The organism is Sutcliffiella horikoshii (assembly GCF_020524325.1).
Lineage (GTDB): Bacteria > Bacillota > Bacilli > Bacillales > Bacillaceae_I > Sutcliffiella_A > Sutcliffiella_A horikoshii_D.
Window position 1 is genome coordinate 346,028 of the sequence record NZ_JAIVKY010000007.1, and the last position, 57,671, is coordinate 403,698.

The 57,671-nt window shown below is 40.5% G+C and carries 48 protein-coding genes and 1 riboswitch (2 of these 49 running past the window's edge); of the genes, 31 read left to right on the top strand and 17 right to left on the bottom strand.

Translation table 11 applies throughout. The annotated features are described in order from the left end of the window. Positions 1–5,264, top strand: the 3' portion of a protein-coding gene (locus tag LC091_RS10585; protein ID WP_226681967.1) for a 5'-nucleotidase C-terminal domain-containing protein. It extends 1,120 nt beyond the left edge of the window; 5,264 of the gene's 6,384 nt are visible here — the last part of the coding sequence; its start codon lies beyond the left edge, outside the window; the stop codon is at positions 5,262–5,264. Positions 5,265–5,376: 112 nt separating this feature from the next. Here the strand turns inward: LC091_RS10585 and LC091_RS10590 are convergent, their stop codons facing one another. Then, a complete protein-coding gene (locus tag LC091_RS10590; protein ID WP_226681968.1) occupies positions 5,377–6,249 on the bottom strand; it encodes a helix-turn-helix domain-containing protein in 873 nt (290 codons plus the stop codon). 175 nt (positions 6,250–6,424) lie between these two features. Between LC091_RS10590 and LC091_RS10595 the strand changes: the two genes are divergently transcribed. The 3 genes from LC091_RS10595 (at position 6,425) to LC091_RS10605 (ending at position 8,735) form a co-directional block, all read left to right on the top strand. Further along, positions 6,425–6,583 carry a hypothetical protein gene (locus LC091_RS10595; RefSeq protein WP_226681969.1) on the top strand — a complete coding sequence of 53 codons (159 nt, stop codon included), beginning with the start codon at positions 6,425–6,427 and terminating at the stop codon, positions 6,581–6,583. Positions 6,584–6,907: 324 nt separating this feature from the next. Continuing rightward, positions 6,908–7,546: a hypothetical protein gene (locus LC091_RS10600; RefSeq protein ID WP_226681970.1), complete on the top strand. Its 639-nt coding sequence runs from the start codon at positions 6,908–6,910 to the stop codon at positions 7,544–7,546. 115 nt (positions 7,547–7,661) lie between these two features. Then, positions 7,662–8,735 (top strand): hypothetical protein, encoded by a 1,074-nt coding sequence (locus LC091_RS10605; RefSeq protein WP_226681971.1) that lies wholly within the window; start codon positions 7,662–7,664, stop codon positions 8,733–8,735. 246 nt (positions 8,736–8,981) lie between these two features. Here LC091_RS10605 and LC091_RS10610 read toward each other — a convergent pair whose 3' ends face one another. Beyond that, positions 8,982–9,752 (bottom strand): TerC family protein, encoded by a 771-nt coding sequence (locus tag LC091_RS10610; RefSeq protein ID WP_226681972.1) that lies wholly within the window; start codon positions 9,750–9,752, stop codon positions 8,982–8,984. A 587-nt stretch (positions 9,753–10,339) separates the two neighbouring features. Then, positions 10,340–11,071 carry a bacteriorhodopsin gene (locus tag LC091_RS10615; protein ID WP_226681973.1) on the bottom strand — a complete coding sequence of 244 codons (732 nt, stop codon included), beginning with the start codon at positions 11,069–11,071 and terminating at the stop codon, positions 10,340–10,342. Positions 11,072–11,433: 362 nt separating this feature from the next. Between LC091_RS10615 and LC091_RS10620 the strand changes: the two genes are divergently transcribed. Then, the gene (locus LC091_RS10620) at positions 11,434–12,294 is read left to right on the top strand and encodes an NERD domain-containing protein (RefSeq protein WP_226681974.1); all 861 of its coding nucleotides are present in this window, start codon (positions 11,434–11,436) and stop codon (positions 12,292–12,294) included. 506 nt (positions 12,295–12,800) lie between these two features. Here LC091_RS10620 and LC091_RS10625 read toward each other — a convergent pair. Next, positions 12,801–13,658, bottom strand: a complete 858-nt coding sequence (locus LC091_RS10625; protein WP_226681975.1) for a TetR/AcrR family transcriptional regulator — start codon at positions 13,656–13,658, stop codon at positions 12,801–12,803. A gap of 94 nt (positions 13,659–13,752) precedes the next feature. Here LC091_RS10625 and LC091_RS10630 point away from each other — a divergent pair, with 94 nt between their 5' ends. Continuing rightward, positions 13,753–16,833 (top strand): efflux RND transporter permease subunit, encoded by a 3,081-nt coding sequence (locus tag LC091_RS10630; protein WP_226681976.1) that lies wholly within the window; start codon positions 13,753–13,755, stop codon positions 16,831–16,833. An 83-nt stretch (positions 16,834–16,916) separates the two neighbouring features. On the opposite strand, the gene LC091_RS10635 is transcribed toward LC091_RS10630, so the two are convergent. Both LC091_RS10635 and LC091_RS10640 read right to left on the bottom strand, forming a co-directional pair. Further along, complete coding sequence (locus LC091_RS10635; protein ID WP_226681977.1) at positions 16,917–17,285, bottom strand: DUF3889 domain-containing protein; 369 nt, start codon at positions 17,283–17,285, stop codon at positions 16,917–16,919. Positions 17,286–17,735: 450 nt separating this feature from the next. Beyond that, positions 17,736–18,671, bottom strand: a complete 936-nt coding sequence (locus tag LC091_RS10640) for a S66 peptidase family protein (protein ID WP_226681978.1) — start codon at positions 18,669–18,671, stop codon at positions 17,736–17,738. Positions 18,672–18,848: 177 nt separating this feature from the next. On the opposite strand from LC091_RS10640, the gene LC091_RS10645 reads away from it, so the two are divergent. The 4 genes from LC091_RS10645 to LC091_RS10655 all read left to right on the top strand — a co-directional run bounded on the left by LC091_RS10645 (position 18,849) and on the right by LC091_RS10655 (position 20,993). Beyond that, entirely contained in the window at positions 18,849–19,610 is a 762-nt protein-coding gene (locus LC091_RS10645) for a TerC family protein (protein WP_226682396.1), read from the top strand. Between the two features lie 207 nt (positions 19,611–19,817). Beyond that, a complete protein-coding gene (locus tag LC091_RS20495) occupies positions 19,818–20,072 on the top strand; it encodes a hypothetical protein (protein WP_319003654.1) in 255 nt (84 codons plus the stop codon). A gap of 4 nt (positions 20,073–20,076) precedes the next feature. Then, positions 20,077–20,358, top strand: coding sequence for a hypothetical protein (locus tag LC091_RS20500; RefSeq protein WP_319003655.1), 282 nt, complete (start codon positions 20,077–20,079; stop codon positions 20,356–20,358). Positions 20,359–20,486: 128 nt separating this feature from the next. Continuing rightward, a complete protein-coding gene (locus tag LC091_RS10655; protein WP_226681979.1) occupies positions 20,487–20,993 on the top strand; it encodes an SRPBCC domain-containing protein in 507 nt (168 codons plus the stop codon). Between the two features lie 129 nt (positions 20,994–21,122). Here LC091_RS10655 and LC091_RS10660 read toward each other — a convergent pair whose 3' ends face one another. Continuing rightward, positions 21,123–21,650, bottom strand: coding sequence for a hypothetical protein (locus tag LC091_RS10660; RefSeq protein ID WP_226681980.1), 528 nt, complete (start codon positions 21,648–21,650; stop codon positions 21,123–21,125). Between the two features lie 171 nt (positions 21,651–21,821). Beyond that, complete coding sequence (locus tag LC091_RS10665; protein WP_226681981.1) at positions 21,822–22,301, bottom strand: hypothetical protein; 480 nt, start codon at positions 22,299–22,301, stop codon at positions 21,822–21,824. A gap of 263 nt (positions 22,302–22,564) precedes the next feature. Here LC091_RS10665 and LC091_RS10670 point away from each other — a divergent pair, with 263 nt between their 5' ends. From LC091_RS10670 to LC091_RS10685, 4 genes are all read left to right on the top strand, one after another. Continuing rightward, positions 22,565–23,128: a thioredoxin family protein gene (locus LC091_RS10670; RefSeq protein WP_226681982.1), complete on the top strand. Its 564-nt coding sequence runs from the start codon at positions 22,565–22,567 to the stop codon at positions 23,126–23,128. A gap of 168 nt (positions 23,129–23,296) precedes the next feature. Then, entirely contained in the window at positions 23,297–23,566 is a 270-nt protein-coding gene (locus LC091_RS10675) for an RNA polymerase sigma factor (RefSeq protein WP_226681983.1), read from the top strand. Next, positions 23,452–23,853 (top strand): RNA polymerase sigma factor, encoded by a 402-nt coding sequence (locus tag LC091_RS10680; protein ID WP_226681984.1) that lies wholly within the window; start codon positions 23,452–23,454, stop codon positions 23,851–23,853. Before LC091_RS10675 ends, LC091_RS10680 begins: the two co-directional genes overlap by 115 nt. Next, the gene (locus tag LC091_RS10685) at positions 23,840–25,330 is read left to right on the top strand and encodes an anti-sigma factor family protein (RefSeq protein WP_226681985.1); all 1,491 of its coding nucleotides are present in this window, start codon (positions 23,840–23,842) and stop codon (positions 25,328–25,330) included. The genes LC091_RS10680 and LC091_RS10685 overlap by 14 nt, the downstream gene beginning before the upstream one ends. Before the next feature lie 328 nt (positions 25,331–25,658). Here LC091_RS10685 and LC091_RS10690 read toward each other — a convergent pair whose 3' ends face one another. Continuing rightward, positions 25,659–26,369, bottom strand: a complete 711-nt coding sequence (locus tag LC091_RS10690) for a MerR family transcriptional regulator (RefSeq protein ID WP_226681986.1) — start codon at positions 26,367–26,369, stop codon at positions 25,659–25,661. Positions 26,370–26,560: 191 nt separating this feature from the next. Between LC091_RS10690 and LC091_RS10695 the strand changes: the two genes are divergently transcribed. From LC091_RS10695 to LC091_RS10720, 6 genes are all read left to right on the top strand, one after another. Beyond that, complete coding sequence (locus tag LC091_RS10695) at positions 26,561–26,716, top strand: hypothetical protein (protein ID WP_226681987.1); 156 nt, start codon at positions 26,561–26,563, stop codon at positions 26,714–26,716. Positions 26,717–26,886: 170 nt separating this feature from the next. Next, the gene (locus tag LC091_RS10700; RefSeq protein WP_226681988.1) at positions 26,887–27,027 is read left to right on the top strand and encodes a hypothetical protein; all 141 of its coding nucleotides are present in this window, start codon (positions 26,887–26,889) and stop codon (positions 27,025–27,027) included. A gap of 102 nt (positions 27,028–27,129) precedes the next feature. Further along, positions 27,130–28,071, top strand: a complete 942-nt coding sequence (gene rarD / locus LC091_RS10705) for an EamA family transporter RarD (RefSeq protein ID WP_226681989.1) — start codon at positions 27,130–27,132, stop codon at positions 28,069–28,071. Positions 28,072–28,347: 276 nt separating this feature from the next. Then, complete coding sequence (locus LC091_RS10710) at positions 28,348–29,262, top strand: nuclease-related domain-containing protein (RefSeq protein WP_226681990.1); 915 nt, start codon at positions 28,348–28,350, stop codon at positions 29,260–29,262. A gap of 361 nt (positions 29,263–29,623) precedes the next feature. Continuing rightward, on the top strand, positions 29,624–30,001 hold the full coding sequence (locus LC091_RS10715) for a nuclear transport factor 2 family protein (protein ID WP_226681991.1): 378 nt from the start codon (positions 29,624–29,626) through the stop codon (positions 29,999–30,001). Positions 30,002–30,071: 70 nt separating this feature from the next. Then, on the top strand, positions 30,072–30,527 hold the full coding sequence (locus tag LC091_RS10720) for a hypothetical protein (protein ID WP_226681992.1): 456 nt from the start codon (positions 30,072–30,074) through the stop codon (positions 30,525–30,527). 14 nt (positions 30,528–30,541) lie between these two features. On the opposite strand, the gene LC091_RS10725 is transcribed toward LC091_RS10720, so the two are convergent. Further along, positions 30,542–30,811 (bottom strand): hypothetical protein, encoded by a 270-nt coding sequence (locus LC091_RS10725; protein WP_226681993.1) that lies wholly within the window; start codon positions 30,809–30,811, stop codon positions 30,542–30,544. A gap of 680 nt (positions 30,812–31,491) precedes the next feature. Here LC091_RS10725 and gloA2 point away from each other — a divergent pair. Together gloA2 and LC091_RS10735 are read left to right on the top strand one after the other, a co-directional pair. Continuing rightward, a complete protein-coding gene (gloA2, locus tag LC091_RS10730; RefSeq protein ID WP_226681994.1) occupies positions 31,492–31,878 on the top strand; it encodes an SMU1112c/YaeR family gloxylase I-like metalloprotein in 387 nt (128 codons plus the stop codon). A gap of 578 nt (positions 31,879–32,456) precedes the next feature. Further along, the gene (locus tag LC091_RS10735; protein WP_226681995.1) at positions 32,457–32,882 is read left to right on the top strand and encodes a DUF4064 domain-containing protein; all 426 of its coding nucleotides are present in this window, start codon (positions 32,457–32,459) and stop codon (positions 32,880–32,882) included. 131 nt (positions 32,883–33,013) lie between these two features. Here the strand turns inward: LC091_RS10735 and LC091_RS10740 are convergent, their stop codons facing one another. Then, positions 33,014–33,190 (bottom strand): hypothetical protein, encoded by a 177-nt coding sequence (locus LC091_RS10740; protein WP_226681996.1) that lies wholly within the window; start codon positions 33,188–33,190, stop codon positions 33,014–33,016. A 41-nt stretch (positions 33,191–33,231) separates the two neighbouring features. Beyond that, a riboswitch (cyclic di-GMP riboswitch) is annotated at positions 33,232–33,326 on the bottom strand. Positions 33,327–33,434: 108 nt separating this feature from the next. After that, positions 33,435–34,562: an SEC-C metal-binding domain-containing protein gene (locus LC091_RS10745; RefSeq protein WP_226681997.1), complete on the bottom strand. Its 1,128-nt coding sequence runs from the start codon at positions 34,560–34,562 to the stop codon at positions 33,435–33,437. Between the two features lie 379 nt (positions 34,563–34,941). On the opposite strand from LC091_RS10745, the gene LC091_RS10750 reads away from it, so the two are divergent. Continuing rightward, positions 34,942–40,638 carry a pullulanase gene (locus LC091_RS10750; protein WP_226681998.1) on the top strand — a complete coding sequence of 1,899 codons (5,697 nt, stop codon included), beginning with the start codon at positions 34,942–34,944 and terminating at the stop codon, positions 40,636–40,638. Positions 40,639–40,929: 291 nt separating this feature from the next. After that, a complete protein-coding gene (locus LC091_RS10755; protein WP_226681999.1) occupies positions 40,930–41,853 on the top strand; it encodes a DMT family transporter in 924 nt (307 codons plus the stop codon). 81 nt (positions 41,854–41,934) lie between these two features. Here the strand turns inward: LC091_RS10755 and LC091_RS10760 are convergent, their stop codons facing one another. The 3 genes from LC091_RS10760 to galE form a co-directional block, all read right to left on the bottom strand. Then, the gene (locus tag LC091_RS10760; RefSeq protein WP_226682000.1) at positions 41,935–44,736 is read right to left on the bottom strand and encodes a leucine-rich repeat domain-containing protein; all 2,802 of its coding nucleotides are present in this window, start codon (positions 44,734–44,736) and stop codon (positions 41,935–41,937) included. A 293-nt stretch (positions 44,737–45,029) separates the two neighbouring features. Beyond that, on the bottom strand, positions 45,030–45,545 hold the full coding sequence (locus LC091_RS10765; RefSeq protein WP_226682001.1) for a competence protein ComK: 516 nt from the start codon (positions 45,543–45,545) through the stop codon (positions 45,030–45,032). A gap of 196 nt (positions 45,546–45,741) precedes the next feature. Continuing rightward, a complete protein-coding gene (galE, locus tag LC091_RS10770; protein ID WP_226682002.1) occupies positions 45,742–46,755 on the bottom strand; it encodes a UDP-glucose 4-epimerase GalE in 1,014 nt (337 codons plus the stop codon). A 225-nt stretch (positions 46,756–46,980) separates the two neighbouring features. Between galE and LC091_RS10775 the strand changes: the two genes are divergently transcribed. Both LC091_RS10775 and LC091_RS10780 read left to right on the top strand, forming a co-directional pair. Next, on the top strand, positions 46,981–48,039 hold the full coding sequence (locus tag LC091_RS10775; RefSeq protein ID WP_226682003.1) for an acyltransferase family protein: 1,059 nt from the start codon (positions 46,981–46,983) through the stop codon (positions 48,037–48,039). A 127-nt stretch (positions 48,040–48,166) separates the two neighbouring features. Continuing rightward, complete coding sequence (locus LC091_RS10780; protein ID WP_226682004.1) at positions 48,167–48,664, top strand: VanZ family protein; 498 nt, start codon at positions 48,167–48,169, stop codon at positions 48,662–48,664. Positions 48,665–48,799: 135 nt separating this feature from the next. Here the strand turns inward: LC091_RS10780 and LC091_RS10785 are convergent, their stop codons facing one another. Together LC091_RS10785 and LC091_RS10790 are read right to left on the bottom strand one after the other, a co-directional pair. Next, positions 48,800–50,179, bottom strand: coding sequence for a Glu/Leu/Phe/Val family dehydrogenase (locus LC091_RS10785; RefSeq protein WP_226682005.1), 1,380 nt, complete (start codon positions 50,177–50,179; stop codon positions 48,800–48,802). Between the two features lie 73 nt (positions 50,180–50,252). Then, complete coding sequence (locus LC091_RS10790; protein ID WP_226682006.1) at positions 50,253–51,887, bottom strand: diguanylate cyclase domain-containing protein; 1,635 nt, start codon at positions 51,885–51,887, stop codon at positions 50,253–50,255. Between the two features lie 269 nt (positions 51,888–52,156). Here LC091_RS10790 and LC091_RS10795 point away from each other — a divergent pair, with 269 nt between their 5' ends. The 5 genes from LC091_RS10795 to LC091_RS10815 form a co-directional block, all read left to right on the top strand. After that, a complete protein-coding gene (locus tag LC091_RS10795) occupies positions 52,157–53,125 on the top strand; it encodes a carbohydrate ABC transporter permease (RefSeq protein ID WP_226682007.1) in 969 nt (322 codons plus the stop codon). Next, positions 53,125–53,952 (top strand): carbohydrate ABC transporter permease, encoded by an 828-nt coding sequence (locus LC091_RS10800; protein ID WP_226682008.1) that lies wholly within the window; start codon positions 53,125–53,127, stop codon positions 53,950–53,952. Before LC091_RS10795 ends, LC091_RS10800 begins: the two co-directional genes overlap by 1 nt. Positions 53,953–54,033: 81 nt before the next feature. Further along, positions 54,034–55,311, top strand: coding sequence for an ABC transporter substrate-binding protein (locus LC091_RS10805; RefSeq protein WP_226682009.1), 1,278 nt, complete (start codon positions 54,034–54,036; stop codon positions 55,309–55,311). Between the two features lie 281 nt (positions 55,312–55,592). After that, positions 55,593–57,389 carry a cache domain-containing sensor histidine kinase gene (locus tag LC091_RS10810; protein ID WP_226682010.1) on the top strand — a complete coding sequence of 599 codons (1,797 nt, stop codon included), beginning with the start codon at positions 55,593–55,595 and terminating at the stop codon, positions 57,387–57,389. Beyond that, positions 57,367–57,671: the beginning of a response regulator transcription factor gene (locus tag LC091_RS10815; RefSeq protein WP_226682397.1), read on the top strand. It continues 466 nt past the right edge of the window; only the first 305 of its 771 coding nucleotides appear in the window; it begins with the start codon at positions 57,367–57,369; its stop codon lies off the right edge, out of view. Before LC091_RS10810 ends, LC091_RS10815 begins: the two co-directional genes overlap by 23 nt.

Sequence of the window (57,671 nt, forward strand, 5' to 3'; positions counted from 1 at the left end):
AAGGCGATAAAGTACATCTAACTGGTGTTGGATCTATTAACAATACTGGTTATCACTTAAAAACTACTGGTCTAGAAAGCTATGACCTAGTAAACAAACCTGCAGTCTATGTAACGCAACCAGAAGGAGTTGTAGAAGCAGGTACGAAAATTGAATTGAAATCTGGTACAGAAGGTGCTGAAATCTACTACACTACAGATGGTTCAGCTCCAACTACAGAAAGCACAAAATACGCAGAACCAATTCCTTTAGAAACTGGTGAAACAACTATTAAAGCAATCGCAGTTGCCGATGGTACAGAGAGCGAAGTATTCAGCTTTACGTACAAAATTCTTGATACAGAAGGCATCTTTATTCATGACATTCAAGGAAAAGGTCATGTTTCCGAATATAACGGATCTTCCGTAACGGATATCACTGGTGTAGTAACTCATATCACTACAAATAGCTTTGTCATGCAGGATGTAGAGAATGCTGATAATGACAGCACGACATCTGATGCTATTGAAGTATACCTGAGAGGTCATGGAGTTTCTGTAGGGGATACCGTTTCTGTAGACGGGAAAGTTTCCGAATACGTTAGAGGCGATGAGCTTTCCAGAACCCAAATTGAAGGAACTGCAGTAGAAAAGACAGGTACAGCCGAACTTCCTGCACCACTTGTGGTTGGAGAAGATATCATCCCTCCAAACAAAATCATTGATAACGACGAAATGATATCGTTTGACCCAGAAGAAGATGGTATTGATTTCTGGGAATCAGTTGAATTTATGCGTCTTTCCTTCCCGGATGCTTTAGTAGTTGGACCGCCATATAACGGCGATGTTCCAATCATTGTGGAAAACACCACAAACAACGAACTGAACGTTATGGGTGGGTTAAATATCGCAGCAGACGATTACAACCCTGAGAAAATCATGCTTGATAACGTTGGCAACAACTTTAAGTCTGGCGATCGTTTTGATGGGGAAGTCATTGGTGTCCTATCTTACTCTAGCGCAGGCTATCAACTAGCAACGAGCACATTGCCTAATGTGATCCCATCAAGCATCAAACCAGAAGTTACACATATTGAACCTGCAGCAGACAAATTGACTGTAGCAAATTACAATATCGAAAACTTCTCAAACAATAAAGCTAATACATCAGATGAGAAAGCAGCAAGAATTGCAAACTCATTTGTAGAAAATATGAAATCTCCTGATATCATCACGTTAGTTGAGGTTCAGGATAATGACGGCCAGAATAACTCTGGTAATGCAGATGCGTCTGAGAGCTATGAGCGCCTAATTAATGCAATCAAAGCTGCTGGAGGTCCAGAGTATGATTGGACAGATGTTGCACCTGAAAATAATACAAACGGTGGAGCACCAGGAGCAAACATCCGTGTTGGTTACCTGTACAACCCTGAACGTGTTGATTTAGTAGACGCATCTAAAGGTACAGCCACAGAGGCAAACGATTGGACAGAAGATGGTAATTTAACGCTTAACCCTGGAGTGATTAACCCTTCAGCATTCTCAAATACACGTAAACCAATCGCAGCTGAATTTGAATTCCAAGGTGAGCGTGTTGTAGTCATCGGTACTCACTTGAATTCTAAAGGTGGAGACCAATCTCTATGGGGAGCAAATCAACCTCCATTCTTGGGTTCAGAAGCAGAAAGACTTCAATTAGCACAAGAAATTAACAGTTTCGTTGATGCTGGACTTGCAGAAAACCCTGCTTTAAATATTGTGGTAGCTGGAGACATGAATGATTTTGAATTCACGCCAGCCCTTGACACTCTAAAAGGCGGAGTTTTAACAAACATGGTTGACCTAGTTCCTGCAGAAGACCGTTTCTCTTACTTCTACCAAGGAAACAACCAAGTGTTAGACCATATCTTGGTTTCTAATAATCTAGTACCGAATACAACGGTTGATATGGTTCATATCAATGCGAATTTCACGGAAGCACAAGGCCAGGCATCTGACCACGACCCTATGTTGGTGCAGCTTGATTTAACAAAACCAGCGGGTCCAGACTTGACAATTTTCCATACGAATGACACTCATTCCGCATTGGATTTAATGCCTAGAACCATCACTAAATTAAAAGAACTTAGAGAAGTATCTCCAAACGGACTTCTTCTTCATGCAGGTGATGCATTTACTGGAACATTGTATTTCAATGAATTCCAAGGTACAGCAGACCTTGCCATGATGAAGTTGATGAACTTTGACGCGATGACTTTTGGTAACCATGAGTTTGACTTAGGTTCTTCTATAGAAGGCCATCAAGCATTGGTTGACTTTGTTAAGGGAGCTAATTTCCCATTACTAGGTGCAAACGTTGATTTCTCAAAAGATGCGAAATTTGAAGGTTTATATAATGACTCCATTGAATCAGCATACGAGAATGGAAAAATTTATGACGGTATCATTAAAGAAGTAAACGGTGAGAAAGTTGGTATCTTCGGTTTAACAACAGAAGAAACAGCTGATATCTCCAGTCCGGGAGCTATTGAGTTCCAAAACTATCTGGAAGAAGCTGAAAAAGCAGTAGAATATTTAGAATCTCAAGGTGTCAACCGTATTGTCGCTTTGACACATATCGGATATGACGACAATGCAGCAATCGATAATGACCTAGTTCTTGCTGAAGAGGTAGAAGGCATTGACGTAATCGTTGGTGGACATAGCCATACAGCATTGAAAGAGCCTGTAGTGGTAGCGAAAGATGAAACACCGACGATTATCGTACAAACGGGTAATGCAAACAACAATCTTGGTGTGTTGAATGTTAATTTTGATGAAAATGGTGTTATCACCACACATGATGGACACATCATCGCAATCAACAATAGCATTGCAGAGGATCCGGAAGCAGTAGAAGTACTTGCTCCATTCAAACAACGTGTCGATGAAGTAGCGCAAACAGAAATTGGTGTGTCTACACCGAATGCTTTAGAAAACCCACGTACAGGCGGCGACAACACGAAACCAAGCGTACGTAGAAACGAAACAATCCTAGGTAACTTGATTACTGACGGAATGCTTGAGAAAGCAAAAGATTTCACTGGCAAAAATGTCATTATGGCATTGCAAAACGGCGGCGGAATCCGTGCAGCAATCAATGCAGGCGAGATCACTGTAGGGGAAATCATGGCGGTTCTTCCTTTTGCCAACACACTGGCAACAATGGAGTTGACTGGCGAGGAGCTTAAAGAAGCGTTTGAAATCAGCTTAAGTCAATATCCAGGCGAAAATGGCGGCTTCTTACACGTAGCTGGAGGGAAAATAGAATTTGATTCTACTAAACCAGCAGGCGAACGTGTTGTATCCATCAAGTTTTTAAATGAAGATGGTCAATATGTAAATGTAAAAGACAGTGAAACTTACACGATTGCAACAAATGCCTTCACAGCAAAAGGCGGAGACGGCTATGGCGTTTTTGCAAAAGCTTATGAAGAAGGCCGTGTAACAGATCTAGGCTTATCTGACTGGGAAAACTTCCGCGATCACTTAGTAAGTGTCGGCAGCGAGGGAATCCCAACGGAAACAGAAGGCCGAATCACAGATTTAGAAGGTAAGTTTGATTTAACTGTTATGCATACGAATGACACGCATGCAGCATTAGAAAACATGCCGAAAACAGTTACAGCCGTAAAAGAAATCAGAGCGGAAAACCCGGATGCGCTTCTACTTGACGCAGGAGACGTATTCACTGGAACGTTATATTTCAATGAGTTTAAAGGACAAGCGGAACTTGAATTAATGAAACTGTTGGGCTATGACGCAATGACATTCGGTAACCATGAATTTGACCTAGGTTCTTCAGCAGAAGGCCATCAAGCATTGGTTGACTTTGTTAAGGGAGCAAACTTCCCATTCGTAAGTGCCAACGTTGATTTTTCAAATGATGCAAAATTCGATGGACTATTCAATGATTCCATTGAAGCAGCGTATGAAAATGGCGAAATTTACAATGGTATCATCAAAGAAGTGAACGGCGAGAAAGTGGGTATCTTCGGTTTAACAACAGAAGAAACTGCTGATATCTCAAGCCCAGGTGCCATCACTTTTGAAAACTATTTAGAAGAAGCAGAAAAAGCTGTTGCAGCTCTTGAAGCGCAAGGTGTTAACAAGATTATTGCATTAACTCATATCGGATATGACGACAATGCAGCAATCGATAATGACCTGGTTCTTGCGGAAAAAGTAGAAGGCATTGACATCATCGTTGGTGGACACAGCCATACTGCTTTGACTAAACCTGTAGTGGTAGCAGAAGATGCAACGCCAACTGTCATTGTACAAACTGGAAATTCCAATAGTAACTTAGGTTTACTAGACGTAAGATTTGATGAAAATGGTGTAGTAATCGAAAGTGAAGGACAATTAATCAAAGTCAGCGGTAAAGCAGCTGACCCAGAAGCAGTAGAAGTATTGGCACCATTCAAAGAGCGTGTTGATGCAGTTGCTAATGAAGAAATTGGCGTTACAACACCAATCGAATTAGAAAACCCACGTACAGATGGCGACAATACAAAGCCAAGCGTACGTAAAAACGAAACAATCCTAGGTAACCTAATTACCGACGGAATGCTTGCAAAAGCGAAAGACTTCGTTACAGGTAAGAATATCATCATGGCATTGCAAAACGGTGGCGGAATCCGTGCATCGATTAATCAAGGTCCAATCACTGTAGGGGAAGTTATCGCAGTTCTGCCATTCGCCAATACACTTGCAACAATGGACCTGACTGGTGCAGAGCTAAAAGCAGCATTTGAAAGAAGTTTCAGCCAATACCCAGGTGAAAATGGGGGCTTCTTACACGTATCCGGAGGGATAGTAAAATTTGATTCTACAAAACCTGCAGGCGAACGTGTCGTATCCATCCAATATAAGGATGAAAAGGGTAAATTGGTAGAAATCAGTGACGAAGAAACCTACTCAATTGCTACCAATGCCTTCACAGCAAAGGGTGGAGACGGCTATGACGTCTTTGCAAAAGCTTATGCAGAAGGCCGTGTAACTGATTTAGGTCTATCAGATTGGGAAAACTTCCGTGAGCATCTATTGACTATCGGAAGCGAAGGAATCCCGACTGAAACTGAAGGTAGATTTGTAGACGTAAGTTTAGATTCTGGTGAAGAACCAGGAAAGCCTGATAAACCAGGTAAACCGGATAAACCGGGTAAGCCTGATAAGCCGGGTAAACCAGGTAAACCGGATAAGCCAGGTAAACCAAGTAAACCAAATAAACCAAGTAAAGAGTAGAGGGGACAGGCACGCTGACCCACCTCTCATAAAATAACCTTAACAAATGAAACAAGAAAACACCTGGCCATTTATGGTCAGGTGTTTTTATAGTTAGTATAGTAAAGTCAGATTATAGCATTTGCTTCAGTTCCTCCACAACATGTATGTGGTCTTCTCTACTATAGAGTTGAAAGATAAATGTGGCATTGTTGTAATTTTGAAGTATTTTCGTTTTGTTACCTTTTTGACGGAACAGGCTTTGTCCGGCCTGGACATAAAGTGGGCCAAGGACAGATAAATCTTCCATTTTTAAAGAAATTCGAATACCTTCTGACGCATAGTGATAGGATTGTGCATAGTTTTCCATCACATAATATAGTTTGGAGATATTAAAATACACCTTTAATTTCATCCGATGATAGCCTTCCATATTGATTTCTTCATTAAGAATTTCGTTAAAAATGACGAGAGCTTTAGGGTATTGTTCATTGTTGGCAAGTACGTTTCCCATGCTATTTTTGATTCGAATATTCATAAATTGCTGCTTAATAGAATAGTGGTTGCTGTTAAGCAGGGTTTGTAATTGATCAATGCACCCTTCCCAGGTAAGCCGCTTTAGCTCATAACTGGATATTGCTAGCTGCCATTTTAAAAATAATGCCAAAGACTCGTCCTTGTAACCAGTCTCTCTATTCAATTCATAATTAGTAATTTCTAGTACATCTTCAAATTTATCCTGTTTAATCAACTGATTAATGTAAGAGTATGTATCGTTTATATATTGCTCCTGCCTATAGGTGATTTTCTCTAAAAAGTAGTCCATTGATACCTGCAAACGCAGAGAAAGGTAGTATAAGATGTCGATGCTAGGAAACGTTCTCCCAGATTCAATTCCACTAATGGTTGCTTGCGTGCAAATACCATCAGCCAATTCGGCTTGAGTCAGCCTTTTGTTCTTGCGAATCCTTTTAATTTCTTCCCCAAGTAACCTACTGTTCAGCAAAACCCTCACTCCTCCAAAGTTAAATATAACAAATTTTATATTTTTGAAGATTCGTCCTGCAAAGACCCACATAATTCAAGAAAAACAAGGGAAAAGAATAGTTTTTTAAAAAATCAAACAATTTTATTTACTATTATAATAATACTAGAAATAAGTAAAATTTTGGAGGGCTGTTATGAAAAAATTAATAGCAAGTATAGTTGTTTGTGCCATGGTTTTTGGTGGGTGTATCAATGCAGGTTTAGAAACTATTTCTCCAGATTCAGTAACTTATGTAATAGAAGGAGACGGCCGCGACCATAAAGATGATCCTGGGATAGGTTGGAGATATTAATTGCTTCCCCCTCAACCCCTTATTATTAAGGGGTTTTTATTTTGCCTTATAAAAAATATTAATAATCTTATATTTTTTTTGATAATCGATGAATCACTTAAACATCATTAACGAATCCCATCAATAAGGGAGCAAATGATGAAATCATGTATTTTCATAATATGTTAATTTATTTCCAAGAAGCTAATTCCATCATTTTCAAATTTAGCTTTTTAAAAAGTGAAGGGAGGGAAATAAATAGGTTTGCGTGAAGTGGACGCATAGGTTTGTGCGTCATCTATGATTTAAAGTGAAAAAATATTAATAATAAGGAGGAGTTATTAAATGAAGAAAATTGTAGTATCACTATTCTGTTGTGTATTTCTTTTAGCTGGTGGTTTAGTTCCTTCTGTGTCGCATGCAAACTCAAAATCTTCTGAAGAGGAAAAAATGGTTGCTCAGCAGTTAGAGGCTTTTGATAAGATTGATGAAAAAATCAAATCAAATGCCATAAAGATCCAAGCTGATAAAGGGATAAAGGATGGAGATGTAACGGTTATGGCTGGCACATATCCCACAAGAAAAGGTGTTATTTTAGTGACAAAAGATGGTAAATATGGCTCTTTAGTAGGGCATGCAGGTATTATATACTCTTCTACATCAACAGTAGAATCTTTTCCGAGTGGGGGGGTAGGTACCTATTCGAATAACTGGACAAAATACAGTACTGTATATGGGGTGACTACTAGTGGCACTAGCGCAACGCAAGATGCTAATGTTGCGAACAGGGCTTATTCACACAAAGGAAAAGCTTACAACTGGGACTTTACAAATATTAATACAACCTCTAAGTTTTACTGCTCACAACTAGTTTACGAGGGCTATAAATATATTACAGGTTTAAACCTAAATCAAGGTGGGGGCATTGTGTTTCCAATAGATTTAGTACAGTCATCACATACTTATACCATTTACTCTAAGTGAACTAAATTATAGCTTTATAGCTTGTAGACTAAGTGTTAGTCTACAAGCTTTTAGCCTTTTTATAATTAATGATCATCAACTGGATTTAATTAATTTCTTTTAGGAGGAAGGCAACATGTTCTTTAGACATTCTTCAAGCACAAAGGGTAAATTTTTTTTCAGTATCAGTTTATTATTCGTCTTCATTCTTTTGCAGGGATGCAGTCAAAAAGAAACAGTAAGTATGGAAAAGTATGTGTATGGAGCCGTTTATACGGATATGTTTAATAAGTCAGAAGTGCATTTGTACGACAAGGATGGGAAGTATCTTGATAAACAATCTACGCCATTTAAAGGGATTACGATGGGAGCTTTTATGGAGAATTCAATTAACTTAAATAACAAAGTTTACTACACAAACCCATTGTCAGATAACGATACCAATGATTATATTTTGGAACTAGACACAAAAAGTATGGAAATCAAAAAGATTGCTAATGGAAAAATAGTTGCACCTACCGTATGGACTGTTGATGAGGAATTTGCCTACATGGCTGGAGGACCGTTAGAACAAAGTGACATTACTAAGACGAAAATCTCTTCAGGTGATCAAATCGCTCACAAGGAGATAGAGGGTCAAGCGATTCATATGTTGGAAGGTTCGAATGTATTGTACTTATTAACGATTATCCACTCTGATCCAAATGAAATCCATGGAATGATCAATATATTAAATAAAGAAGATTTATCGGTAGAAGGCACTGTGAAAATTGACAACTTAATGTTTTCATCCAGTATGAAGTTGCAAGATAACAATCTTTATCTACTTAAAACAAGTGATGGGATGGACAATACCTCCAACGAACTAATTAAAGTAAATGTACAGGAGGGTATTGTCGAGAATATCACGCTGCCAATTAACAATTTAAATGATATTCACATCCATGAGAATACCATCTATATTACGCAAGGAAATATTAGAAGAGAGCCTTCCGAGAAGAAAATCGCAAAATATAGCCTGGATTCCGGAGAAATAGAAGTATTCACTACAGAAATTGAAAACAGCGTATCCTATATACATGAAGACAAATTCATCACATCTGACGGAAATAAAGTGCAAATCTATAATCTAAAAGACTTCCAGAAAGAAAAAGACTTTCAATGGGAGAAATCAGATAAGTACTTTGCTTCATTTTTTATTAATGGTTGAAGGGAATAGCAAAGTGAACATGATTTTCTATTATTCATAAAAAAGGGGTCAGGGGCATGTTTTCTCAGACCTCTATTTTAAGATAGTTATTTTCAAACAAACGTTTAATTAAATTGAGTCTAGATGTTGATAAATATGGAGTGACAGTGCATCGAGATAAATCGACTATTTACACATAGTATGGTGAAATAGTTTCTTGGAAAGGAAAAAGGGTTGCAGGACTCGGTGTCTCTGCAACCTAAAACATCAAATTTCTGCCTGTTGCACTTTGGGCTTCTCTTTAGAAAGTATCCACCCAAGCACCCCAATCAAAACAAGTACAGCCCAGAACGTAATCTTCCAAGGAGCCCCTTTAGCAAATCCCTCTGACAGAATCGCCAGTTCCGGATGGGAAAGTGCGTACACCCCAAGTTTTACCCCTACCCAGCCGACCACAAAGAATGCAGCGGTTTCGAGTCCAGGACGTTTTTCCAACAAGGTAACAAAGTAACCTGCTGCAAATCTCATAATGACTAAACCGATGATACCGCCTGCAAGGATGACGGCAAAGTGCCCGCCATCTAGGCCGCCGATTGTAGGAAGGTTCGTTGTCGGAAGCATGACCGCCAGTGCAACCGCTGCAAGGATGGCGTCTACTGCAAAGGCAATATCAGCCAGTTCTACTTTGATAACAGTCATCCAGAAGCTAGATCCTTTCTTTTCCTCTGCATGCTTTATGAGCTTAGGCTTCAATACATGCTTTTTCAGTAGATGATACACAGCGATCCCCAATAAATATAATGCCCCTACAGCTTGAACCTGCCATATGTGGACAAGGTAGGAGATAAGGAACAAAGATCCGAATCGGAATACAAATGCTCCCGCTAATCCGTAAAATAAAGCTTTTTTTCGTTGGTTTTCAGGTAGATGCCTTACCATAGTCGCAATAACAAGTGCATTATCCGCCGCAAGAATTCCTTCCAGTCCAATTAAAATGAGCAACACCCAACCGTATTCAAGCAACAATCCAATGTCCAATTATAATCTTCCTCCGCTCTATTATTTTTGTCCATCATGTAAAACAAGGTTCATTTAAATGGCTGGTGTTGATGGTAATGCCAATGATCTTGGCGGGTTGTGAAGGTCCAAGGTTAAAATCGAAACGGCATACAACTTCAAAGTAACAATAAAGGTTAACCAGATTAATAGATTTTTTTCAGTTAGGTGTTTCAATTAAGATCGTTTTTCTCCTTTTTTAATAATTTTAGATATACCTAAATGAAAGTGTTGTTTAGATCGCCAATCCCTCCCTGAAAAATACAAAAAACCTTTACCAACTTAATGGTAAAGGTTTGGAAATACACAAATATATCCCTTTACCATAATGGCAAAGGTCTCGCAAACAACGTCAACGTTGCCAGTTAAGCCGGTGATATTGCTATCACGTATTGTCGACATAACTGTCAGCTACTCCCCTTTGGAGTATATGAGCTCAAAGCTTGAGCGTAGCACTAACTCATGTGCTATTGAGAGTATCATATAATGTTCTGAATTATTTTGCAAGAGAAATTTTTTGTAGGCGGCGAGGATAGGTCACTTACCTCGCCCCACGTGCTACTATCTCTTTATTGAATGGGCTGGGGTACTTTTGAAGAATTCTTTCCTAACTTCTGCAAACCAAGTAAGTCAATGAGGCTGAAACCAGCCTTCGAGAATATTGGTAGAAAAACAAAAAGTATGGTATCCGTTACTTGCCCGAAGAGATGAACACCAGATGGTCCGAGAATCCAGAATGTAGGGTACCCAAACCAAAGAATGGTTAGGTATCCGGCCACAACAAGGTAGAAGCGATGTAGCTTATTGCTTTGTGACATGGCAATTCGTCTAAGGGGCCACCAAATGATATACATGATAAACATAAGGCCAACCCACCCTAACCCATACCAAAAGTACCTTACTGGAGTCGGTGATAAATCTGCAATCAGGCCTGTCAAGATCATAAACACGTCTGCAGCTATCAGTCCGCCAATGAGCACCTTATCTTTTGGAATATAATGCATGGCTGTAAAAGCAAGTGCCACAAGTAACAGTGGTGTTGTCACTAACCAGTCTAGGTAACGTGCATAATAGGTTACTTTGTCTCCTATGGTGACATGACCCTGCCCCAATGCCATCGCAGAATAAGCAGCTCCAGACCAAGCGACAATTATAAAAGCAATTAGAAATTCTGCTCTTGGCAACTTTTTTCGTTTAAACCCCATTATTGCAAAAATTACAGCAGCTATGAACATGACAACAACATAAAACCATAATAAATTAACCTCAATGGGATACATCTCAGTGTACAAACGATTCAACTCGCTTTGTCAGTATTTATTAGTGGTTATTCTTTCCTGGAATGTGTAGTTTATTCTTTTGGGGGTGTGGGATTAGGAGATTTTAAGAAGTAAAGCAAATTTGAAAATAAGAAGTTTTCTTTGAATAATTATTTTTAAACAAACGTATGATTAATTTTATTTTTATTATGGAGAAGTAAGAGGAAATCGTGTGTCGAGTAATATCGACTATTTTTGCATAGTTTAGTGAGATAGTTTTTTTGATTATTGTAGAGTTAATGTATAGTTCGAAATATCTATCTTTTTACATAAAATACTAGATTTATACAATTATTTACCCTATCATTGGCATTGTATACCCAAATATAAAACGAGGTGTTTCTTTGTCCAAATACCAGAAAGTTGCCGTAATTATATTTTGTATCTTTATCGCATTACCATTGTTATATTTTTTAATTCCTCTTGCTTTGCCATTTCTTTTTTTAGCTGGAATGCTCTATTTGAAAGCAAACTTACCAAGAATAAAAGTAGCTATTGGGGAGCGTGCTGTAAACAAAGAGTTAGAGAAGCTGGGCCCTTTGTTCACGGTGTATCATGATTTATATATTCCTGCTGAGAATGGCGGTACTTCTCAAGTTGATCATGTGGTGACTTCTCCGACTGGAATCTTTGTTATTGAAACCAAGCATTATGATGGGTGGATTTTCGGGAAGGAAAACCAGCGCAATTGGACGCAGGTGATTTATAAGCGGAAAGAGAAGTTTCTAAATCCGATTTGGCAGAACTATGGGCATATCAAGGCGTTGAAAGGTTACCTTGGTGAACGGTTTAACTACCAATCTATTGTTGCCTTCTCCAGCAGGTACACGTTAAAATTTGAAGACGATTTCAGTTCGGCGAGGGTTATTCAAATTCCTCAACTGAACAAGGTCATAAAGGAATCGTTAAACCGCCAAATAAGTGAGGTGGAGCTGCGGGGAATTAACGGAGCCTTGGAGCAATTGGTTATCCAAGACGGGAAGCAAAAGAGAATGGTACAAAAGCAGCATGTGGAAGCGATAAAGGAAAAGCAAAGGGAGAAGGGGACTATAAAAGCGGTAGTGAAAAAGTCGCCTGATACCGAAGCAAACGCTGAGTTGTGCCCGAAGTGTGGTGGGCAGCTTTCTATTAAAAAAGGTAAATATGGATCTTTTTATGGGTGTAGTGGATATCCGGGTTGTAAATATACTGCTAAGATTTCTTGAAGGAGAGACGTGCTGACTGGACAGGCACAGGTGACCACTCCCTAGGGTCTTAGATAAGGAATTTCATATGTTTGAAAAGATGAGTTGCTGTTTTTCGCAACCTATAGTAGTTTCTGATAGAAAAAACACGTGATTTTAATGGAAAATAGCTCAGTTTTTGTGGGCTAATTTTCGTTCGGACATTTATGCTCTTCGTTCGGACAAAAGAAGTGGAAATAGACTAGGGGTTCGGTCAAATCGAAGCTGCGTTCGGTCAACTTTTAACCGTTTTTGGACATCTCAAATTTTCGTTCGGCCACTTTCCGGCAATCTTCGGCCAACTTTGCCAAAACTTCGGTCAACTTTCGTGAAACTTCGGTCAAAAACCCGAAATCTTCGGACATTTGGATAAAATCCGGGTGAGGGGACAGTCACGTGCACCTAACTTGAGTGACAGTGCGTGTCCCACAACCTTCTCGGTGAAAGCTAAAGCCGCCACGACGCCTGTCACCAAAATACACCAATCTTCAGTGGGGCGCGGGGCCTGTACCTCCAAACCACCGATCCAACACCAACGCCAGCCACTTCCCACTAGCATGCACCCGCACATTTTCAATCAATCCTCTGCGAACCGCAAGCGACAGCGAAGGCTCGATAATATCTTCCCGGAGCATCTGCAATGATTCCTTAACCACCGGATCTTCCATTTCCTCTTCCAGCTTATCAATCAACGCCAGCACTTCTTCCTTAGAATCTGAATCCCCAATCTTATCAGCATTCTTCAAATAAAACTCCAGTTCCTCCGTGATAAACGGGATGTTAGAATGTTTTGCCAAGCTATCTGTCTTTTCCACAAGAGAATGACAAAGCAAATCCATATCCAATTCAACCTCGTAAAACAGGAATAGTTCGGAATATATCCGGATAAATCCTTTGATGCAATAAACAATGTCAAACTTGGTTTCTCGAACCTGGTTACCATATATGTTTTCCACCATTGCCAATATACTTTGAGAAGTTTGTATGTCATAACCTCTAGATTTCATCAGCATTTCCTGATTTAATGAATGTGGCATTTCTTTAATAAGCACTCTTGCGAAGTCGGCGTGTTGTGCGAAATAGTGAAACATCAGTTTGTAAAATTTAAAAAGTAAATTTTTATCGTTCGTATTGCTATTGACTAGGTGGTCAGTTTCTGTGGTGACCATCTTAAAAAAATAATCAAGCATCTCCATGATCAACTCATCTTTTGATTTAAAAGACAGGTAGAAAGACCCTTTGGATATGCCGCATTGCTCAGTTATTTGTTGAATGGAAGTTGCTTCAAAGCCTTGTTTAGCAAAAAGCTCTGTCGCTTTTTCCATGATTAGTTGTTTTTTAGACATGTATTTTCTCCTATACATTTCGTTGACATATGACCGTATAGTCATTATTATATGGAATAGAGTATATCAAGTCAATATAAGGGTAGGTGCAACCGTGAGAGGGTTAGTCAATTTTGTAATTAAGAACAAGCTGGCAGTATGGTTACTGACGATTATCATTACCGTAGCAGGGATCTATTCCGGTACAAAAATGAAAACGGAAACGATTCCAGATATCTCGATCCCGTTTTTAATGGTGATGGATGTTTATCCTGGAGCTACTCCAGAAACTGTGATGAAGGATGTCTCGATTCCGCTTGAGCAGGTGGCGGAAGGATTAGACAATGTGAAGGCTGTTTATTCGAACTCGTATTCCAACATCGCAAACTTACAGATTGAATATGAATATGGAACAGATATGGATGAGGCGAAGCGTGCGTTAGCTTCAGCACTCGATGATGTGGAACTCCCTGAGGGTGCCCAAGAACCAATGGTGACATCGATCAGCATGAATATGATGCCTGTAGTTGCCTTGAGTGCAAGTAGTGAAACAGAGGATATTGTGGAGCTTTCGGCAACGGTAGAAGAATCCTTGCTTCCAAAAATCCAAAAGCTTGAAGGCGTTGCGTCCGCAACCATTGCCGGACAGCATATTGAAGAAGTTGAGCTTCGCTATGACATAGAGCGCATGACGGAACTCGGATTAACAGAAAACGACGTCAAACAAATGATCCAAGCAAGCAACATGGATGTTTCTTTAGGACTATACGAGTTTGAAGAGGGAGAGGAAGCAGTTTCTGTTGACGGGAAATTCATGACCGCCGCTGAACTGGAGGAAATGCTGATCCCAGTCACTCCGTCCGAAACGGTTCAAGTTCCTTTTGTGAAATTAAGTGATATAGCTGAAATTGAAGTAATCGGGAAAGTGGAATCTGTCTCCAGAACAAACGGAGCAGACGCCATTGCGATACAAGTATTAAAGCATCCGCAAGCAAACACGGTGGATGTCGTGAACGAAGTTAAGTCGTTAATGGAAGAAGAAGAAAAACGTATCGATGGTTTAGTGGTCGATGTGACACTAGACCAAGGGGAACCAATCGAGAAATCCGTATCCACCATGGTGGAAAAAGCCTTGTTTGGTGGCGCGATTGCGGTTTTAATTATCCTTTTATTTTTAAGAGATATTAAATCGACCCTTATTTCCATCGTGTCCATTCCGGTGTCCATTTTCATGGCATTTTTACTTTTAAACTGGATGGAAATTACGTTGAATATCATGACGCTAGGAGCGGTGACCGTTGCAATCGGTCGTGTTATCGATGACTCCATCGTTGTGGTGGAAAATATATACCGAAGATTGCACCTGAAGGAAGAAAAACTAACAGGCCGCGAACTTGTACGGGAAGCAACACTTGAAATGTTCAAGCCTATTCTTTCGTCGACGCTTGTAACGGTTGCTGTATTTGCTCCGTTAATTTTCGTAGGCGGAATGGTTGGCGAGCTATTCATGCCGTTCGCTCTGACAATGACATTCGCGCTTGGTGCGTCACTTATAGTGGCAGTAACTATCGTGCCTGCGATGTCGCACTTCCTTTTCAGGAAAAAGCTTTATAGCGAAAAGACTGAAAGCGGCCATAAGGAAGTTGGAAAACTTGCTAACTGGTACAAAGGTGTCTTGAACTGGTCCTTGAACCATAAAATCATTACATCCATTATCGCGGTTGTATTATTGGTCGGAAGTCTTGGACTGACTCCGCTGATCGGATTCAGCTTTTTAGGAAGCGAAGAAGAAAAAGTCATGTACTTAACGTACACGCCAGAAGCTGGGGAGCTTAAAGAAGAGACCCTTGCGAATGTGGAAGAAGTCGAGAAGGCTATGATGGAACGGGACGATATCGACATTGTCCAGCTGTCTGTCACAGAAGGAGCTAATGAACAAATGGCCATGATGGGCGGCGGCTCTGACGGTGTGTTGATGTACCTTATTTTTGACAAAGACATGGAAAACTTCCCGGAAGCAAGAACGGAAGTGGAAGACTATGTGTTCAACATCGGTCAATCTGGTGAATGGAAGAGCCAAAACTTCGCAACTGGTGGAGCAATGGCGTCCAACGAAATTAGTTATACTTTTTCTAGTGAAAATCTCGAAAACTTGAATGAAGCCGTGAAAAAGGTAGAAGACGCGATGAGCGGAACAGACTCACTAGAAAATGTTTCGTCCACTGCTGAGGAAGCGTATGTCGAGCATACGCTGAAAGTTAGTCAGGATGAGTTGCTTCAGTACGGATTGACTGCAGGTCAAATCGTGATGATGCTCAGCCCGCAATTTGAAGAAGTTCTGACGAATGTCGAAAAAGACGGCAAAACCCTTGATGTAATTGTCAAACAAGAACAACAAGAGCAGCCAAAATCGATTGAAGAATTGTTAGAAACTGAAGTTCCGACTGCTATGGGTGGGACGATGCCACTTTCAGAGCTTGTGGAAGTAGAGGAAGGCACCACGCTTAATACCCTGGCTCGTTCAAAAGGTGAATACTACGCTTCTGTTAGTGGAACAGTCATTGGCGATGACGTTTCCAAAGCAACTGCAGAAGTGGAAGAAGCCATTAGTGACGTGGAACTACCAAACGGCGTGACGATGGAAGTTGCCGGAGTGACAGCTGACATGCAAGAAACGTTCACACAGCTTGGCCTTGCGATGCTTGCAGCCATTGCGATCGTTTACTTCATCCTTGTGGTGACATTTGGTGAAGGAGTCGCACCGTTTGCGATTCTGTTCTCCTTACCGTTTGCCGTAATCGGAGCCTTTGTCGGCCTATTGCTTGCAGGAGAGACGATTTCGGTTCCAGTTATGATGGGACTACTCATGCTAATCGGTATCGTCGTAACGAACGCGATCGTACTTGTCGACCGCATCATCCACATGGAGCGTGACGGATTGACGATGCGCGAAGCCATCCTTGAAGCAGGCGCAACTCGTTTACGCCCAATCTTGATGACAGCCATCGCGACGATTGGAGCACTAATCCCACTAGCAATTGACGGTGGCGGAGGCCTGATTTCCAAAGGACTAGGAATTACCGTTATTGGTGGATTAACAAGTTCTACACTATTGACGCTGATTATCGTGCCAATTGTGTATGAAGTGTTGTCCAAGATCTTTAAGAAGAATCGTAGAGAAGTGCAGGATAATTAGTTAGAGGAAAGAGGCGTCCTGGGGTGGACGCCTCTTTTTTGTTGGGTTGAGGGGACCCACTTTCTATAGAGTTTTGATCTCCATCATCTACGCTTATTACGTTGGCCATTACGCTTAATTTCTTCCACCTTAACCTCTTTAACCGTCTCCGTATCCTTATAAAAACTGATCGTGACATTAACCCCGAACTCTTTATCCCCTTCTTTTAACCACAATCTAAATTTTTCTGTTGTTAAAATAGGTCCTTCCTGTCTGCCTATATGTAGATAGTCCATAATATCCGCTTTTGGATATGCCTCTTTTGTACGCTTCATTGCGAGCTGTCCCCACTTAGCGTAACTTGGAACTTGTTGGGTGAATGCTTGTGCTTGTGTGACTTCTGCTGAAGTAGGTAGCTGATAGCCCAACAATAAGAAGCAAGCAATACAAAGTAGTATGGTAATCTTTTTCATTGATAATCCCTCCAGTTAGCACTTATGGTGTCCAAACGAGAGAGATTTTAGTTTATGTAAAGGCATTAGGTATGGTGGGCCACGGTGTCTGTCCCTGTGATGCCATTATTTTTGTATAGTAAAATTTAATCAAACGTATGTTTAAATTTATTTTTTGTAGCTCAAGATTAGTTTTGATGGGGGGATGCCAAATATCGACTATTTTGGCATGGTATATTAGGATAATGGTGTGTTTGCAGAGCGGTTGCGATGAATGGTTGGTTCGTATTTGGGTGCTAGTTCCGAAGAGCTGAATTATACAAAAAACACGGCGAATTATTCAATAAAACCATTCAAATTATCAACAATCCATATATTTACAGAAAAACTTTCCAAAATCCCGTAAAAAGCTTCCTCATAAAATGGGGATGGTGCCTTGCTTGCTCATATGACCCTCTTCCCTTAACTGGGTCATGGCACCTGTCCCCACGACACAGCAGGCTCCATCACCGTAATAGTATTGTTCGTAGCATTCATATTCACCCTGGCACCAACAGGAATAGCCGCCTTAAACCTGCCATGCCCTGTGGCGAATCCTGTGATCAATGGCTTTCCTGTAGGCACAAGAACCGAATTAATGAGATCTGTATAGGACGTGTTATATGCCACAGGGCAATTCGTGCATTCTCCCATAATAATGCCGATGCAATCCCTAAATTTGCCTGCCATCGATAGTTGCGTAAAGTAACGTAGGATCATGTTGGCCGGTGTGTGGGTGTCTTCTAGAAAAAGAATTTTACCTTTTGTATCGATTTCATACGGCGTTCCAATCGCATTTACGATGGAAGTGATGTTTCCTCCAACAATTGGCCCGGTCACGTTTCCAGGATTTATCCCCATTCGTACAACTTCAGGTGGATTGATAATAGGGCGCGGAGAGGTGAAAGTAGAGGTAGCTGCAAAAAATTGATTAAAATTATAAGAGGGAGTTTCCGCTCTGAAATCAATGAGCATCAGACTGTGGAAGGTGATGAGATCACTGAACTGATTTAAACAGTTCAACAGCACCGTAATATCACTGTAGCCAGAAATTAATTTTGGATTTTCCCTAATCTCATCAAAATCAAGGTAAGGCAGAATCCCTTGTACACCTGTCCCGCCGCGTGTCGCAAGGATCATTTTAACGTTCGGATTCTTGAACATATCCATGAGATCCTCTGCTCTTTTGTCAGCAGGAGCGGAGACAATTCCATCAATCGAATAAACGTACTTTCCAAAAACAACGTTAAACCCCATCTCCCTCAAATACTGTACACGCGTATTTATCGTTGTCGCGTCAAGAGGACTTCCCAATGTAACTAAACCAATCGTATCTCCCCTCTGCAACACAGGCGGTTTAATTGCCATTTCCCTCGCTCCTCCAAATCATGTTACTTATATATATGACAGGAATTTCTTTTTGAGAAGGGGAGGGTTGATGGAGCACCGACTCAAAACAATCAGCTACCTAAATCCTCCATCAATAAAAGCTACCAAATGTGCTAACCATAACTGATAAGCCAACAGCTTTTAGGAGGTTTCATGATGGACGTATCCATTTTATTAGAATATACATGGGTTTTGCTGTTGCTTATTGCTCTTGAAGGGCTTTTAGCAGCGGATAATGCATTAGTTTTAGCAATCATGGTAAAGCACCTACCAGAAAAAGAACGTAAAAAGGCATTATTCTACGGTCTTGCGGGTGCGTTTGTTTTTCGATTTGGTTCCTTGTTCGCCATCTCGTTTTTAGTGGATGTATGGCAAGTACAGGCAATTGGAGCCATTTATCTTCTCTTTATTTCTTTGAACCATATTCTTCGAAAATATGTGTTCAAGAAACAAAAGGTAAGAAAGGAAAAGGAAAAGAAAGCTGGTTTCTGGGGTACCGTATTCAAAGTGGAGTTAGCTGATATCGCTTTTGCAGTAGACTCGATCCTGGCTGCTGTAGCACTTGCTGTTACTTTGCCAGATACTCCACTTCCTACCATTGGAGGGTTAGACGGAGGAAAGTTTCTTGTTATTTTTGCAGGGGGATTGATTGGACTAATAATCATGCGTTTTGCAGCTAACTTATTTGTAGCATTACTAAAATCGAGACCAGGCCTTGAAATCGCGGCATTCCTAATTGTCGGATGGGTTGGGGTAAAGCTTCTCGTTTATACATTAGCACATCCCCAATTAGGGATTTTACCGGAAACATTCCCAAAATCTACAGAATGGAAAGTAACGTTCTACGTTGTTTTGCTTCTAATTGCAGCAGGAGGTTGGTTCTTCTCGAAGGCAAAGGAAGAAGAAGTAATAAACTGATTACAAAATGGAACAGCTCAGACATTCTGAGCTGTTTTCTGCTTTTTTCTTATTAAATATGTTTTAAAATAAGATATATAAATTGCAAAAAAGGGCAGGTGTATACAATGCAACCACCAAGCTATATCCGTAACCACCTGGGACAAATTTTCGACCTTTCCGATGGAAACATAGACAAAAATGTGGGTGTATCATACTCGTGCAAACATGCCAAAACAACGCTCTGTGTCACAGATGAAGGAGGACAGAGAGAGGTTGGGTGTCACAGGTAATTGCTACGATCTCGCCATATGGCTTTTGGATGAATTTGATAATGATGGAATTACTGCCTATCCAATTGGCCATGACCTAGGGACTGATGATGCTCATGTTGCTGTAATGGCATTAGACGAAGAAGGACCAGGTAGAAATTCTTTATCATCGCCCAAATGGGAAAGTATCTCGTCAGCATTACGACACTAGACCGTTGGATATGGCCTATTTTCTGAAAGCGGCCGAAATATGCCAGAACTCTATCGATCCAAAGCCCCTACTAGAATACCGCCTCCCATACAAGAATGAAATAGCCCATTGGGAATTTTACAATTGGAAAAGTTTTTTGAGTACAACAAAAGGTATCATACAGGATTCAGTCTGTGGAGGGTTGGAAGACTGGGTAGATCGTATCTTTCAAAAAACAGGCTATGATCGAACGTTTTTATATGAGGTATTAAGGAGATATGAAGGTTTAATAAAAGAAGGAAATTAAAGGGGGGTGCCGAATAGTAAGGGAGAAGAAATGCCGATATGAGAGGGGAAAGGTTAGGGAATAAATACCACCCCTTAGATGCCTTTCTTTATGTAGCGTAAAGCCTGATTAATATGGAGGATCGTTATATGACAACCAAAATGATTTCAAAAGTGGAAGGAAACGTCCTTGTTTTAGAGCGTGAATTTAGTGCCTCAAAAGAAAGTTTATTCCAAGCTTTTTCAAAAGCAGAGCATCTAAAGCAATGGTGGGGACCGCGTGGCTGGGAGCTGACAGTTTGTAATCTGGACTTTAGAGAAGGTGGCGTATGGCATTATTGCATGAAATGTGAGGATGAGAGCCAAGGCGACTTTTTCGGATTTGAATCTTGGGGGAAAGCAGTTTACAAAAAAATTGTTCCGAATGAAAAAATCGAATACATCGATTATTTCTCAGATGCAGATGGCATTGAGTCTACGGAAATGCCTGCAACGTTATCCACATTATTATTCCAAGAGCATGACGGCAAGACAAAGCTTGTGAATCGCGCAGAGTATGAATCTCAAGAAGCTTTGAAAACTGTCCTGGAAATGGGAATGGAGCACGGCATTAGAGAAACGTGGGATCGTTTGGAGGAGCACGTTTCAACTCGTTAAGAGAATATATATATCAGAAAACACAGTGACTTGAAGGGATACCTAGGTATCCCTTCAAGTATTTAGCGAGTTTTTTTAAAAAAATTTGCATAGAAGATCACGCCAATTTCTTCTTTATTTTGTGGTGGTTTAAGAAACCCCTCTCATTAACCAAGTATTATGTTTTAAACCTTTAGCAATTTCGTCTAACATAAAGAAAATAGCGGAGGCACAGACAGTAAAAAGCAGGTACTCTGGTACAATAAAATATGTAGCAAAGCCTAATCCAATGTGTAGGAACCCAGAAATGAAAATGCGAATCTTTCCGCCGAATTTATTTGAAAAATAATCTGCAAAAATGGAGGCAGGGATACCGTAAAAGATCGTTCCGATGGATCCATAAAAACCAAACAGTATTAAAATAAACAAGGTCCCTATTAAAGCTTCAAAATAATCGGTAACAGAGGAAGAGGAAAAAGTAAATAAATCGATCATAAAGATTATTGGTAACAACATAGAAGTTAGCAAAGCTACCTTAACCTTCCTAAAACAATCTTGTGTAAGCTTTTCTCTAAATGCAGGGAAGAATAGCAAAGCCGAGAAGAAGATAAGTACTCCTTTAATATAGGAAGGAGTGATAGAAATGAAAATTAGAGTGATACATACAATTAAAGTCATTATTAATACATAGGAGTTTCCTCTTATCATATCTATCCTTCTTTCTTTGGTTTATATATGCAAGACCTATACTCTTTAACTATAAAGGAAGTAGCTTGTTTTGGATATCCATTCTAACAAAAGCTTCTCTTTTCTAGACCTTGCATAAATTAAACTAAAAAAGCGCAAGGATCACTCCACCGGACCCATCACGCAAAACGTCTTCTGAATAAACACCTCAACGGCTGCCTGTCGTAAACCTACCTCGTCATTGAATCGGATAGCGAGAAAGCTAAAGTTCTCCACTTGGAATGCTCGCGTTTGTGATAGTGGGATGTTGTATTCTAAAGGTGCATCTGAAGAATCGGTCGTTACCCTCACAAGCAAGTTATTATCAAGGAATTCCGGGCCTAACGTAGGACTCCCAATCTGAAAGTAAGTCTTATTATGATTTTCAGTAAAATCCTTAAATAAAACAAACTCAACACCCGCATTAATTATAAAAGTAAGCGGAATATTACCTGTCTCATTCTCTCCGACCCCTTGAAACTTGTGCGTCTCTACAAAATTCTTTGCAGGGCATATCTTACGCCCACTACTAGCGCTACTAACCATTGCCGAAGGTTCCGGCAAAACTATAGAATCACTCTTAAAACTATATTTTCGAATCAAATCTATCTCATCCTATCAAAAAATAATCTAGCATTATATTCTATGACAGATGGTGAGTTAAGGAGCCAAGTACGCCGCCCCATTTTATAAGGGAGTCGAAGCTTATGGTCAGTTAGTGGTTGCCAAGCCAGGGGCTATATTGCCTTTTAGGAGCTAGAAAATTAGAAGAATGACATAAATTACAGTAAAATATTAATGAGGGAAATTTACTTACTTAATTATGATATATAAGAAGATTACTTTGTCCTAAGGAGGATTTAACTATGAAAACCGAAGAACAATTTTTTCAAGAAGGAAAATCCATACAAACATACATGGATGAAATGAAAATGTTAAAAGAAGAAAGCTTTACGGTCTACGAAAAATTCCGATTGCCTGAAGATGGATTAGCAGAAAAGCTGCAACAGCACTCGTTGCACTTCCTAACCATTACAGAAGACTGGTGCGGGGATGCCATGATGATCAATCCTGTGATTCGCAAGCTGGCTGAAGCTGCAGACATTGAATTTCGTGTTGCTTTAAGGGATGAGGATACGAGTCTGATTGACCGCCACCTTACAAAAGGAGGACGAGCAATCCCGATGATTCTAATTCTTGACGAACATGGGGAGCTGTTAGGAAAATGGGGACCTCGTGCACTAGAAGTACAACAGATAGTGGATGAACTACGCGGGGCGCTGCCACCTAAGGAAGATCCTACTTTTGCAGACAAGCAAAAAGAAGTCATTGCAACTCTAAGAGAGAGATATGTAAGCGAGGAAATCCTGTGGACTTACGTGTATGATAGTTTTAAAAATACTTTATTGAACATTTTGGAAAAGAAATAGTAGATTTAATCAGCCCGTGGTTACAGAAGATAACCGCGGGCTATTTTTTTGTGGACAACTCTATCGTGGGTCGCGGTGCCTGTCCCCAGTACCTAAAATTTCTTTCCTTCTCCTGAAATTTTCCGCTCTTCCATTACGTTATACTTATTAGGTAAGGGGGATGAGAGTTTGCAACAGCAGGATGATGTTTATTTTGTGGAGCAAGTGCTTGCGGGGAATAAGCAGGCGTTTGCGTTTATTATAAATCGTTATAAGAATAGGATTTATGCCATGGTGCTCCGAATGGTGAAGAACCCAGAGGACGCAAAGGACCTTGTGCAAGAGTGTTTCATCAAAATCGACAGCTTGATAAATATGACCGGAAAGGAAGTTTTGCCAGCTGGCTGTACAGAGTTTCTGTCCATCACTGCATGGATATTTTCCGAAAAAAGCAAATAGATACCACAGAATTTTCGGATGCAACGGGGGGTGGAACCTTAACTCCAGAAGTGATTTATCTTCAAAAGGAAAAATATCGACAACTGGAAAATCTTCTAGCTACTCTGAAGAAAGAGGAGCGCATCATTGTACTTCTAAAATACACAAACGATCTGAGTTATGAAGAAATAGGCAATATATTGGACATTCCCGTACATACGGTTGCCAACAAAATTCATCGTGCAAAAAATCAATTGAGGAAAAAGGTGCAACAGGAGAAAGGGGGCTATTTTCATGAAATGTTTTGAATTTGAGCAACTGGCTGCATATGTGGATGGAGTGCTGTCTCAGGAGGAAATCAAGCATGTAGAAAAACACATGGAGTTTTGCCCATCCTGTCGCGAAGTGGTGGTCGCACTGGAAAAAGAAGATGCCTTCCTCCAAGAAGCGATCCAGTCGCCGGTGTTGCCCTCTGAATTTGACAACGAAGTGTTAAGCAAGCTTGAACCGTATCAGGCAAAAAAGAAAAGATGGAACTGGCCCAATCAGTTGCTTACTGCAGCAAGTATAGTACTAGCATTTGGTTTAGGTGCTTCTTTTCTAAGCGACATCCAGCAAAGCGATACAGGTAATTCGAAGACTCCTGTAGTACAAGAAGAAAAGGATGCGCTGTATTCAATAGAAGATGAAGGAGTTCTGTTGGAAGTAACTGATGTAAATGCAAGCCCTTTGAAGATAGAAATATTCTATAGACTAAAACCTGAAGAATCGGTGTTAGACGATTTTTTAAGGAAGCATAATGTAAATCATTTGAGTCAGGTAGGAAATGACTATAAGAGGTTACCGCCGAGCGGGAAGATAGTGGACATAAATGGGCAGGAGTTGCCTCAAGGGGAAGTGGCTTTAGGTAGCAATGGTTGGCTACAAAACTCAGTTGTTATTAAGCCTGCTAAATTGGATGAAAGTCCGCTTCCGGACACATTTCAAGCTCAGATAAAATTTGATGATTTATTCATGCAAGAAGGAGAGTGGGAACTATCAATTCCAATTGATGTTACAGAGGCAAAGCTCCTTACTAAAAGTAACTCAAATAATATTGATTTTATGTATGATGATTTTAATGCAGGTCAAATAGAATGGGAACTTTCCACCAATGCACACAGACTACAATTCTATGCGCAATATACACAGGATAAAAAGGATCAGCTTAAAAAAATTATGGAAGCACGAAATGATGAAGAGTTAACACCAATAATTATTCCTGAGCTTAGTATCGTGAATAGCGCTGGTGAGGAGTTATTAGTTGATGGTTTTAACCTAGGATCTCATATGGGAGAATCTTTTACTTTTGAATATTATTTTGCAAATCGAGTAAACGGTATGGATGTTACCGAAAATTTGTCTCGAAGTGACGCATTGACTTTAAGGTTAAAAGGTTTCCGATTAGAAGAACCAGAAAATACTCAGTTTAAATTGAGTGACGGTATGGAACAATCAGATAAGAATGAATGGACTATTGAATCCGTTACAGTTGAAGAGAACACAACTAATTCCAAGTTAGTCTCCATAATAGGTAAAACAACAATTAATAACCTTGAAAGCTTTATTGTGGAAATTAGCAGCGATAAGGGTTGGGTCACTAAAGAAGTGATAAATACAACGGTTTCCAATGAAGGTACCTTTATTATTCAGACAAACATGCCAAAAAGTATAACTAACTACCAACTAGATATCACAAACGTTACAAAATGGTTTGAGGATGAGAAGGAAATTATTTTATGGTGATATGAATGTCCTGAATAAGAGCGTTGCTAAGGAAATAATGTCGATTAACTGTGTTGAAAATAGGGAAAATAAAAGATATTTCTCGGGAAATTGTAGAATGGTAATAGTAGGAAAGGTTAAGATATGACATGAAAATCCTTAAAAGTCCCAAAAACCGCCTATGATAGCATTTACTGTATCATAGGCGGTTTGTTTATCGAATTTCACATCGTATCGTGCACCAATATGTAGATTTATGCAATACGTAAAAGGTATTTATAACTTCTACTCCAGGCATATCGCCTACCGATACGCTGCATAAAAGGTATCAAAAGTTCCCTTTGTGTGACTATTTCTTAAAAAGAGATAACAGCCAAGCCCAATTCCCGCCATCTCGCTTTTGCATCTCTTCTTCTAAGCGTTTATTAAAATCATTCTGAGATACCCATTCTCTTTTCTGTTCATCGCGCATCTTTTGTATTTCTTCTTGTAAGAGCTCTGTTCTTTCTCTTTCTTGTTCTAAAAGAGTTTCATAGTGTTCTCTTTGTTGTTCTGTTAATTTCTCAATCTTGTTATTCGTTTTTTGAGCCGAATTTCCGATGCTCGAACTAATGAAATGATGATCCTGTTGAAGCTGCCCTACCGTCGTTTTAATATGAGCCATATCGTTTTTAAGCTGTAAATTCATTTCACGTGCTGCAGCAAGTTCATTCACTAAGTATTTAAAGGCTTCTTTGATCTGATTAGGATCAGTTGGTAATGTTTCGCTCGTATCGGGTAGCGCTATGTCTGTTTGAGCCGTGTTCTCCAAGCGCTCTTTTTGTTGCTCTACTATATCGCGTGCCGTGCTGTCGAGTGGCTTGTCCGTATCGCGCAGCGCTACAAGCGCTTTAACATCCGATTCAACAAAAATACGTCTGTCCCCATCCTTTAAAAACTCGTACCCATTCCGCTCTAATATCTGTCCATACTTCCGTACAGTAGGGGTGGCAATCCCCACTTCTTCCGCTACTTCCTTGGTCGAATATGCCCGTTCATTTGGTTGAATATCGTTTCGCATATCGCACCTCCTATCTTTAATATGAAGGTTTTATGGTTTTTTGGCAAGGGTATAGCGCCTATAGATATGAAGAATTTCTAATCCGCCGATTCTTATTTTTATTCTTAAAAATTTCTTAACACTTCTATCCTGGTATTTATTGTAATAAAATTACAAATGCATATTAAAAGAAAATAGATGGAGGGATTAGTATGTCTGAGGACCAAAAAACAAACCCTGAAAAACTCCCCAAAAGCACCCTGGCCGATTCCATACAAAAGAAAGATAAAGAGTTTGATAACAAAATGAGCCAGTATGACAATGAGATTGAGGAAATAAAAAACAACATATTGGGGAAGGAGAGATAGGTAATGTAATCCAATTCTCAACCATAATTGTGATCGTATGAATTTTATGGATTCTCATCTAATCTTTCATAATTTACAATAGAGTGCTTGGTTCGGTGGAAATAGCTTCATGCGGGAGACCAACTTGGAACTTGTCCCAAAAGAGAAATCGGGAACTGCATCAGGAATTTATGCCACCGTCCGCTACATCTGCGGTTGTGAGTATGTTTGTGGGGAGTATGGTGTTGTATGTGGTGCTTTTAGTCGCTGTGGTTGTTGGTGTGGTTGTTTCTGTGGGGATGAGGGAAGAGTTGAGGGGAGAGACACGCTGACCCATTTCGGAAGATTAATTTCGTCTTCCGAAATATTTTCATTGCAATTGGCCTCAAATCGTCCTACACTGATTAAAAACAATCAGAAATTGAGGAACTGCCATGAACCAATCAGCAGGAAACAAAGAACTTGCCGTAGGGATTGTCTCTGCGGGTTTATCATATATTTTATGGGGAATTCTCCCTTTATTTTGGAAACTGGTGGACGATGTACCGTCAGGAGAGATTCTGGCACACCGAATTGTCTGGTCGCTCGTATTTATGCTGGTCATTTTAGCATGTCTAAGGAAGATTCCCTCTTTTACTTTGGAGCTTAAAGCCCTTGTTAGGAATCAGAAACGTCTTATCGGAATCAGCCTTGCCTCAATATTTATCAGCATCAACTGGGGACTATATATTTGGGCGGTAAACGCGGACCGGATTATAGAAGCGAGCCTCGGATACTATATTAATCCGCTGGTGAGCATTCTACTTGCCGTTATTGTGTTAAAAGAAAAATTGTCTGTTCTTCAGACGCTGTCTATTATTCTAGCAGGGGCCGGTGTGCTCGTGCTGACTTTCAGTTTCGGGACCTTTCCATGGGTCGCGATCATGCTTGCTCTAAGTTTTGCCTTTTACGGATTGATTAAAAAGATGGTGCAGGTAGGTGCGCTGGTTGGTTTGGCTATTGAAACTTTGCTGATCACGCCATTTGCATTGTTGTTTTTGGGGTATGTGCACGCTGGGGGTTCCGGTTCTGGTGGAGCCTTTGGTAGCGACTTTGGGGTAACATTACTTCTGTTGTTAGCCGGTGTGGTTACGGCAGTCCCATTATTGCTTTTCGCGAGCGGCGCAAAAAGGATTCCGTTATCAATGGTAGGTTTGCTGCAGTATTTTGCTCCAACTATTAAGCTCATTATGGGCGTTTATTTGTTCCATGAGCCATTTACAAGTGCGCATTTGGTGGCATTTGTTTGTATATGGTTGGCACTTGGGGTTTATACGTATACGTTGATGAGGGGTTGGAAGTTGAAGCGGGCGGTAGTGGTTAGTAAGGGAATTTGATGGTTTGTTTGGGGGATGAAGACACTTTCAGGAGAAAAATTTATTAGAGATTGTCTTCATTGATGTTATGAAGACAATCTCTAAAGAAAAAAAGACCTCAAAGTGTCTTCATAATGTTGATGAAGACACTTTCAAGGAGAAATCTTACTCGAGAATGTCTTCATGGCATTTTAATTCCCCAAATTCTAACTAAGCACATAAAAGTTTTTAATAAATACTAAATAAACCTGACTGTCTCCAAGCGATCTGTTATATTTATACAGAAAGGAGTGTGCTATGTTATATAAAACTCGAACAATCCCACATGAACTAGAAGTTTATCAGTATTTAAACACACGTATCAAACTATCGGAAATAGAGAGGAAGCACCTTTTTACTCTTCGTAAAGGATTTGAAGGGGAAGTGCAATTTGATAATTTGACCTCATCCATCCACTCCGAATGTTTCATCCTCAATGACCTGCTCCTACAACAAAACAAAAGCATTTTCCAAATTGACACGTTAATCATTGCTCCTGACACTATTCATCTATTTGAAGTCAAGAACTTTGAAGGGGACTGTTTTTATGATTCAGACCGTCTGTATACAAAAATTCCTCCACAGTCAGAGATTACTAACCCACTAATCCAACTTACTAGAAGTGAATCATTACTTCGGCAGCTACTCCAAAGCCTCGGATGCAACTTGCCTATTCAAGCCTTAATTGTCTTCATCAACCCTGAATTTACCTTATATCAAACACCCATCAATAAGCCTTTCCTTTTCCACAGTCAGATTAATCGGTTGTTTGATAAATTCAACTCAACTTCCCGTAAATTAAAGACTAGCCATAAAGAATTAGCCGAACGATTATTATCTCTGCATTTGCACGATCCACCTTTTTTTCTTCCGCCTTCTTACAAATATGAAGATTTGCGAAAAGGAAATACTTGTGAGAAATGTGGCTTTTTTCAAATTAACATTAGGGGTACTAAGTGTATGTGTAAGGAATGTGGGAGGATGGAGTTATCAGAAACCACCATTATGAGGAATGTAAAGGAACTTTCTATGCTGTATCCCGAAATGAAGATAACTACAAAAACAATATTTGAATGGTTTCAAGGAGAAATACCTAAGAGGACTATTGGGAGGGCGTTAAAAAAACACATGGATTGCAAAGGAGTGCGCCAGTGGAGTCACTATGAGTATTAATTTGCATTCGTTGTTGGACTAGTTGAAATAAATCTACTATGGATGAAGACAATCCCAAGGTGGAAATAGGTGTGAGAGTGTCATCATAGTATGAATGAAGACACTCTCAAGATGGAAATGTGTATGGGAGTGTCATTATATCATGGATGAAGACACTCTCAAGGTGGAAATGCGTATGGGAGTGTCATTATATCATGGATGAAGACACTCTCAAGGTGGAAATGCGTGTAAAAGTGTCATCATAGTATGTGTGATGCCATTTTTGGAGGGTAAATCTAATAAACATCCCATATATGAAGGTTTAATAGCAAGTGAAAGCGAACTATATGAATACAAAAATAAATTAAAAGGGGCTTCTATTATGAACCAAAATCAAAATAAACAATCTGCCATCTCATTTCTCCAAATGGTGGCTTCCGGAAAAATACGTGAAGCATTCGAACGCCAAATTGCTCCTGACTTCCGGCACCACAATCCATATTTTCGCGGAGATGCTGAATCTCTTATGCTGGCAATGGAAGAAAACGCGGTTCAAAGTCCCCACAAAACCCTTGAAGTAAAGCATGCAATTGCAGATGAAAATACTGTTGCGGTTCACTCACATATTAAACAGAATCCTGAGGACCTCGGAGTGGCAGTCATACACATTTTCCGTTTTGAGGGAGAGAGGATAGTGGAACTGTGGGATGTCGGGCAGGCAATTCCGAAAGAATCGCCGAATGATCATGGAATGTTCTGATACTCTGGGTTGACGAATAAAGTACATTGTTAGTTAATGGTAAAATACCAAGAAAGCAGGCGATCTCTCAATGGATTTTTACGAGAAGTTAAAGAGTGGGATCAACCAGCTCAAAGACAGCAAGGGTATACCAGTCCCGATTACAGTCTTTATGCTGCAAGAGCTCCTTCAAAGAAACGATAAACTGCAGGAAGTTGTGGTCGAAATTAAACAAGGTGAAATTATCGTCTCCGGGAAAGCCGAAGCAGACCTCAAGTTGGCGAAAAAAGATGTCTCCTTTTCCATCACGTTGCAGCCAATACAAATGGAAGGAAGAGAGCTAATCTTTAAGATTGCGAAACTTAAACCATTGAACCTTAGTATTCTCAATAAACGTATCTTCGACAAACCACCACATCTAAGCTATAAAAGCGGTCATATCAGAATTGATTTTAATAGCTGGGACATTGTCCGTAAGATTCCTGTTGGTAAAATAAAAAGCTACGAGGTAGTAGAGGGGAAAATCGTAGTAATGTTAGGAATTTGAAGAAGCTTCTCCTTCTAAATTCTTTTCCTTCCCTCTTTCTCCAATTTTTCACGTTCCATTTTTTGTTCAAGCAGGGCAAGGGGATCGGAGTAATGACCGTAGATGTCCCCTTGTTTATATATTTCAAGAAGATGATCTTCCTTGAGCGTGTCTGCGCAAGTAGGGGTTCTCCTATGAAAACCAGGAAGTATTACTGCGGTAGCCAGGATGACCACGATAATCCCCCACAAATTGCCCTGAAAAACAAAATACAAATATAATATTCCAAGTATTATTACCCACATAAGAGCCTCCATGTAAAAAAGTTCACGACTACATATATGGTGTAGCAAACAAAATTATGAGTAAAATGTACGTTTCTTCACCTTACATCTATTCAATTGTTAGTCATAGAATAATAGAGAAAATGTAGTTTTAAGGAGGTGAGTTATGGTATTGCATGCTATTACATATACCACCGTCACCAACTAACAACCCAAATTCAAAAATGTAAAACAGACAATCAAATCTAGCAAATTCCACCCTATCTTAACGGCATTAGTCCATGCATCCTGTAACAAATTACATAGAATAATAGAAAAGGTAGAGTATCGGTCGTCCGTCAATACCTGCCTTTCAAAGGAGGTCCGACATCATATGACATGCTATTACTACCTTAGCTCGAAACATGATTACAATACTGAATGCAAAGCGAAAAAGAACAAAGAGAAGCATCATTGTAATAAGTGCGGAAACAATTTTAACCTGAACATTTTCGGAATCAGTATTAACATCGGCAGGAAGGGTCATTGTTAGTGTTAAAGTGCCCATTTCAATAAGGAAGAGCAGTTTGACCATAATGCCAATAACTCCACATTTGTGCCAGCGGAATTTTAACTAGTACAGAGACAGGTAATACTGTCCTTTTCTTTGTATCTATTCTTTTTTTTATGTAAGATGAATAAAAAGAGGGAGAATTGTTTAAATGAAACTTTCCGGCATACATCATATTGCTATTATCTGCTCTGACTATGAAACTTCCAAAGATTTTTATGTGAATCTGATGGGCTTTCCCATTATCCGTGAGGTGTATCGTGAGGAACGGGATTCTTATAAACTAGATCTTGCTCTCCCAGATGGCACGAAATTGGAGTTGTTTTCTTTTCCAGAGGCTCCAGCAAGACCAAGTTACCCCGAAGCACAGGGACTTCGCCACTTAGCTTTTCAAACTCCTGATATATCTGCGGCAGTGAAAGAATTAGAAGGGAATGGAGTACAAGTCGAACCAATAAGAACGGATGAGCACACGAACAAAAGATTCACTTTCTTTTCTGACCCAGACGGGCTGCCAATTGAACTATATGAAAGTTAAGCAAGGGTCTCAAAAATAATGATGCCAGCAAAGGGTTACTGGCATTTAAATTAATGAACAGGTCTTGCACTAAATTTGCAGGCTTTGCTTGTAGAAGTAAAAGTTGATTTTTTCAGATGTTTATTATGAGGGAATGGGAAGAGACCTGTTCTCTTTTTCTTATGCGCTAACTTTCGCTTGTGATTGGCGACTTACCGCTTTAAGGATGAACAATTTATCTTGGTCAGTTAACATTCTCCAGCTCTTTACTTTAATTTTCATTGACTATTCCCCGCTTTCGTTTTTTTAAGTTTTTATACTTTAAAAATACCTTTTATTTACTTGATATAAACAACAAAAATTCCTACATTTTCCGCATGAGAATGCGCGTTTTGAGGGGGTTTTTAGCGAAAATTTGCATGTGGGCTCGATTCTGAAATGCATGTTATGGAAAAATAATATAATATTTTACTATTTTATCCTTTATTTTGTCGTGGTAAAATTAGTTGGTGAAGTTTGAAACCTTATGGTGTTAGTATACGTATAACCCTTATAAGGAAAAATTAACAACAGTTACATATTATGAGGAGGAAATGAGAATGAAACGTACAGCAGAGATAGTAATGACAGTCATTGCAGTGATTATTAGTGGTTTGACAGCACTTTTCGGGGTATTAATGAATTTAGGCATGTCCGATCCTGAATTTACAGAGGTTATGGAAGAAGAAATGGCTGCCGACCCAGCGATGGGAGATATGGATATGACGGCATTCATGGATATATTGGCAGCGGCAGGTCCAACAATGATAGCGGTCGGTCTTATTTCTCTAATTCTTGGAGTAATCGGTATCATTGCCATTAAAGGAAACAAAAAACCAGTACTCGCAGGTATCATGTTAATTCTAGCAGCGCTTGTAATTGGAATTGGAACCATTGGATTTGGAATCATTCCAGCAGTTCTTTACTTGATTGCGGGAATCATGGCATTTGCAAGAAAGCCAAAATTAACAGAACAACATATTTAAAGAGCAGAAGGGACAGGCACCGCGACCCATTTGGGTCATGGTGCCTGTCCCTTCATAACTTTCACAACAAAAAGGCCCCATAAAAAGAGGCCTTTTTTTATGTCTGTTTATCTTAGCTGTCTATCAAGATTTTAATAAGTAAGATCTTGAATTTTTGTTCTGCATTGAATTGCTTCTAGCCTATGGGAATCCGCTTTTTCCACTAGTTGCTGTTTCATGTTCTTATCCAGACAATCTTCAGCAATGACTGTGTAATAGTGGGATCTCATATTGTGCCAGAAGTACTGTAAGTTTCTTACCGTCTTCATAGCAGGACCTCCTTTTCACTCATAAATCAACGGAGGTTGGTGCGGGTAACTGGCTAACTGGTTTGCCGTGAAAAAGCAAACTTAAGTCCCTATAGTTTTGCGTCACTAGCTTTCACTAGTTTTGCCTTTTTCCATGATTTATGAAAAATACATCTTAATTGTAGTCTTTTAGGCGGTGAAATGACATAGGACTTTAGATGTGTTTTGTCGCTTTTTGTCGTAGAGGACCTGTCCCGAAAACCCACTAATCCCCACAACACTTCTTAAACTTCTTTCCACTTCCACAAGGACAAGGGTCATTCCTTCCCACTTTCTTTCTTGATTCAAAATCTATGACATTGTTTCTAGACGGTTCTGCTGCAGGCTTGTCTGTCCTAATCTCACTTGGAGCATATCCTTTCAGAAACCACTGTTTGGTGTTGTTATAAAAAGGCATTAATTCATCTATGACTTTCTTGGCGGAGTCCATGGTTTCAAACACTATTTCTTCTGTCCATGCTTTTAACACTTCATTTGGCGTGTATCCTTGTTTAAACAAGGATTGGCACTCTTCCGTCAGGAGGTCTGCTTCTTTTTTTGAAAGGGAACACTCTTTCACTAAAAGGGCTGAAACCTTCTTGAAACTTGCCGTTCGTTCCACATAGTCTTCATCACCAGCACGAATTAATTGTTTCTTTGTAAAAGGGTAGAAATTAATGTGCGGTCTCAGATTTTGTTGCTCTATAATCATTTCAGGATCCATTACTTCATAATGGGAAAAACCGTTCTCATCGCGGACAATATATTCGTAATAAGTTTTTGCCTCGAAAATGGTGTCTAGGAAGCGACGAAATTCCTTCATATCTACTAACCCATTTTCAATCAGCTCGAAAAATTGATCAGCGCTTAACGTACCATAATAAAAAAGAAGTCCATTCACAACCTTAATCCACTCTGTATTTTGCTTAACTATTGGAGACCATCTTGTATTATTTAAAACTTCTTTTAATCTCTTGGTCAATTCAGGATCTGAAGGGAGGACAAGTTTATTCCTTCCTTCGTCCGATACATGAAAAAAAAATCCTGTAGCTTGGAAAAAGTATATTTGCTGTGATTCTAAACTTTCAGTAGATACATGCTCATTTTTGAAGACAAGGTCTTTCAAAATATTCATTCGGTGTTCATCCCAAGTTAAAAATAGATTTTCCAAACGCTTCGGTATCTCCTCCGACAACAAATCTACCAGCAGCCCTTTGTTTAAGCTGCTTGCATTCTTAATCCCGTAATTCCTGCGTAAGGTATGTAGTTCATCCTTTGTTTTTAGAGATAAGGCATCCTTTAAGGTGAATGGAATAGCAAGATTACTAGTTACCTCATCCAATGTATTATTCAATTTGTCCACCTCCAGTGGCTAATTTTCTTTATCAACTAGTATAACCTTTATTGAAAGAATCTAGAAGGGACAGGCACGGTGAGTAATCCAGCTGGTTCACCGTGCATGTTCCCAAAACCCATTCAAAAAACCCATTGAAAGTTTTCAGAATTCATAGTATCTTATAAGTAGAATATTGGTAGCGTTTGCATTAATTTGTAGGTTTATAGTTGGGAGGCTGCTTTTTATGCAACTTTGCGCAAACGGTTCCGCAATTCGGTGAACCCTACCCGAAAGTGCAAACGCTTCCACAAATTAGCAAGTCAGTCATCATTGTAAGTGATGTCGAGATCGAGATAACGAAAGGGGCAGGGATATGAAGAGAAGGTTTCAAAGGGGTATGGCTTTACTACTTTCCGTTCTACTTGTTGTTTCCATGTTTGCGGGCTATCTACCGACGAAAGCGATAGCCGAGACAGGTGACAAACGGATTGTGTTTAGCTATGAAAGGCCTGATGGGGAGTATGATGGTTGGAATCTGTGGATCTGGAATACTGGTGTAAAGGATAACGTGCAGCACGACTTTACAGAATTCAAAGATGGAAAGGCATATGCCATCATTGAAGTAAGTGATACAGCAGAAAATGTGGGATTTATTGTTCGCAAAGGGGATTGGGCTGCGAAAGATTTTGATGGGGATCGCTATATTCAAGTAAATAAAAATGACCACATCACAAAGGTTCATGTAACAAGTGGGCAAGAAGAGATTAAGCGGATTCCTGACGGCAGTGCACCTGTTGTTGCAGACGGAAGCGCAGACTTCTTTTTCCGTGATAAAGACCTGTATACAACAGGTGAAATGGACAAGGTCGAAAAAGTCGAACTTTCCATATTAGGTGAAAAATATGAATTGAATGCGGACCTGGAAAATGAGCGCTTTACATATACATTGAGCGATCTTCCGGTTGGCAAGCATGAATATACTTATTTAGTAACCATAGATGGGGAAACAAAGGAAGTTACAGATCCGTATAACACAGTGGAAGGGAAATCCGTTGTAGAGTACTTTATTGCGGACCTTGATGTGACAGCAACAATAAAACCAACTGCAGTAGATTATAATCAAAACGCAGTCGTAACGTTGGATTTGAGAACGGAAACGGATACTAAAGCACGTGAACTTTTCATCAATTTATCCGAAATTGGTGGGAAAGAAAAGGTTTCGATAGATCCTAAACTGAGTGAGCTTACAGTAGCAGTTGACCAGGATGTCACAGCTGGAGTGAAAACCTTGCCAATTACGGCCATTGATGAATTCGGCAACCGTCACGAGGGATCTGTGCAGCTGGAAGTGAAGGCACGCACGCTTACTGGTGAAGAGGCGGATTTTGATTGGGATGAGGCTGTTGTCTATTTTATGCTGACAGACCGGTTCTTTGATGGAGATTCAACTAATAATGATCCATATAATATTGGCTATGATACAAGCAAGTCTGGTACATACCAAGGTGGGGATTTCAAAGGAATTACACAAAAACTGGACTACTTAGATGAATTGGGAATTAACACTATCTGGATTAATCCGGTAGTAGATAATATTAAGTATGACGTTAGATACAATGAAGATGGAGAAACACCTTATTACGGCTATCACGGTTATTGGGCCGACAATTTCGGTAAATTAAATCCGCATTTTGGTTCCATGGAGGATTTTCACGAACTGATTGATGAAGCGCATGAACGTGGAATGAAAATCATGGTGGATGTGGTGTTGAATCATACAGGTTATGGATTAAAACCTGGTGACAGCAGCAGTGTGGCTAATTTCCCAACGAACGAGGATCGTGATCGTTTTGACGGGATGCTTCGTGAAGTCAGTGAATCTGGCGATGTTCGTTCAGAACTTTCTGGTCTGCCTGACTTTTTGACAGAAGAATCTGCAGTGCGAGACCAGATTGTTAAATGGCAAACGGACTGGATTGAAAAGTCCAAAACGGCCAATGGAAATACTATTGACTATTTCCGTGTTGACACCGTAAAGCATGTGGAGAATACTACTTGGATGGCATTTAAGAATTCTTTGACAAAAGTCATGCCAGAGCACAAGTTAATTGGCGAAGCATGGGGAGCAAGTGTTAATAATGACTTAGGTTACTTGAACAGCGGGATGATGGACTCGTTGCTAGACTTTGAGTTTAAGAATTATGCACGTGACTTTGTTAACGGGCAGCTAAATTCAGTGCAAACAAAATTGGAAGCGCGTAACACCAAGCTGACAAACAGTGCGACACTTGGGCAATTTTTGGGAAGTCACGATGAAAAACGATTTTATGAGCAGGTAAATGGCGACCTTGGTAAATACCAAGTGGCTGCTTCTTTGCAGCTAACGGCAAAAGGACAACCTGTCATTTACTACGGTGAAGAGCTAGGCTTGCCAGGAGAAGCGAATTATCCTTATTACGACAACCGCCAAAACATGCCTTGGGATGATGTAGAAGGCAATGAAATTTTAGAGCATTATCAAAAAGTATTGGCATTCCGTAATGAAAATCCGAACACGTTTGCTAAAGGAGACCGCAAGAAAGTAGCGGGTTCTGACAGTGACGGGTATCTATTGTTCTCTCGTACGTACGGGGAAAATTCCGTTTATGTAGGATTAAATACTAAAGCGTCTGCAAAAGATGTTACCCTGAACTTCGGCTCCTCTGAAGCTGTGGTAACGGACCATTATTCTGGTCAGGTGTATCAAGCAGATGAGGAAGGACAAGTGAGTCTCACGATTCCAGCGATGGAAGATGGGGGCACGGTCTTGCTTGAAGTGATTGGCGGAGCACCACCAGTGGAAGAAGAGCCAACAGAACCAGGTGAAATTGGCGAAAACACGCTTCGTATTCACTATCAACGCACAGACAACAGCTACGAGAACCTTGGCCTATGGCTATGGGGAGACGTGGCAGCACCTTCTGAAAACTGGCCATCAGGCGGTACACCGTTTGAAGCTGAAAACATCACAGACTATGGTGCATATGTGGATGTTGAGCTTGCAGCAGGCGCACAAAATGTCGGTTTCCTTGTCTTGAACACAACAAATGGTGATAAAGATGGCGGAGATAAGGGCGTTGAACTCTTTAGTCCGGACTTGAATGAAGTATGGATTAAGCAAGGCTCTGACGAAGTATTTTTATATGAACCGGCTGACCTGCCTGAAAACACGGTCCGCATTCATTATGAAAGAACGAATGCCGACTATGATGGTTGGGGACTTTGGAATTGGGAAGATGTGGAGTCACCATCTGATGGCTGGCCGAACGGAGCCGCAGATGCAGCAGGTATCGGAAAATACGGTGCTTACTATGACATCAAGTTAAAAGAAGATGCAAACAAAATCGGCTTCCTTTTTGTGAACAAACAATCAGGAGCACAAACGGGAGACATGACGTTTGATATGTTACAACAATATAACCAACTTTTTGTAAAAGAAGGAGAAGATAAGGTTTACACGAATCCTTATGGGACGGTGCCATTGGCGCTTGTGTCTGGAGAGGTTTTGTCTGATAAATTGATCACCCTAACTTTTACAAAAACAGAGGGCTTAGATTTAGCAGAACTTAAAGAACAGTTGAAAATTGTGGATGTGGATGGAAATGATGTGTCCTTTACAGATGTAACAATTGAAGACGAAAAGACAGTTCATGTTCACGGTGAGTTTGACTTAGAGAAGATTCCATTTGATGTCACCTATGGTGATGTGACGGTTTCCGCAAAATCAGGCTGGAAACTGATTGACGAAATGTATGCATATGACGGCAAGCTAGGTGCAGAATTGCATGAAGATGGAACGGCTACGTTAAATGTGTGGTCGCCAAAAGCGGACAACGTGTCTGTGGTTCTTTATGACAAGAAAGACCAAAATGAGATTGTTGACACGATTGAAATGGTTAAAGGGGACCGTGGTGTCTGGTCTGTTAAACTATCTAAGGATAATACAGGACTTGATAGTTTGAAAGGTTACTATTACCACTATGAAATTACACATGGTGATGTAACAAATCTTGCCCTGGATCCTTATGCAAAATCCATGGCAGCATGGAACAATGAAGCAGGAGAAAAGGTTGGGAAAGCGGCGATTGTTGATGTAAGTTCTATCGGCCCTGAGCTTGATTATGCCGACATTCCTGGCTTTGAAAAACGCGAAGACACAATTATCTACGAGGTGCATGTCCGTGACTTCACGTCTGACCCGAACATTGGGGAAGACCTGAAAGCACAGTTCGGTACATTTGCTTCTTTTGTAGAGAAATTAGATTATATTCAGGATCTTGGTGTGACGCACATTCAGCTGCTTCCGGTCATGAGTTACTATTTTAGTAACGAGTTGGAGTCTGGTGAACGTATGCTTGATTATGCTTCTACTGATACGAACTATAACTGGGGTTATGACCCGCACGGTTATTTCTCCTTATCCGGAATGTATTCAGAGAACCCGGAAGATCCGGAACTGAGAATTAAAGAATTCAAGAATCTAATTAAAGAGATTCATAAACGCGACATGGGTGTGGTACTCGATGTGGTGTTCAACCATACGGCACAGGTTCACATTTTTGAGGACCTTGTACCAAATTACTACCACTTCATGGATGCGGACGGAACGCCTAGAACAAGTTTTGGTGGCGGACGTCTTGGAACGACACATGAAATGTCCCGTCGAGTGTTGGTGGATTCCATCAAGCATTGGGTGGACGAGTACAAAGTGGACGGATTCCGCTTTGATATGATGGGCGACCATGATGCAGAAAGTATTCAACTTGCTTTTGATGAAGCGAAAAAATTGAACCCGAATATCGTGATGATCGGCGAAGGCTGGGTAACATTTGCCGGTGACGAAGGCGAACCGGTTCAAGCTGCTGACCAGCAATGGATGAAAGACACGGAAGCAGTGGGAAGTTTCTCTGATGAATTCCGCAACGAGCTGAAATCTGGTTTTGGAAGCGAAGGGCAGCCTCGATTCATCACAGGCGGCGCGCGTAACGTGCAGCAAATTTTCGATAACATTAAAGGACAGCCGTATAACTTTGAAGCGGATGACCCAGGTGATGTAGTTCAATACATTGCCGCTCATGACAACTTAACGTTGCATGATGTGATTGCGCAGTCTATCAAAAAAGACCCGGAAGATCCGGAAAACAGTTTAGAGATTCATAAACGAATTCGTATTGGTAATGCGATGGTACTGACATCTCAAGGAACGGCGTTCTTGCATGCTGGCCAGGAGTTTGGCCGTACAAAGCAGTGGAGAGCGGATGCAACGGAGGCGCCATATAAGTCTACTTATATGACAGACTCTGAAGGTAACCCGTTCGTTTATCCATATTTCATCCACGATTCCTATGATTCTTCGGACATCATTAACCGAATCGATTGGGAAAAGGCAACAGATGCTGAGAAATATCCAGTAAATAATGTGACACGTGGATACACAGCTGGTTTAATCGAATTGCGTCGTTCTTCCGATGCATTCCGTTTAGGCGATCGTGAGTTGGTGGACTCCAATGTAACGATGGTTGATGCACCTGAAATTAAGGAGCAAGACTTAGTTGTTGCTTTCAAGAGCGTTTCCACTGCAGGTGTGGAGTATTACACATTCATTAATGCGGATACTTCTAGCAGAGCACTAACGTTGGAGCAAGATTTGACGGATGGTGTGGTAGTGGTCGATGCGGATGAGGCTGGAGTAGTTGAGATTTCGGAGCAGAATGGTTTTGAACTGACTGCAGAAGGCATCACGCTTGAGCCATTGACGACGGTTGTCGTGAGGGTCGGCGAGCAGGAAGGAACGGACCCTGGTGATGGCGATGGAGATGGAGATGGTAACACACCTCCAGGTAACGGAAATGGTAATAATCCTGGGACACCACCTGGTAAAGGAAATGGCAATGGTAACACACCTCCAGGAAAAGGTGGGGAGAATCCTGGTAAGGGCAACAAACTGCCAGTTACAGCAACTTCTACATTCAATTACATCATGCTTGGAGTGGTGATGGTCGTTGTTGGCGGAGTGTTGTATATGGGGAGAAGAAGAATGGGGTTTAGTAAGTAGTTAGGTTCTGAAGGAGTGTGGGCTCGCGTATATAGTATACGCTGGGTTCACACTCTTTTTGTGTTTTTGGTGGGTGGAAAAAGTGAATGAAGACAATTTCAGGGAAGAAATAAGCTCGAAAGTGTCTTCATAGTAAGGATGAAGACACTTTCAATAAGAAAATAAGCTCACAAACGTCTTCATAGTATAAATGAAGGCACTTTCAAGTAAATTCCCAGCTCGAAAATGTCTTCATACCTGAAGGCCTATTATGTTACGATATGTGAAAACAAAAAAGGAGTTAGCCCCACCATGCAAAACACCAAATACTATTCGGCGCTTTTCCTCATCATGATCTTCTGGGGCATGAACGTTCCGCTAGTGAAAATACTTGTGGAGAGCTTAAGTCCGATTACGATGACCGCTTTCCGGGTCATGACAGCAGGGCTTACTGTTTTTATTATTCTAACTATCTTCAAACTTGTTAGGCTACCAACAAAAAGAGAAGCCAAATACATTTTACTGGCTACGTTTCTAAATGTAGTCTGTCATCACTACTTTTTATCGCTTGGGCTAAAAGGGACTTCCGGCACTAATGCAGGAATTATTTTAGGAGCGGGGCCCATCTTAACTGCCCTTATTGCCACCGTCCTCATTAAAAAGAAAACAAATCTTCTAAGATGGACGGGCTTTATCCTTGGCGGAGCGGGTGTCACTATTACCATCTTAGTTGGAAGCAATGGAATATCGGAAGTCAACATAGGGGATGTCTATGTGTTCCTTTCCATATTAACCCAAGCCTTTAGCTTCCTCCTTATAAGTTCACTTGCAAAAACACTGGATCCTCGCCTGTTAACGGGATACATGCTGGTGATAGGGTCCGGAATCTTATTAATCATTGGGACAATAACAGAACCTGGAGCGGTGAAGGAGTTTGCAAGCTTACCGTCGGAGATATGGCTTGCATTCTTCACATCTGCCATTATTGCAACCGCACTTGGTCATATGTCCTATAACTTTATCATTGGTAAGATTGGTCCGGCGGAAGCGTCCATTTTTCTAAACTTCACTCCATTTTTTGCCCTCATCGGGTCAGTCTTTTTGCTCGGTGAAAAAGTAACTTATTATCACATTTTAGGTCTTGTGCTGATTGTGACAGGTGTGTTGCTGGGGTCAGGGGCTTTGGAAAGGCGAGACACTGGCTCAGTTAACCAATTACGGGGAATAGGAAGGTAATTAAGTCTTCCATAAAAAAACAGCCGGGAAAAGGATTAAATCCTCTGTCCGGCTGTTTTCATTTTAGTAGAATTGGCTGCCTTAAGCTACTACTCTACGTCTTACAACCAATACTCCAGCTGCACCAACAACCAACATAACTAATCCAATCAAGATAAAGTTTAATGTGTTCGTTGCTGTTACGGGAAGCTTATTGCCTTTTTTCGTTTCGGAAGCTGGTTGTTTAACTGTAGGGTTTTTATCTTTACTGTCCACCGGCTTCACCACAACTGGCGGAGTTTTATCTTCTTCTTCATTCACTGGCTGTTCTTCAGCTTGTAATGTAGAAGCGTCAATTTCGAAGTAATCCATTTCCCAGCCATCAGCATCTACCGGGATAACAGTAATGTTATATAACGTATCAGACATCAAGTCAGTGAAAAGGTATGACATATCAGTAGTGGTATCCACCAATTCTCCATCTAAAAAGACTTGATAATGATCCACTTTGTCTGCCCACTCGTAAGTCCATTCTACCTCAATAGTACTGTCTGTAACATCTACTACTTCTATGGTATAAGGGTAAGGACCGTGGAATTCGTCCTCAGTCAGATAAACAGTCACACCAAGTTCTCTGAGTTGCTCTACAATCGCAAGTTCTGGAGAGCCTTCTTCAAACGTTAACCCTTCTATTCCATAAAGAGTCACTTCCCACAGATATTCAAGTTCCAATAGGACGCTGATGTCCGTGATTTTGGTGTGATGCAAGTAAAGCATTTCTAAATCTGGCAGCCCGTTTAAGTCTGAAATATCAGAGATTGGGTTTTCTGACAAATCAAGAAAATTAATATATAAATCTCTTAATGCACTGATATTAGTAATAAGATTATCAGATAAGTTTAGGTAATACAAAGACTCCATGCCATTTAAACTAGATAGGTCTTTGATTTCATTCCCGCTAACATCCAAGTCAAGCAAGTTCACTGCATGCTCAATTCCATCCAGCTTTTTAATTCCCATCCAAGAAGCATATAGGTATTCCAAGCGTTCCATATCAGACTGATATATATCACGATCAAGTTCTTGGAGGCCTAGCTGTTGACGGATGGCTTCCTTCAAGCCACCATCAGGAATAGTAACAATATCGCCTGTTGGCAGTGCAAGGGTCTGTGCCATGTCAAAATTCTCATGAAGGAGAGTAGTTCCATCTTCATCGTACATCTCTACTTTGATGACGTAGTCTTTTAATTCTTCTAGTCCCAAAATTGTCATTTCAGTCATGTTCGTCTCTTCATAAAGTTTACCATTTACATACACCTTATAAAGGTATTCCTTCTCATAATCTTCTTCGTTCTCAGTGTAGTACCACCAGCCAAGAGAGATGCTTTGCTCTGTGGTATTGTAGAATTCCAACTCTAACGGTTCGAAGTATTCCTCTTCTAAAACATCGACGTAAACACCTGCGTCAGCCCATACATTAAGCAAATCCCAAGCTGATGATTCCGGAGAAAAGTCGACTTTTGTATCTGCTAAGGTTACAAATGTCAGGTTGACTAAGTTTGCCAATGCTGAGATGTCGGAGATTTGTGTGTTATGCAAAGCTAATCCTTCGAGGTTCGTTAATCCAGTCAAAGCATCAATTTTCGTAATAGGGTTGTTCCCTAAACCAAGGATATAAAGATTGGTCAAACTGCTCAGTGGATTAACATTCGTGACATTATTTTCTTCCATTTCCAGCATGTAAAGCTTTGTCAAGCCTGCAAGCGGAGAGAGATCTTCAATGTTATTGTCATAAAGGAATAGAAACTCTAAATTGACTGCTTTCTCAAGGCCTTTAATGCTTGTAAGTCCAAAGGAGCTGGCATCAAGCATTGTTATGTGTTCCATATCGCTTTCGCGGATTTCCCTTGTCAGGTTCATTTGTGTTTGGATGGCAAGCGCAAGATTTGCATCTTTAAATTTAACCACTTCACCTGATGGAGAAGGAAGTGTATTTATTGCCAATGTTTCTTCCAATAACAATTTATCGTTTTTATCAAATGCTTTCACCTTTACTTCATACAGAGTGTTAGGTGTTAGATTTGTAAACTCGTAATCTGATAATCTATGACTACCGGAAGTAATTAAAGTCTCGTTAAGGTAAAGTTCGTACTTGGCAATTCTTCCAAGGCTTCTATCTACATGACCAAACCACATCACGGCAAAAGAATGTTCATTGACGAACATTTTTTCAAGGAACAGATAGGATTCCTCTTCTTCATCAATTAAGCTGTTCTTTAAAAAGGTCTCTTTTTCTGCAGGAAAAAAATTCACTTCAGATCCTTCTACCTCTTCTATGGTAGATTCGGTGTTTTCCTCTTCCTCAGTGGAAGGGGGAGGGTCTTCGGAAGTAACAGACTCTTCTTCATTTGAAACAGTCTCGTTTTCTTCGCTATCTGTTTTGATTTCTTCTTCCGTTTCTACATCCGTAACTGTAGAGGACGGTTCTTCAGTAATGGTTGTACGTTCCACAAAATCTACTACCATTTTATTGCTTTCCAAAGCTTGTCCATTCGTGTTCCATACTACACCATACTCGATAGCTGTTGGGTTATCTACCTTGTCTGTATATGTATAGGCTTTTGTGAATTCTGTAGCCTGCTCCATTAATTCCACAGGGGCTACTTCAACTGCATCACCATTTTTCACTACCAAAAAGCTTTGTTCGTCACTGCCTGATGATGGATCCTCGCTATGAGTCTCCCAAACTAAAACATTTCCATTCTCAGATGGCACTGCTTCCTTTAATAATACCTTTGACGTTCCTTCTTTGGTTGCTTCCGAATAGGCATGTGCAGCAGGACTTACTAATGAAAGTAGTAAGGTAAATACCACCACTACATTTAGCCAAAAACTTCTTTTCAACTAAAACAATCCCCCAATTCAACATTTAGAAATTTACCCAACAGAAAGATTATACTACCAAAGTTCGTTTTAGAGAATTACTTTTTTATGTAATTTTGTAGAAAAATATGGATAATTGTATGAGGGAGGAAAGTGGCTGGAAAAGGAGGGGATATTACGCCGGATTTTCATTTCATGTCCATGTAAAAGGATGTAGAATGAGCATCCGGCGCACCTGTTTATTAGTAACAGATTGGTGTAACCTTACTCCACGTTTAGGTTGCAGCAAGATCTTACTAATTCATGATGAAATTCTAATCTTTTATTTTACGAGATTTTGATGAGCGTTTTACTTTTGGGTTTAACGAAAAATTGAACTGTTTGTTTGAACAGAAGCGAGTTAATACGACAGAAGCTTTCTTTACCTGTTCATAAATAGTGATGGCAGACACATTTAGAATCAATCGATCATGATTATTAAATACGACTACACATCTTGTGGAGGAAATGGCTTCAACATGTGACAAATGGTGAAGAAATAACCAGCAACAAGCTTCCTGATCAGGTGAATGTGTTGGAATGGCTATGATCCCTTCAGCCTGATCAATAAGAATCGGCGTCTTTTGAATATAATTTGTAAAGTGAATGGTGGCAATCCGACGACCATCATAGGTACTACTGTCATCTAAACAGCCGCTATGCAAAATATCTCTTGCGGTGTCATCCGTCATATATTCTCCCTCGATATCCTTTATGTAGGTTTGATACTGAGGATGCCTATGTGCTTGCAATGCCATTGTTGTAAGGCTAATCTGGTATTGGTAAATCACTTGAAACTCTTTCCCCATCGTAATTTAACTCCCTCCTATACCCTAAATTCAAAAAATAAAACGCTTTCATGTCTATTATATAGTAAAATAGGTAATTTTTACTATATATTTTGCAAAAAAACTGGAATTTTGTAGAAAAATAAAAAAGCACCTCCACTTCGCTAGGAAGATAAGGCGCTTATTAGATGAGCTTGTTTTATTCTTTGTACCCGTCCGGATTATTTTTTTGCCATTTCCAAGAGTCTTGGCACATTTCATCAAGGCCTTTTTCAGCCTGCCAGCCTAGCTCTTCTTTTGCTTTTGTAGGATCTGCAAAACATTCTCCGATATCTCCAGGTCTTCTTGCAACGATTTTATAGGGAACATCTTTTTCAGAGGCTTTTTCAAAAGCTTTTACCATTTCAAGAACACTATATCCATTGCCTGTCCCAAGGTTATATGCATTTACCCCTGTGTTTGATAGTACTTTTTCTAGAGCTTTTAGGTGCCCTTTCGCAAGATCCACTACATGAATGTAATCTCGAACTCCAGTACCATCTACAGTATCATAATCGTTCCCGAATACCTGTAATTGTGGAAGTTTCCCAATCGCTACTTGTGTAATAAATGGCATTAAGTTGTTCGGAATACCATTTGGGTCTTCACCAATCCGACCGCTTTCATGTGCTCCAATTGGGTTGAAGTAACGCAATAAGGAAATGCTCCAATCTGAATCTGCTACCTGAAGATCCCGCATAATCTGCTCTATCATCAGTTTAGTTTGACCATATGGGTTCGTTGCACTTAACGGGAAAGACTCTGAGATTGGTACGCTTTCAGGCAGACCGTAAACTGTCGCAGAAGAGCTGAACACGATATTTTTAACACCATGCTCTTGCATCACTTCACACAAATATAATGTCCCAGTAATATTATTGTGGTAGTAGAAGAGAGGCTTTTCCACAGACTCCCCAACAGCCTTCAAACCGGCAAAATGGATGACAGCCTCGATAGCATGCTCTCTAAACACCTTATCAAGACCTTCTTTATCTAATAAATCCACCTCATGGAATGCGAAGTCCTTTCCGGTGATTTCTTTAATTCTATTCAATGAAACATGACTACTATTAGAAAAATTATCAACAATTACAATATCATATCCGGCATTTAATAATTCTACGCTTGTGTGGCTGCCGATATAACCGGCTCCACCTGTAACTAAAATTGCCATCCTTTTTCCTCCAAATAACAATAAATTTTCTTAAATAGTAGCACATTTGGCAAACTTGTTCCATGATAGCCTATAACAAAAGCTTTTAGGGTATAGGAAGTAAGACAATTTGGTTACGTACTTAACTTATCTCTTACATTATCATTACAGATTTATTTTACATAGCGTAATGAGCATTAAGGCATGTTAAGCTTAACCGTATTTTAATTGGAGGTCCTAACCATCATGAAGAAGCAGATACATGAAATTTACTGGATTCGAGCGGTCGCTTGCTTGACGGTGGTAATGATTCACTCATTAACTAGAACTTATGCCACATATGAACTTCCGGACACAACTGTCGATTATATTAGATCGATACAGATTGTCTTACTCTATGCGACACCAATGTTCATTTTAATATCGGAAATTGTTATTGCGAAAGTATATCCGGACAAGCTTCCAAGGAGCTTTTATAAAAAGCGTTTCCTTTACCTTTTTTTGCCTTACGTATTAACACCTTTCCTGTATGGACTATTTCACCTTTTTGTGGAAAATGATTCCTGGAGAATTGTGCAGCAAGGCATTTTGGACAAACTCCTACTTGGAGCATGGCACGGGTATTTCATTATTATCATTTTACAATTCGTCTTTATTCATTATCTTTTCATTCGCTTTTTGAAAAAAATATCACCTTGGCTCATTCTGTCAGTGACCTTTATTATAAATGTTGTTTATCTTGCAATCGCTAATCTTCGTAGCGATTTATTGCCACAACTAATGCAAGATCAATTGTCGTTTGTAAGAATGCCCTTTCTCGCATGGATTTTTTACTTTGCCGTGGCGTTTTATGTTGGTAAATACATGGAAGATGTAAAGGGGAATAGAAGATGGGGATTTCCTATGGCAATCGGGGCTACAGCAGTGACCGGCTTTCTGCTCTATAAAATATTTACATCTGGTGTATTTACACAACTATCTTCCGTTCGATTAGATATTATGTTCTATACAATTTCCTTGTTTTTTGTAATATTTTATTTCTTTTCCTTTTTCCCGACTGTCCCTAACGCAGTGATGTTTATCAGCAAATATTCGTTTCAGATTTTCTTGTTGCACTTTTTAGTATTTGATATTGCTGACCTATTCGTTCCTGAGATTGATATACGCGCTTATGCTATTATCATGTTCATCGGGGGAGTATTTGGATCGGTGTTGCTCGCCAAAATTATTCACCTTCTTCCAATAGGAAAATATATTGTTGGTCCGATAAAATCAATGCCGAAAGTTAAGAGGGAGCAAGGATAGAAAAAGGATTAGCACTTATTGTTTGACGTACTGTTTTTTTTACAAACAGTTGTCTTATGGAGGAGGGAGATGTGCTATACTTGCTTAATGACTAGTTAAATATTAACAGTTTCAAGGGAGTAGTAGGATGCAGTTTCAGATACAGAAAAAATGGTTTTCGGTAGTATCCTGGGGGCTTGTGGTTGGATGGATGGCATTGATTTTCTTTCTTTCCTCCCAGCAAGGAGACCAATCAGCTGATTTGAGCGGGGGAATAACAGAGATAGTTAATAAGATTGTAGAACAAATGGCTCCAGAAGCTGAATTTAATATGGACGAAATTAGTTTCTTCGTTAGAAAAAACGCGCACTTTTTTGCTTATATGCTGCTTGCCATCCTTACTTTGAAAGCGGTGAGAAGAAGTGGGGGGCATGGTTGGTGGAGTATGGGAGTGGCTTTTGCTATTTCTGTCCTTTACGCCATTTCTGACGAGGTTCATCAGCTTTACGTTCCAGGCAGAAGCGGCCAGGTGAGTGACGTGCTGCTAGATAGCATGGGCGCTTTAGCGGGAATAGCGATTTATGCGCTCCTAAGTCGCTCGGTAAGCAGAAAATACAAAGCCAAAAACAACATACGAGCGAACTAACTCGACTAATCTCATAAACCAAAGCCGAAAAGAAGAAGGGAGATCCCTACTCTTTTCGGCTTTTTTTGGAGGGGGTCCTTTATTGCTTTAACGCACAGCGGGTCAGACCCCTCTTCACCTCTTTACCACTACACCTCAATAAAGCTTCCCCTGCCTGTACAGGACGGTGGAGAGTTTCATGACGGAGTGGATGTAGCAGTTTTGTCTTAATGGGTGTGGGTCGCCGAAGAAGGCTGGAAGTATGGTGTCCATGGTGTTTTTCATTTTTTCGAGCAGGAGTTTGTAGACTTGTTCTTCGGTATAGAATTGGGTTTCCCGCCCTTGCATCCATTCAAAATATGACACGATGACCCCACCTGCATTTGCCAGGATATCCGGTATTATAATCACGCCTTTGTCGCTTAAGTATTCGTCCGCTTCGCTAGTTACTGGTGCGTTGGCGCCTTCGACAATAATCCGAGCTTTAATCTTTTCTTTATTTGCATCATGAATTTGATCTTCGAGTGCAGCTAAAATCAACGCGTCCACATCAAAATATAAGATGTCCCCGCGGTCGCGAATGGTGGCTTTGATTTGAGCATCCTCTAATTGATTCTCAGTAGTTGGCAGGTCACCGCCGTTGAGTGCAACAAACTTTACCAATGATGGGATATCAAGGCCGTCCGAATTATATAAAGTGACATTCCGGTCGCTTACAGCTACCACTTTATTTTGCAAATGCTGACATTGATAAGCTTCGAGTGCTGCAACAGATCCAACATTTCCAAATCCCTGAACCGCTATTGTCAACGGGCTTCCATCATACTCCAATGCCGTTTTAGCAAAAACGTTCTCGTTATTGGTCAAAAATTTTCTTTGTTCCTGGAGGAAATCATGAAGTAGGTAACGGAAAGTGAAGTAAACGCCTTTCCCAGTTGCTTCGCGGCGGCCGAGGGATCCACCGTTTATCACGCTTTTACCAGTAAAACTACCTTTATAAGGTTGACCAGGGCGGATGCTTTTGTACTCTGCCATCATCCAGTCCATCTCCCGTTCCCCTGAACCCATGTCCGGAGCGGGAATATCCTTATCAGGTCCAAGAATATCGCTAAAGTACTGGACGTATTTTTTACAAATTAAATGAAGTTCTTTCACGGAAAAGGAACGGGGGTCTAGCACGATACCGCCTTTCCCACCACCATAAGGCACGTCGTGTAAGGCGTTTTTCAATGTCATCAAGGAAGCAAGATTAATGACTTCTTCCTCGTTGACGGTTTCATGGAAGCGTATCCCGCCTTTATAGGGACCTAAAGCATTGTTGTGTTGAACACGAAAGGCGGGAATTCTGATAACGCTTCCATTTTCGAGGGCAATCCGCAGAAATGATTTATGTAGATGGTTCGGTGTGGAAAGTATCGCACCAAGGGAGGTAAACGCCTGCTTCCTGGAATCTCCATCAAGTTCTGGCAAAAAAGCAGCATCCTCCAGCAATGAATCCAAAGACTCCTGTACAATCTTCCTAGTCTGACTAATCATACCTACCACTCCTCATTATCAGTATATTTAAAAAGTATAACATACAATAAAAACAAGAACCCCCGAGAAGGCTTTACTCGGGGGTTCCGCTTATCCGGTAGCCGTTGCGGCCGGCGTTTTTGACAGTGTAGAGGGCTTGGTCGGCTTGGCGGAAGAGTTGTTTGATGGTTGTTCCGTTGGCTGGGTAGGTGGAGATGCCGATGGAAGAGGTGGCATGAATCTCTTGACCATGGATGCTGTATGGGCTCCCTAAAGTTGTCAGTATTCGAGCGGCAACTTTATCCACCTGTGACATGTCCTCTAATCCGTGAAGCATGATGACAAACTCATCCCCACCTAAGCGAGCAACGATATCGCCCTCTCTTACAGACATCACCAATCGTTTGGAGAATGCAATAAGCAGTTCGTCACCTACCTCGTGTCCATAAGTGTCATTCACTTCTTTTAAATGGTCGCAATCTAAGAAAAATAACGCAAGCATGCTTCCCTTTTTCTCAGCCTCAAGAAGGGATTCTTCCATCTTTTCCTCCAGTAACCTCCTGTTCGGTAGCTCTGTCAGGCTATCATGATAGGCTTGAAAGGTAAGTTGTTCTTGTAGCTTTTCTCTTTCTTTTTCAATGATTCTTTTTTCCGTAATATCTTGTGCAATGATATATATCCCCTTTACGACACCTTTTACGATGATAGGGACATTAGTAACGGATAAGTAAAGATCGCGTCCTTTAGCATCGGGGAATAACAACTCATAGTTTGCAACCTCGCCACGGTTGGTCTTATCCAGATCAAGATTTGGCACCACCATTTTTGCGTACTCCACAATATTAAATCCGATGATGACTTCGCTCGGGAAACCGGTAATGGTCATGCAGGCCTCATTGATATTTTCAATAATCCCATCTTCATTTACCATACAAACTGCATTTTTATGATAGGAAAATAGAGATTTATAGGCGTCATTGCTTTCTTCCAGCTTTTCCTCAAGCTCTTTTAAATGCTGAATGTTGCGATAGATCATGGAAAGAGCCACGACTTTGTTTTCTTGGTTCAAGATAGGAGAATAGCTAACAGAAGTATGTATGGATCTTCCTTCTTTTGTAAGCCTTATAGTTTCTTGAGAAGGAACGGATTGTCCTGTTTTTATAAGAGACAACGTAACCAATGTTTGCGTTTTCAATTCTGTTGGCGTAATGGGGAATGATTCCCAGGATTCTCCCATTAGTTCGAATGCACTCCAGCCGAATTGTTTGGAAAAGGCTTCATTGACTTTCAAGACGATGCCATCCGTATCGATGACAAGCATGGCATCGACTGTATTTGCCACCAACGATTCTAGAAAAATATAATCCTCTGCTTTCTTTTTTAAGTCACTTATATCTTTGGTGATTGCCAGTACAAAGGTTTTTTCAGCTTCTTCTATGTATGTAAGGCTAGTTTCAGAGGCGGGAAGATCGCTTACAAATAAGTTTAAATCAGAATAAGTTACAGGCTTCCTCGTTTCTATGCACTTTGAATAATTTTCGTCGAGAGAGTGATAAACAGTTTCAGGAAGAACATCTACCAATCTTCTTCCCACCATTTCTATCCCTAACTTTTGTTGTGCAGACTTATTCACGCTTGTGTACCATAATTCGTTATTTTTCCATTCAACTAAAAAGACCATATCGGCCATCTGATTAAAAAATAATGAAAATTGCTGTTTTATATTCATGATATTCCTACTTTTCAACTGAATAATTTTAATTACCAAATTTCTTCTATTATATCAGAATATTCACTGCATCATTAATAATTGTAAATTACTGTTTAAATAAAAATTTGGGGTCAGACCCCAGCAGGAATTTCGCCCTCTCTGTCGAACCCCCACACCCATCTGTCAATCCAGTACCCCTATCTTGTCAATTGAGTGACCCTGAAATGGGATGGAAGCGTTTTATAATGTAGGAAAGCGTTTACAAAATAGGCGGTGAGTGAGTTACGATGGAGACTAAAATGGAATCTAAGGTGGATCCTGTTGTGCCGAACACTTCTGGCAGGACGAAGTTGCATGATGTGAAAGGTGACCCGAAAAGGAAAGCCAAACTAAAAAGCATATTAACGTACACGGCGTTTGTTGGCCCAGCACTTATCTTTTTCTTTGTTATCCAGATTATCCCGTTCCTGATGGGAATCTATTATTCTTTTACTTCATGGAATGGTGTCAGTTCCGCCATTGAATGGGTTGGGCTAGAAAACTACAAGCGGATCTTCACGAATGACGAAGTATTCTTTAACTCTTTCATGTTCACGACGAAGTTCATGTTCGCGGCAGTTATCATTAGTAACTTGATAGGTTTCGGCCTTGCACTGTTACTAAATGCAGCATTAAAAACGAAAAACATACTTAGGACGGTCTTTTTCATCCCAAACGTTATCGGGGGACTGTTGCTCGGTTTCATCTGGCAGTTCATTTTCGTCAGAGGATTTGCGTCAGTCGGAGAACTTACGGGATTATCCTTCTTCAAACTGCCATGGCTTGGAGATGAGACAACAGCATTTTGGGGAATCGTCATTGTTTTCGCTTGGCAGATTAGTGGCTACATGATGATCATCTATATTGCGGCCCTTCAAGGAGTAGACAATTCCTTGCTGGAAGCAGCGAGAATTGATGGGGCGAATAACTTTACCCTCATTACCAAAATCATTATTCCATTAATTTTACCGGCCTTCACGATTTGTTTCTTCCTGACAATCGCGATGGCATTCAAAATATTCGACCTGAACCTGAGCTTAACGGGCGGTGGACCATTCAACTCCACGCAATCTGTGGCAATCAACATTTACCAAGAAGCGTTCCAGAATAACCGATACGGCCTTGGAACGGCAAAAGCAATCATCTTCTTTGTAGTCGTCGCTATTTTCACGACATTCCAAGTAATGGCAACAAAGAAAAGGGAGGTTGAGGCATAATGGACCAAAGGTATACGAAAAGAACCTTTGTACTTGAAATCATAGGAATCCTTCTGGCTATCCTATTCCTCGTTCCCTTTTACTTTGTCATCATAAATTCAGTAAAAAGTTTTAGTGAAATACTGATTGACGCGGCTGCATTGCCGACAGAAATCCTTTTTAGCAACTATGCAAAAGTGTGGGAAATCATTCAATTCCCGCGTGCCTTCTGGAACTCGCTGATTATCACGGTTCTCAGCAATATCGGAATTGTTGTCATTAGTTCGATGGCTGCGTGGAAAATGGTCCGCACTCCCGGAAAGTTTAGTAAAATATTATTTGTTATCATTGTTTCTGCGATGGTCATCCCGTTCCAAACGGTTATGATTCCATTGATGAAGCTAGGTGGCGCACTAAATCTTATTAATAGCATCCCGGGAATCGTCATCATGTACTTCGGTTTCGGCGTACCGCTTTCGCTTTTCCTTTACCACGGATTTGTGAAAACTGTACCGGTGGAAATTGAGGAAGCTGCGCGAATTGATGGCTGCAGCCAGTTTGGGGTATTTTGGAGAATCGTATTCCCGCTACTCAAACCAATTACGGTTACGGTAGTTATACTGAACACACTTTGGATCTGGAACGATTACCTTCTTCCACTACTTGTTCTGCAGACAGCGGAACTTAGAACGATTCCACTTGCAACAAGTTCGTTCTTCGCACAGTACACGAAGCAATGGGATATGGGGCTTGCAGCGTTAATGCTGGGTATCGCACCGATCATCATTTTCTTCTTATTTTTACAAAGGCACATCATCAAGGGGATTGCCGCAGGTTCTGTTAAGTAAACTTAGCATGGGCCGCAACCTTTATGTGGCCTCTGACAAGTTACTATAAAATTTTTCATTAAAAACAAGGGGGGCAATACAATGAAACGCTTAGTACTTCTTTTATTATCATTATCGTTGGTTGTGGGTATTTTTGCAGGCTGCTCTAGCGATAATTCATCAAGCGACAGTAACAACAACTCCGGGGATGGAGATCAAGTAACCCTAAACCTTTTCCAATTTAAAGTGGAAATCGCTGACCAGTTAGCGGAAATGATCAAAGAATTCGAAGCTGAACATCCAAACATTAAAGTAAAACTTGAAACAGTTGGTGGTGGAGCGGATTACGGTGCAGCACTTAAAGCAAAATTCGCATCTGGTGAGCAACCGGACATTTTCAACAACGGTGGATTCAAAGAGCTTGAGCTTTGGAAAGAGCATTTGGCTGACCTTTCTGAAGAGCCTTGGGCAGAGCACGTTCTTCCAATTGGTAAAGTACCAATGACAGATCCTGAAGATGGCAAGCTTTACGGAATGCCTGTAAACCTTGAAGGATATGGATTTATCTATAACAAAGACCTTTTTGAGGAAGCTGGTATCACAGAACCTCCTACTAATATTACAGAATTGAAAGCTGCTGCTAAAAAATTAGAAGCGGCTGGAATAACACCTTTCTCTGCTGGTTATGCAGAATGGTGGGTAATCGGGCAACATTTACTTAACATTCCATTTGCGCAACAAGACGACCCTGAAGCGTTCATCGCTGGTCTATATGACGGAACAGAGAAAATCGTTGGCAACAAACATTTCGAAGACTTCAAAGAAGTTCTTGATGCAGAAATCAATTTTGGTAACGAAAACCCATTAACAACAGACTACAACACGCAAGTTACACAATTTGCAAGTGGTCAAACTGCTATGCTTCAACAAGGTAACTGGACGGAGAACATGATTTATGAAGTAGATCCAGATATGAACATGGGCTTCCTTCCGATTCCAATCAATGATGATGCAAGTGCAGATAGCCTTCCTGTAGGGGTTCCAAACAACTGGGCTATCAACAAAAACTCTGAAAATATCGAAGAGGCTAAAACATTCTTAAACTGGATGGTATCTTCTGAAACTGGTCAACGCTACATCACTGAAGAGTTTGCCTTCATTCCTGCGTTCGATAACATCGAGCCAGCTGGACTTGGTGACCTTGGTCAATCTATCCTTGAGTACTCTACTGCGGAAAAAACGGTTCCTTGGACTTGGTTCATGTGGCCGGATGGAGCAAACAAAGAGTTTGCAGCAACGATCCAAGAATACGCTGCTGGAAGAATCGACTACGACACAGTCCTCGAACGCTTCCAAACTACATGGGATAACCTAAAATAAGCACTATTTTCGAAAAGCATGTCTCATAGCAGGCATGCTTTTCTGGTATAATTAAATAAAATAAAGAAGTCGTAAATACATAGTTGGTTGCAGTGGAAGGTGCTTGACTCCTGCGGGAGGAAGGGACAGGGGAGACCCCACAGGCGAAGCCGAGGAGGCTCCCGGACCGCCCGCGGAAAGCAAGCACCTGGAACGGAAACCAACGGTCGCTTTAGAGATTACTAAGTTTATAAAATTTTATATTTTCAACAAAATGTAAGCGCTTCGGAGGTGAAGGATCAATGTTTAAAAAAAGCATACGCAACAAACTGATCGCACTCCTTTTAATCATCACGATCCTCCCATTCGGTACGTCGATCATCATTACATACTACCAAACGAAAGAAGCATTCAAAGACCTCGTCGTTCAAGAAAACAGCAACCTACTCTACCAAGGAAAAATAAATCTCGAAAACTACCTGGAAGAACTCAATAATCTCACTCTATCACTCTACAACAATCCCGATTTCATCAACTACATGAGGGCACCTGACAAAAAAGATAACTATTTAACGATAGGAATTGTAAGAAACGTGCTGCAAACGATTCTTTACGCAGAAGAAAACATTACGAGGGTTCAGATTTCTTTTGCCGAGGAAAACAGGGGGATCACAGCCTCCAAACGGTCCACTGTCGTCTTCTCTGACCGCATCTCCAATGCCTACGAAGACGCATATAAACGGGCGCAACTCAGTCCATACAACTACAATATTGACACCACCCAGCTTCAAGAGGGCAGGAATGTTCTATATGTCCACAGGGCCTTGACGAACGTCCCATCAGACAATGTACTGGCTTTTATCACCCTTGAAGTGGGAACCGAAAAAATACTGGAGTTAAGCGAAAACCTCTATAACAAGGAAAATGAAGAATTTTTTATCCTCTCTGCAACAGGTGAGCTGGTCTACAGCTCCAATCCAATGGTCGCCTCCAAAAAGGAAGAGCAAAAATGGATTCCAGAGATAATGAGATCGGAAGCCGCTCAAGGTACGATGGAATGGGACAACGGGCAATTCAAGGGTGTCATGATGTATGACCAGACCGAGCTTGCGGTAGGGGGATGGATTTTAGTGAAACGGGTTCCTTACACCACCCTGTATGACAATGCCTTTGTTGTGACGAAAATCAATATCCTCTTTGGGGTCGTTGGGTTGTGCTTAGTTATTTTGGCGTCCTTAATTGTTTCTTTTAAAATTACGTCTCCGATCAGGGTGCTGCTCCAAAACATCCAGCAGGTAAAAGAGGGGAATATGAATGTGCAGTTTCCCTCACTTGGAAATGATGAGATTGGTATTTTAGGATATCGTTTTAAACAGATGATGGAGAGAATCAATCTTTTAATCAACAGGGAGTACAAGTTGGAAATTGAAAATAAAACGAATCAGCTAAAGGTGCTTCAATCGCAGTTAAATCCGCATTTTTTATATAATGCCTTGCAATCTATTGGAACGCTTGCCTTGAAAAATAACGTGCCGCAGATTTACACCCTTCTGACCCACCTTTCTAAAATCATGAGGTATGGGATGAATATGGAGGAGGACATGGTCCCACTTAAAAAGGAAGTCAATTATTTGAAGGCCTTTCTTTTGCTGCAAAAAGAGCGGTTCGGGGAGAACTTCGAATACGAGATAGAAATAGAAGAGAATGCGATGGACATAGATGTTCCTAAAATGATTCTTCAACCGATTATCGAGAACTATTTTAAACATGGGTTTGATATTCGAGATGGAGTTGGCAAGATTAAAATTCACGGAAAAATAGTGGATGAGTATCTCATTCTCAATGTAAGGGATAATGGTGTCGGAGTGAGTGAGGGCCGATTGACGGAAATTTCCCGCTTATTGTCAGAAGGGAAACCACCTTTAGATGTAGAAGAAACTAATATAGGGTTGAAAAATATTTATACACGCTTGCAACTATACTACAATAACTTGGCAGCGCTTCATTTGGATAATCACGTTGACGGAGGATTTATGGTGACATTGAAACTACCACTAGGGGTTGGAGGTGATGAGAGTGAAAGCAATCATCGTGGATGATGAAAAGCATGTACGGGACGGACTGCAACTCCTGGCAAATTGGAAGGAAAACGGGATTGATACCATCTATGAAGCAGAGGATGGGGACGAGGCGATTATGCTCATCAAGGAACATCGCCCTGAGATTATCTTCACTGACATGGCTATGCCGAAAAAGGATGGAATCAGTCTGCTTAAGTGGATTGCTGAATCGGATTTGACAAGCGTGACCATTGTGGTTAGCGGGTACGATGATTACACATTCATGCGAAATGCCATTACTTATAAAAGTTTTGATTATAT

Bases quoted from the DNA above. Each gene is read 5' to 3' on its own strand.
- LC091_RS10605 (WP_226681971.1), top strand. From the start codon at position 7,662: ATGTTCTTTAGACATTCTTCAAGCACAAAGGGTAAATTTTTTTTCAGT.
- LC091_RS10740 (WP_226681996.1), bottom strand. From the start codon at position 33,190: ATGAAGACGGTAAGAAACTTACAGTACTTCTGGCACAATATGAGATCC.
- LC091_RS10625 (WP_226681975.1), bottom strand. From the start codon at position 13,658: ATGTCTAAAAAACAACTAATCATGGAAAAAGCGACAGAGCTTTTTGCT.
- LC091_RS10700 (WP_226681988.1), top strand. From the start codon at position 26,887: ATGCCACCGTCCGCTACATCTGCGGTTGTGAGTATGTTTGTGGGGAGT.
- LC091_RS10800 (WP_226682008.1), top strand. From the start codon at position 53,125: ATGGACCAAAGGTATACGAAAAGAACCTTTGTACTTGAAATCATAGGA.
- LC091_RS10685 (WP_226681985.1), top strand. From the start codon at position 23,840: ATGAAATGTTTTGAATTTGAGCAACTGGCTGCATATGTGGATGGAGTG.
- LC091_RS10645 (WP_226682396.1), top strand. From the start codon at position 18,849: ATGGACGTATCCATTTTATTAGAATATACATGGGTTTTGCTGTTGCTT.
- LC091_RS10635 (WP_226681977.1), bottom strand. From the start codon at position 17,285: ATGAAAAAGATTACCATACTACTTTGTATTGCTTGCTTCTTATTGTTG.
- LC091_RS10735 (WP_226681995.1), top strand. From the start codon at position 32,457: ATGAAACGTACAGCAGAGATAGTAATGACAGTCATTGCAGTGATTATT.
- LC091_RS10775 (WP_226682003.1), top strand. From the start codon at position 46,981: ATGAAGAAGCAGATACATGAAATTTACTGGATTCGAGCGGTCGCTTGC.
- LC091_RS10695 (WP_226681987.1), top strand. From the start codon at position 26,561: ATGTCTGAGGACCAAAAAACAAACCCTGAAAAACTCCCCAAAAGCACC.
- LC091_RS20495 (WP_319003654.1), top strand. From the start codon at position 19,818: ATGCCAAAACAACGCTCTGTGTCACAGATGAAGGAGGACAGAGAGAGG.
- LC091_RS10670 (WP_226681982.1), top strand. From the start codon at position 22,565: ATGAAAACCGAAGAACAATTTTTTCAAGAAGGAAAATCCATACAAACA.
- LC091_RS10600 (WP_226681970.1), top strand. From the start codon at position 6,908: ATGAAGAAAATTGTAGTATCACTATTCTGTTGTGTATTTCTTTTAGCT.
- gloA2 (WP_226681994.1), top strand. From the start codon at position 31,492: ATGAAACTTTCCGGCATACATCATATTGCTATTATCTGCTCTGACTAT.
- LC091_RS10750 (WP_226681998.1), top strand. From the start codon at position 34,942: ATGGCTTTACTACTTTCCGTTCTACTTGTTGTTTCCATGTTTGCGGGC.
- LC091_RS10755 (WP_226681999.1), top strand. From the start codon at position 40,930: ATGCAAAACACCAAATACTATTCGGCGCTTTTCCTCATCATGATCTTC.
- galE (WP_226682002.1), bottom strand. From the start codon at position 46,755: ATGGCAATTTTAGTTACAGGTGGAGCCGGTTATATCGGCAGCCACACA.
- LC091_RS10660 (WP_226681980.1), bottom strand. From the start codon at position 21,650: ATGACTTTAATTGTATGTATCACTCTAATTTTCATTTCTATCACTCCT.
- LC091_RS10710 (WP_226681990.1), top strand. From the start codon at position 28,348: ATGTTATATAAAACTCGAACAATCCCACATGAACTAGAAGTTTATCAG.
- LC091_RS10640 (WP_226681978.1), bottom strand. From the start codon at position 18,671: ATGGCAATTAAACCGCCTGTGTTGCAGAGGGGAGATACGATTGGTTTA.
- LC091_RS10805 (WP_226682009.1), top strand. From the start codon at position 54,034: ATGAAACGCTTAGTACTTCTTTTATTATCATTATCGTTGGTTGTGGGT.
- LC091_RS10595 (WP_226681969.1), top strand. From the start codon at position 6,425: ATGAAAAAATTAATAGCAAGTATAGTTGTTTGTGCCATGGTTTTTGGT.
- LC091_RS10655 (WP_226681979.1), top strand. From the start codon at position 20,487: ATGACAACCAAAATGATTTCAAAAGTGGAAGGAAACGTCCTTGTTTTA.
- LC091_RS10810 (WP_226682010.1), top strand. From the start codon at position 55,593: ATGTTTAAAAAAAGCATACGCAACAAACTGATCGCACTCCTTTTAATC.
- LC091_RS10715 (WP_226681991.1), top strand. From the start codon at position 29,624: ATGAACCAAAATCAAAATAAACAATCTGCCATCTCATTTCTCCAAATG.
- LC091_RS10790 (WP_226682006.1), bottom strand. From the start codon at position 51,887: ATGAATATAAAACAGCAATTTTCATTATTTTTTAATCAGATGGCCGAT.
- LC091_RS10780 (WP_226682004.1), top strand. From the start codon at position 48,167: ATGCAGTTTCAGATACAGAAAAAATGGTTTTCGGTAGTATCCTGGGGG.
- LC091_RS10725 (WP_226681993.1), bottom strand. From the start codon at position 30,811: ATGTGGGTAATAATACTTGGAATATTATATTTGTATTTTGTTTTTCAG.
- LC091_RS10720 (WP_226681992.1), top strand. From the start codon at position 30,072: ATGGATTTTTACGAGAAGTTAAAGAGTGGGATCAACCAGCTCAAAGAC.
- LC091_RS10795 (WP_226682007.1), top strand. From the start codon at position 52,157: ATGGAGACTAAAATGGAATCTAAGGTGGATCCTGTTGTGCCGAACACT.
- rarD (WP_226681989.1), top strand. From the start codon at position 27,130: ATGAACCAATCAGCAGGAAACAAAGAACTTGCCGTAGGGATTGTCTCT.
- LC091_RS10785 (WP_226682005.1), bottom strand. From the start codon at position 50,179: ATGATTAGTCAGACTAGGAAGATTGTACAGGAGTCTTTGGATTCATTG.
- LC091_RS10690 (WP_226681986.1), bottom strand. From the start codon at position 26,369: ATGCGAAACGATATTCAACCAAATGAACGGGCATATTCGACCAAGGAA.